We start from the raw sequence: 57,671 nt of genomic DNA, 5'->3' as shown, positions 1-57,671 counted from the left end.
GCAGTTGCACTACCCCGCCAATTTCAATCGCGGCGCAAAAGCGTATTCGGTGCCACGCCAAACGCCTTGCGAAACGCATGGCTGAAATGAGAAAAGTCAGAAAATCCGAAGTCCAGCGCCGCCTCAGACACCGAGCGCACCTGGCCCCGCTCGATCGCTTCTCGGCTGGCATTCAGGCGCTCTTTCCAGATCTCTGCAACGGGGGTTTTTTGGTAGCGGGCGAAGGCCCGCGTAACGGTGCGGGTGGACACGTTGTGGGCTTTGGCGATGGCTTCAATCGACAGGTCCGGCTCGGTCAGGTGGCGTTGGATGTACTGCATGATGCGGCCGTAGAGGTCCATTTCCTGATGGCTGGTTTTCAGGTCCTGCAATTCCAGGCTGATCACAAGCAGATCAAGCACAGCACTTGAGTAACGATTGGAGATGCGCTCATCCTGCAGCGACGCAGGCGTGCTCGCGGCCTGGTGCAGCATTTCGCGCAAGGGCACGACACCTGGGCGCCGGTCGTCGAGGACCATCGCGGTGTACTCGGCAATACGCGGCAGGCGCTCGGTGAGCAACGCTCTGGGAATACGGATCAAGTGGTTTTCGGTACCACCCAGGCTAAAGCGAAACGCCTGGGTTGCGTCATAAAGAAACAAATTGCCCGTGGCCAGGTTGGCTTTTCTTGAGCCTTGCTCGATTTGCCCATGGCCCTTTCGAGCGAAACCCAACCATAAATCTTCAGCCGGGCCGCTGCGCAGGTGCTGTTCGGAACGCTCCCAGTAATGCAGCGGCGAAGACAGCGTACAAATGTCCAGCGCGCCGACTGTATTAAGGGTGAGCGAGCCATCAAAGCGGCTCTGGGACAAGGGTTTGCTATCGGCTGCCAGGCAATGGCGACAGACCACTTCTTTCCAATAATCAAACCGACGTGTTGCAGGGACGGCAAGGGTCGAATACTGAGTGTTCGGGTTCATGACGCTGACCTCGACAACGATGCAATAGGCGCGCGAGAAGTTGTAACGAGCGGCCGATTGTCAGCCATTGAAGCAATTAACACGCCAAATGCAGTGGCAGGTCGGCTGTAGCAACGGTAACTACGATGCGAAGCGAGCCGCTCTTGATCTTGATCTGCTTTTGATCTCAAGCGCCCCGTTAAACCACGCTGGCCGTAATTCGACAGGGATTTGGGTGGTAAACCGGCAGGGATGCCGGTTTAGCCGCCCCGCGCCATGGATGGCGCGTGGCGGCGGCCCCCCAAATCACTGACGAATTACGGGCACACCGAGCCTAAGCGAGGTGCCGAGTGGTGGGGCAAGAGCGCTTTGCTTACTTTGCCGCTTTTGCAAAGTGAGCCGCCGTCAGGGCGGAACCCTAAGTAGCCGTTACCGCAGCAATGGATATGTACACAATCCAGCTGTGTTGGCTGCCAGGCCGCCTTCGCGAGCAAGCCCGCTCCCACAAGTTTGACCGCGGGGTGTCAGGTAGATAGATATCGACTGACAGGCCGCCATCGCAGGCAAGCCAGCTCCCACAGTTGGATCGCGGGGCGCCAGGTAGATAGCCATCGTCGCACCGCAGTTGCGGCCCGTTTAAGGGCACAGCACATCACATCATCAGCCCGCGCGCACCAACGCAGACCACAGGTAAACGTCCGTAGCCGGCCTGTCTTTGCCAACCAAGCGGTTGTCTCACCGAACAAAGCGCGCCCTCCTCTGCCGGCCTAATTTCCACCTCACAGCAGCTCATACCCCGCTGATGAGGTACGCCATGCATCGACATTCTTCACCACGATTGGCTGATTGTTCATGGCTTCTGCAACGGCGCGACCTCGCGCCTGAGGAGTCGGCTTATTGGTTGATTGAATGGGGAACCATACAGCTGCTGCACCGACGGCAGGTCGCCAAGCGCACCCTGCCGCCGACGCGCTGACGCCCACCCGTAGGCCTGAACCAAAATAACGAGGAGCTCAAGATGGAATCTGCAATCGACACACATCTCAAATGCCCACGCACCCTGTCCCGCCGCGTGCCCGAGGAGTATCAACCGCCGTTCCCGATGTGGGTGGCGCGCGCTGACGAGCAGCTGCAACAAGTGGTGATGGCTTATCTGGGCGTGCAGTATCAAGGCGATACCCAGCGCAAGGCTGCATTGCAGGCGATGCGTCACATCGTCGGCAGTTTCAGCCAGGTCGACGGCCCGCAGAACTACGATTTGACTCAGCACACTGACAGCAGCGGCTTTGATAATCTGATCGTGGTCGGGTACTGGAAAGACCCTGCCGCCCATTGCCGCTGGTTGCGTTCACCCCAGGTGAATGACTGGTGGAGTTCGCCGGATCGCCTGGGTGAAGGCCTGGGTTACTTCCGCGAAATCACCGCGCCGCGCGCCGAGCAGTTCGAGACGCTGTACGCCTTCCAGGAGAACCTGCCGGGTGTTGGCGCAGTCATGGATGCCACCAGTGGCGAGATCGAAGAACACGGCTACTGGGGCTCGATGCGCGACCGTTTCCCCATCTCCCAGACCGACTGGATGAAGCCCACGAGCGAGCTGCAAGTGGTCGCGGGCGACCCAGCCAACGGCGGACGCGTGGTGGTGCTGGGGCACGACAACCTCACACTGATTCGTTCCGGCCAGGACTGGGCGGATGCCGAGGCAGAGGAACGCTCGCTCTACCTCGACGAAATTTTACCGACGTTGCAGGACGGCATGGACTTCCTGCGTGACAACGGCCAGCCGTTGGGCTGCTACAGCAACAGGTTCGTGCGCAATATCGACCTGGACGGCAACGTTCTCGACCTGAGCTACAACATCGGTCACTGGCGCTCAGTGGAGAAACTCGAACGCTGGGCCGAATCCCACCCGACCCACCTGCGTATTTTCGTGACGTTCTTTCGCGTGGCCGCGGGCTTGAAGAAGTTGAGGCTGTACCACGAGGTGTCCGTATCCGACGCCAAAAGCCAGGTCTTCGAGTACATCAACTGTCACCCGCAAACTGGCATGTTGCGCGACGCCCTGCCGCCCACAGCCTGAGCGCCCTAGGCGTTTAACCCCCCCAGCTTCTGCCGCCTTGCCACCTTTCACGGGTGGCCCGGTCCCCTGTGCGAGGAATAAACGATGAATAAGATCCGCCTGCTGACCCTCTCCACCCTGTTGCCCGCCCTCCACGCGAACGCGGGTGAAGTCGCGCCTGGCGACTACGAGCAATATCCGATCGGCGCCACTATCGGGGCGATTTATTACCAGCACGCCACTACGGACTCGGCTTACGCCAACGGCCACAAGGCCAGCTCTGACTTCAGGGTGACCTCGGACGTGGGCATCCTGCGTCTGCTCCATGTGTATGCCCTCAGCGACACGGTCACCATCGACCCGCAATTCCTTTTGCCTTTCGGCCACGTCTCCGGCGCAGGTGACGCCTCAGCACTGGGCAGTACTCGCGGCGTGGGCGACTTGATCCTCACCGCGCCGGTGAAATGGCGGTTCAACGAAGCCCGCGACACCCTCAGTATCGCCCCCTATGTGTATGTGCCTTCGGGCACGTATGACAAGGACGATGCGCTCAATCTCGGGGAGAATCGCTGGAAATTCGAACTGCAGAGTGCCTACGTCAAGCACTTCACAGAGAAATGGGCGATGGACCTGGTCGGCGGCGCGACCTGGTATGGCGACAACACCGATTACGGTGCAAATGCCGACCGCCTGAAGCAGGACGTGTCCTACGCAGCGCAGATCATGGGCCGTTACATGCCGGACGCCACCACCACCTTTGCTATCGGCTTGGGGCGCACCTGGGGAGGCGAGACAAACATCGAGCATGTCAATCAAGACAACGAGTTGGGCACCACCAACGTGCGTCTCACCGCCACCAAATTCGTCACCCCCACCGACCAGGTGCAACTGCAATTGGGCAAAGACCTCTCGGTGGACAACGGCACCCGCGAAGACTTCCGCATGAACCTGCGTTACGCGCACATTTTTTAACGCCAGAAACTGCGACCGCGCGCCCCTGGCGCCAAGGTGTCCCGCTCAGCCAAGTCGATGTCTTTCTCAACCAAGCCACCGCCTGGATGCGCGGACTATCTTGAGCCCCAGGCCCGCTGATAGTGAGCATGCAGTGCTCTTCGGCCATTTACGATAAGGACAGCCAACCATGGCAATCGCTCGCCCCACCCTTGAACAGCTATTGGCTATTTCGAGCAGCCTGCACATGCAACTCAGTGCGCAGCAAGCCGATGAATACCTGGCACTTATGCAGGCAAGCTTCGACGCCTATGACCTGGTTGACGAGCTGCCGGACTTCATCCCGCCGGTGCGTTATGAACGCAGCTCAGGCTACCGTCCCTCGGCCGCACACAACCCGCTCAACGCCTGGTACTTCCGCACCGAAGTCAACGGTGCGCGCGAAGGCAAGCTCGCAGGTAAAACGGTCGCCCTCAAAGACAATATTTCACTGGCTGGCGTGCCCATGATGAATGGTGCCAAGCCGCTTGAAGGCTTCGTCCCCGCCTTCGATGCCACGGTTGTCACCCGCTTGCTGGATGCCGGCGCGACTATTCTCGGCAAGGCAACGTGCGAACACTACTGCCTGTCCGGCGGCAGCCACACTTCCGATCCTGCACCGGTGCACAACCCCTATCGCCAAGGGTTTGCCTCGGGTGGTTCGTCTTCCGGCAGCGCAGCGCTGGTTGCCGCCGGCGAGGTCGACCTGGCTGTCGGCGGTGACCAGGGCGGCTCAATCCGCATCCCTTCCGCCTTCTGCGGCACTTACGGCATGAAGCCGACCCACGGCCTGGTGCCCTACACCGGCATCATGGCCATCGAGGCGACTATCGATCACGCCGGCCCCATCACCGCAAACGTACGCGACAACGCATTGATGCTGGAGGTCATGGCCGGCGCCGATGGGCTTGATCCGCGACAAGCCGCGCCGCAGGTCGACGCTTACAGCGATTACCTGGAGCGCGGTGTCTGCGGGCTGAGGATCGGCATCCTGCGCGAAGGTTTTGAACTGGCCAACCAAGACCCGCGTGTGGACTCGTGCGTACGCCAAGCCATTGCAGCGTTTGCGCGGCTGGGCGCGCAGGTCGAGGAGGTGTCGGTGCCTGAGCACAGCATTGCCGGTTCGCTGTGGCACCCCATCGGCTGTGAAGGTTTGATGATGCAGATGATGCACGGCAATGGGGCCGGTTTTAACTGGCAAGGGCTGTATGACCTCGGTTTGCTGGACCAGCAAGCCGGGTGGCGCGATCAGGCCAATGAGCTGTCCGCCTCTCTCAAGCTGTGCATGTTCGTCGGGCAATACGGTCTGGAGCGCTACAACGGGCGGTTCTACGCCAAGGCACAAAACCTCAGGCGCGTGGCACGCGCCGGGTATGACGCCGCGTTGGCGCGCTATGACCTGCTGGTGATGCCCACCGTGCCGATCGTCGCCCAGCCCCACCCGCAGCCGGGTTGCTCGGTTACCGAGTACGTGGCCCGTGCGCTGGAAATGATCGGCAATGCCTGCGCCCAGGACATCACCGGCCATCCGGCCATGTCGATTCCCTGCGGCCTGGTAGACGGTCTACCTGTCGGGCTGATGCTGGTCGGCAAGCACTATGCCGAAGGCACGATTTACCAGGCTGCCGCAGCGTTCGAGGCGTCGGTTGACTGGAAAAACTGTTAGCCGGTAGTCCCGCGCAGCGCAAAAAGAATAAGCCGCCAGGCGCTGCCCAGAAGCTCAACGATGAGGAGTCAACTTATGAGCGCACACGAAGCAAGCACATCTACACCGGGCGAACGCGCGCAAGCGTTACTGCAAGTGCTCAAGCAGAAGGATCTGATCCCCGGCGGTTACATCGAACACATGACACAGCTGATGGCACACCAATGGAGCCCGGAGAACGGGGCTCGGGTGGTGGCCAAGGCCTGGGTAGACCCGCAGTTTCGCGAACTGCTGCTCAAAGACGGCACCGCGGCGTGCGCCCAATTTGGCTATACCGGCCCGCAGGGTGAATACATTGTTGCGCTGCCAGACACGCCCAGCGTGAAAAACGTGATTGTGTGCAGCCTGTGCTCCTGCACCAACTGGCCTGTCCTGGGCTTGCCGCCGGAGTGGTACAAGGGCTTCGAGTTCCGCGCCCGACTGGTGCGCGAAGGGCGCACCGTGCTGCGGGAACTGGGCACCGAGCTGCCGGCCGACGTCATCGTCAAGGTCTGGGACACCAGCGCCGAAACCCGCTATCTGGTGCTGCCTGTACGGCCCAAGGGCAGCGAATCGATGGATGAAGAGGCCCTGCGAAAACTGATCACCAAGGATGTCCTTATCGGCGTGGCGCTGCCTTACGTGGCGTAACCGGTGCCCTTTGTTTTTTGCACTTTTCAGAGGTATTCACAATGGATGGCTTTCACGATCTCGGTGGGTTTCAAGGCTTTGGCAAAGTCCCTCACACCATCAACAGCCTGAGCTACCAACCCGTGTTCAAGCAGGACTGGGAGCACCTGGCCTACAGCCTGATGTTTGTCGGCGCCGATCACTTGAAAAAGTTCAGCGTGGACGAAGTGCGCCACGCCGTCGAGCGCCTGGATGTGCGCCAACATGTCGGTACCCAATACTACGAACGCTATGTCATCGCCACCGCCACCCTGCTGGTCGAAACCGGTGTGATCACCCAGGCGGAACTCGACCAGGCCCTGGGTTCGCACTTCAAGCTGGCGAACCCCGCGCACGCCAGTGGGCGCCCAGCGATCACCGGCCGCGCGCCCTTTGAGGTGGGCGACCGGGTGGTGGTGCGAGACGAGTATGTGGCCGGGCATACCCGCATGCCGGCCTACGTACGCGGCAAAGAAGGCGTGGTGGTGCACCGCACCGCGCAAAAGTGGCCCTTCCCTGACGCGATCGGCCACGGTGATCTGAGCGCGGCGCATCAGCCGACCTATCACGTCGAGTTTCGCGTGAAAGATCTCTGGGGCGACGCAGCAGATGATGGCTTCGTGGTGGTCGACCTGTTCGAAAGCTACCTGGACCACGCCGATGGCACGGTGAACGCATGATGGACGGCGCCCTGACAGGCCGACTGCCGGTGACGGTGCTTTCCGGCTTCCTCGGCGCCGGCAAAACCACCCTGCTCAACCATATCCTGCGCAATCGCGACGGCCTGCGCGTGGCGGTCATCGTCAATGATATGAGCGAGATCAACATCGATGCCGAGCAGGTGCAGCGCGACGTGGCGCTGCACCGGGGCCGCGATGAGTTGATCGAGATGAGCAATGGCTGCATCTGCTGCACGCTGCGCGCCGACTTGCTCGAGCAGATCAGCGCCCTGGCACGCCAGCAACGTTTCGACTACTTGCTGATTGAGTCCACGGGGATCTCCGAGCCGATGCCGGTAGCCGAGACGTTCGCCTTCCTCGACGCGCAGGGCTTCAGCCTCAGCGAACTGGCGCGGCTTGACACCTTGGTGACGGTGGTCGATGGCAGTCGCTTTGAAGCATTGCTCGAATCGCCGGGCATCGTGGCCCGCGACGACGCACCCACGCGCCATCTGACCGACCTGCTGATCGAGCAAGTGGAATACGCCAACGTCATTCTCGTCAACAAACTGGACCTGATCGACGAGCCCGGCTACCAGGCCGTGCACGCGATCCTCGCCGGCCTTAACCCGAGCGCGCGGATCATGCCGATGGCTCAGGGTAACGTGAAGTTATCCGCAATACTCGGTACCCACTTGTTTGATTTACCTAGCCTCGCGGCCTCGCCCGGCTGGATGAAAAAAATGCAGGCCGACGACACGCCGGCCTCTGAGTCGGACACCTATGGCGTGACCTCCTGGGTGTACCGCGAGCGTGCCCCGTTTCACCCGCAGCGATTGCTCGATTTTCTCCAGCAGCCCTGGCACAACGGGCGCCTGTTGCGCAGCAAAGGTTACTTCTGGCTCGCCAGCAGGCACTTGGAAACCGGCCTGCTGGTGCAAAGCGGCAGTCAGTTCCAGTGGGACTACGTCGGGTACTGGTGGAACTTCATCGAGCAGTCGCAATGGCCGCAGGATGAATATCGGTTGCAGAGCATCATGGCCAAGTGGGACAGCATTGTCGGCGATTGCCGGCAGGAGCTGGTCTTTATCGGCCAGGGCCTGGACACCCAAGCGCTGCAGCGCGCACTCGACAACTGCCTGCTGAGTACTCAGGAAATCGCCGCCGGCCCCTCGGCCTGGCAAGCCCTGCCGGGGGCAGCAATCTTTGACTCCCAGGCCTTATCGGCGCCGACGCCGTCCTTGCAGGCTGACCCTATTTGACCGAGGTAGAGGTGCCCCATGCTCTTTTTCAACCGAACCACCCGCTGCGTATTGGCGCCGCTCGCCGACCGACTGGAGCAGCCTGACCAGCCAGGCACACCGCTGTCGTCAAGCCACCCGTTGTTACGCCGCATCCTGGCAAGCGTCGAACAACTGCTGCAAGAACGGCGAACCCTCAAAGAGCAGTCCCGCGCACTGACGTTGGAAATCCGCCAGTTGGAGGAGCGCCTGGCCCGCCGTGACCAGCTGGTGCGGCAGTGGGAGGCGCGCTGGACCCTGATCACACAGGGTGCAGGTGAACGGTTCTGGGAGCTGGAACTTGATGGCGCCGCCGCCCCCGCACCGGGTGCTGCGATGACGTGGACGGGGTCTGCGTCGAACCTGGCCCAGGCGATTGACCAGTTTGGCGGCTGGAGCGAACAACTGCATCCGGATGACCAGCCAGCGCATCGGAAGGCGCTCGCCCGGCACCTTGCCGATCGCAGCGGGCGTACGGCCTTTGCGCTCGACGTGCGGATGAGGTCGGCACTCGGCAATGACTATCGCTGGTGCCGGATCAGCGGAGCCGCCCGACGCGATGCGCAGGGCACAGCGCTTGCCATGGGGGGAACCGTGCGTGACATTCATGAACAGTACCTGCACCACGAGGCGCTCGAACTGGCGGCCACACGTTTCGATATTTCTCGAGAAATGCTGCACGACGGGCTCTGGGATATCGAGGTGGTGGCCGGTGACCCGGCGAACCCGAACAATACCATTTGGTGGTCTTCGCAGATGCGCCGGCTGCTGGGCTGCAACACGGTGGAAGAGTTCCCCAACACCCTGGAAAGCTGGACCTCGCGCTTGCATCCCGAGGATAGCGCACGAGCCATCGGCGCGTTCGTCGCCCATGTGGACGACCGCAGCGGCAAGACCCCATTCGATGTGGAGTATCGACTCAAACACACCAATGGCACTCACCGTTGGTTTCGCGGCCGGGGGCAAACCCGCCGCGCACCGGACGGCGCGCCGCAACGGGTGGTGGGTGCCATCACCGATATCCATGCCCACCATGAAGAAAGTGCGATGCGCGAGGCGCAGGCGCAACAACACCAAGTGATGCAGGAAACCCTCACCAAGCTGACGCAGATTGTCGCCACGATCCAGGGCATTGCCAGCCAGACCAACCTGTTGGCATTGAATGCCGCCATTGAAGCGGCGCGAGCTGGCGAAGCCGGTCGCGGGTTTGCGGTGGTCGCCGATGAAGTGCGTAAGCTGGCCACGCGGACCAGCCACGCGACCCAGCAAGCGGCCCAGATGATGGACCACTAGCGACATCCAGGCACCCGCGCAGCCTGCGTGGGCACAGCACAAATTCCAACAATAATAATCAGGTACGTTATGTGCGATTACGACTCAGCAGTCTCTTCCTTCGATTATCTACACCTGGCTGCCCAGGACTTGCACGGCGAACTCGGCGCCTTGAATGCCTGCATTGAATGCTGCGACCGGCACGCCGATGGCCATGCCGTGGCGTTGTATTGCGAAACGTACGATGGCCGCGCCACGCAGTACACCTTCAGCGAACTGCAGGCGCACGCGGCGCGTTTCGGCAACTTCCTGCGGGCCCATGGCGTGCAGCCGGGGGATCGGGTCGCCGGCCTGATGCCACGCACGGTTGAACTGGTGATCGCCATCCTGGGAACCTGGCGCATCGGGGCGGTCTACCAACCGCTCTTTACCGCATTCGGTCCCAAGGCCATTGAACAGCGACTGGACTGTTCCAACGCGCGCTGGATCGTGACCGACGCCCACAACCGTCCCAAGCTGGACGAGCTCCTCGACTGCCCCCACGTCATCGTGACCGACGCCACCTCACAGCGCCCCAGCGACTACGCGTTTTGGGATGTGCTGGAGCATCAACAACCCGACTGCACACCTGAGCTGCTGGACGCCCGTGCGCCGTTCCTGCTGATGTGCACCTCGGGCACCACAGGGCCGGCCAAGCCGCTGGAGGTGCCTGTGAGCGCCATCCTAGCCTTCAAAAGTTATATGCGCGATTCAATCGACCTGCGCGAAGACGACCGTTTCTGGAACCTCGCCGACCCCGGCTGGGCCTATGGCTTGTATTACGCCGTGACCGGGCCACTGGCATGCGGCCGGGCCACGCTGTTCCATGACGGCCCTTTCACCGTGCAAAGCACCAGCCGGATTATCGCCAAGTACGGGATCAGCAACCTGGCCGGCTCGCCTACGGCCTTTCGCCTGCTGATAGATGCCGGGGCCGAGTTCGCCGACGCGGTGCGTGGCCAACTGCGTATCGTCAGCAGCGCCGGCGAACCGCTCAACCCGCAAGTCATCCGTTGGTTCGCCGAACAGCTCGGCGTGGTCATTCACGACCATTACGGCCAAACCGAAATCGGCATGGTGTTATGCAATCACCATGGGTTACGCCATCAGGTACGTGAGGGTTCTGCCGGTTATGCGGTGCCGGGGTACCGGATTGTCGTGCTGGACGATGCGCAGCGGGAATTACCGACAGGCCAGCCGGGCGTACTGGCGGTGGATCGCGAGCGCTCGCCCCTGTGCTGGTTCAATGGCTACCTTCACATGCCCACCAAGGCGTTTGTGGGCCGTTACTACTTGAGCGGCGATATCGTGGAGCTCAATGAGGACGGCAGTATCAGCTTTGTCGGCCGTAACGACGATGTGATCACCACGTCCGGCTACCGCGTGGGGCCTTTCGATGTAGAGAGCGCGCTCATCGAACATCCGGCAGTGGTCGAAACCGCGGTGATCGGCAAACCCGACCCGCAACGTACCGAGCTGATCAAAGCGTTTGTCGTGCTCAACCGTGAGTACCTGCCCAGTGTCGAGTTGGCGGAAGTCTTGCGCCTGCATGTCCGACAGCGCCTGGCTGCGCATGCATACCCACGGGAAATCGAGTTCGTTGAGCAACTGCCCAAGACCCCCAGTGGCAAGTTGCAGCGGTTCATTCTGCGCAACCAGGAAATTGCCAAACAGCAGGCACTCGACACATGACTCACGGGCGTATGGCTCCCCCGCTCAGCCGCTCGGAGTTCCAGCGCAGAGCCCTGGAGCTGTTCAAGGAGCGTAGTTTCAGCCAGGTCAGCATGCGCGAATTGGCCGCGCATGTTGGCATCAGCCCGGGCGCGATTTATCACCATGTAGAGAGCAAGGAAGCCATGCTGTTTGAGTGGCTGACAGAGCTGTATCAGGCGCTGTTGTCGCACGTCGATCGGATCAACACCCGTAGATTGACGGCCGCGCAACGCCTGGCAAAGCTGATCGAAGGCCATCTTCAATTGCATGAACAGATGACCGGGCACTTCAAGTTGGCGGTCATGGATGCCAATTGCCTGGGCGCCCCGATGCAAGCGAGCGTTGAGCGATTGAGGCTAGCCTATGAGTCGGAACTCATGAAGGTGGTCGGCCAACTGGGCCATCAGCCCGGCGGGCCGTTGCGCGAGGGCGCGCTCACGGCGATTCTGCCCGTGCTGAACAGCCTGCCCACATGGCTGAGCCCAAAGATTGATCACCGTCAGCGTCGGCTTATTACAAAGACCATCGCCGATGCGGTCATAAAGGCCATTAATTCCCTACCTTGAGTGACTACACCCAACGGTAACCACGACGCGAAGCGAGCCGCTCTTGATCTGCTTTTGATCTTGATCTTAAGCGCCCCGTTAAACCACGCTGGCGGATCACGGGCACACCGAGCCCAAGCGAGGTGCCGAGTAGTGGGGCATGTACCTTTTGCTTACTTTTGGGCTCTTTTCAAAAGTGAGCCGCTGTCAGAGCGGAACCCTAAGTGGCCGTTACCGCAGGAATGGATATGTACTCAGTGTAACGGTGTCGACTGTGAGGCCGTCTTCGCAGGCAAGCCAGCTCCCACAGTTGGATCGTTAGGGTGTCAGGTAGGTGTCGGCTGTCAGGCCGTCGCGGGAGCAAGCTCCCTCGCCACAGGCTCGGCGTCATGCCGAAGTTGTGTAGATACCTATGCATATAGCGGTTTTTCGAATTTTGAACACCAGAGCCCCGCCAAAAATGTTTCTGACGACGCGAATAACCTCTAGCAGGCGTTGCTCCGACTGTTCAGCCTGACGCCTCTCGCCCCGCTCGTCCCTGAACTAGCCGAGCTACGTTCTCATCAATGCGGCCCTGAATCAGGCGCAAGGTGTCTCGCGTAATATCCTGAGGGTATAAGTTCTCAGCGATCGCCGAAAACCGGCGCGCCACCTCGCAAATGCCATCAATCATGCTGCCAGCCAAGTCCGGTGGCACCTCGGCCTCCTCGGCGAGTCGAAGCAGTTGTGTGCGGGAAATCGACAGGGCTTCTCCCATCACATCCATCTGGTGATAACCACCTGGCCCCTCGCAGAAGGTCACGTCGTAAGCCGGCGATAATCTCCACTGACCGCCTTGCGACATGATGTAGGCAAAGTTCTTGGGGTGATCGTCTCTGTTGTTGAACGCCACATTGAAGACGGCACGTTCGAAGGCCCGCGCCATCTCGCGCACGTCATTTGTACACATCTGCGTTGCCCGCAGGAAGTTGACGTAGTCCAGCACTCCCGGGGAGCGGTAATTGGCGCCCGTAAACGCCGCGAGGCTTTGCATCGGGACGCGCAGACCATCGCGTCGGTCAAATCGCTTACTGGCAAACGCTGCCAACCCATCAGGCAGACTGAAGTACTGCGTGTCGGGGGTGTCTATACCGCACAAGCGCAGGCATTCGGCGTAGACCATTTCGATGGCACATACCTCGGCATGCTCTTCTTTGGCAGGGAACTTGATCAACCACGCTTCAAAGCCTGGCGTGACGGCGGTGGTAAAACCACCGGTTACGGGGTCGCGATACACGAGGGCCTTGGGCCGTGCTCCTTGAGGCGAGCCACCCACCAGCAGCAACGTGTGCAGGAACTCGCCCCCGTCTCCGTGGAGTACTTGCTGCACCTGGGCGGCAAGCTGTTCCAGCGGGATGTGGGCTTCAGACGCCTGCCCTTCGGGCGCCACGGGCTCAAACGTCACGGCGCCCATCGCGTTGCTACCGATGTACGCCAGCCGCTCCAGTGGTCCGATGCGCGCCGTGGTGAGCCCGCGGCGCCTGAACATGCGGTCCATCAACAACATGCCCCAGCCATCCGGCAACGCATCGTAGATAGGCCCTGGCAAATGCAGTTGGTGGTCTGGAAAATCTCTACGCAACTGAGCCCCCTCCAACGGCAGCATGTATGAGCACAGTTCCAAACCCTTTTGTCTGGCTTCGTTACTGTACTCGAACACGATCAGCGGGCGAGCGGTCAAGGCGGTGGTGGAGACCAGCGAGCCCCATTGCCATCGCTCGCCCCAGCCTTCGTAGAAGACATTTACCTGCTCAAGCATTGCCGGGCTTCCTCTTTGTGCGCAGACGATTGGCGCTGTTTTCGTAGCGCCGAATATCCTCGATGCTGTCTAGCTTAGGCAGAAACAGGCCTTCGAGCTCCTTGGTTCGGCCAAGCGCTATGGCCACCCGAACGACGTTCTCGAACCCCACATTTCGCCCGGCTTCAAGGTTGGACACGGTGTTGGTGCCAATGCCAGCGCGCCCGGCCAGTTCGGCTTGTGTCATGTCCAGCGCCAAGCGCTCTGTGCGCAAGCGATCACAGAGGCGCTTGACGACTTCGCTCGGCTTGCTGAAGCTTAAATCCAACATAACCTGTACTTATCCCTTGTTGCGCCAGTTAGTGCCCAAAATTATAGAATTAGCAGCAACGGCTATCAAGCCGAATAACTCCCTTAATTAAGGTGTTAGCCACCAAAACGCACGATTTACCCACAACATAATGGATTTATCTGACATTAAGTCAAAAAAAAGCGGGCGAGGCTTACAACCGTACTTTGAGTGACGACTGTCTTGCGTCCGACCCGCTCCACGCTTGAACCCAGACCCGCGCAGGCCTACCCTGCACGCGTCGAACAATCACCCAACACGTCAAGGAAGACTTCAAATGTGGGATGGCAGCGTTACTTTTGGCGACTCATGGGCCGGTTACATTGGCCGTGCGGATCAAAACACTGCTCACTCCCATGTCGCCATCCAACTGTGCATCGGCATAGGCCAACCCGCCACCCTGGAACTGCCAGGAAAGGTGATCCGTGCGGCAGGCGTGATCATCGGTCCCAACGTCGAGCACCGTGCCGTAGCCGAGAGTCACCCGGTGGCATTTTTGTATGTCAGCCCGGACACGGTGTTGGGCCGTGCGCTCAATGCGTTGCTGCAAGACGATGGCATCGCCCTGGCCAGTGATGAATTGCTGGAGTGTTTTCGCCGTAACACGTCCCTGTCGCACTTTGTCGACGCCCTCTCGCGTTTACTGGCAATGACCCCGCCGATCGACCACAGGCTTCACAAAGCCTTGAATATTCTGCGTCTGGACCGCGACGGCCCAGGTTGTGTCAGTCGCGCTGCCCAGGCGGTGGGGTTGTCCAGCCCGCGCTTGCGCTGCGTCGCCACCCACCAGATGGGGGTTTCTCTCTCCCAGTGGATCATCTGGAACAAACTGGAACGCGCCTCCAAATCCCTGGCCGGGGGTTCGACGTTGTCGGACGCCGCTGCCGACGGCGGTTTCTCCGACCAGGCGCATTTGGCTCGCATGATGCGCCGCATGATTGGCATGACGCCGCGCACTGCCGCCGTGGTTTTGCGCAAGCCAAGCGTTTCGTTCAAGACGCACTGACAGCAAAACGCCAACATCCACCGCATCTGATTCGCAACAACGTCAACCCCCTCCAGCAGAACACTCAGCTCCACTGAAAGTGAATAAAAGAGTGTTCGCCCGGACGCGCGTGTCTGCGAATCGACTACTTGGTCGAAAGTGCCCAGCCCATGGTGGACCGCCCTGCGCGGGAGGTCCACAGCGTTTCTGAGCCTGCTTGACCCCAACGCGCATCGACAGGGAGTACCACATGACCAAAGGCAAGTTGATAAAACTGACGCTGTGCGGCGTCGTGGTCGGCGGGTTGCTGATGCTGGGCTGGCAGCGCTGGCAGTATTCCAGCACGTATGTGAGCACCGACAACGCCGAACTTGACGGGGTGATCATCCCGGTAAGGGCTAAGCTCTCGGGCGTGGTGATCAGTGTGCCGGTGGTGGACAACGTCAGGGTACAAAGCGGCGACCTGCTGTTTCAGATCCGCGACAATGAATACCGCTACCAGTTGCAGCAGCGCGAAGCACAGTGGCAAGCGCTGCTCGCCGCCGCCGGGCGCGCAGGCGTTCCGGGGGCGCTGGACAGCCAGGTGCTCGGCGCAGTGGCCATGCGCGAGGCCGCAAAAGCGGCCCTGGCTCAATCGAGTGCCAACCTTGAGCAGGCGCGCAACGACTACCAGCGTGCCCGTCGCCTCGGCGCCCAAGGCGTGCTGAGCACCCAGGACCTGGAGGTGGCCAAGGCGCGTTTCGACGCCCTAAGCCACGCCCAGGGAGTGGCGCGCAGCAACGCCCAGGCCGCCGCTCAAAGTACCTTGGCCAACAAAGCCGAACTCAAGGTGCAGGACTATCGGATCGCGGCCGCGCAAGCGGAGCTGGAACAATCCAGGATCCAGCTCAACGACACCCGCCAGACCGCGCCGATGCGCAGCATTGTTTCGAAGAAAGAAGTGGAGCCTGGCCAGTTTGTGGTCGCTGGCCAAAAGCTCATGAGCCTGATCGCCACCGACCCGCTGTGGATTACCGCCAACTTCAAGGAGACCCAGGTGGGCCGCGTGCGCGTGGGCCAGAATGCCCGCGTCACCGTGGACGCCTTCCCCGGGCACGCCTTCGACGGCGTCGTCGAAAGCCTGGCACCGGCCACCGGAGCCAAGTTCTCATTGCTGCCCCAGGAGAATGCCACGGGCAACTTCACCAAGGTGGTGCAGCGCGTGCAGGTGCGCATCGCGCTCAACGATGTGCCAGATGACTACAAGGCGCTATTGAGCCCGGGCATGAGCGCGTTTGTCGAAGTGGCCGCACCTGACGACGCCGGCCACACGCTATGAAGTCGCCTTACCTGATTGCGCTGACCGTCACGCTGGTGTCGATGATGGAGTTGCTCGATGTCACCATCGTCAACGTAGCGATTCCCAGCCTGATGGGCACCTACGGTGCGTCGGTGGATGAAATCTCCTGGGTCTCCACCGGTTATGTGGTGGCCAACGTGGTGATTCTTCCGGTCAGTGGCTGGCTGTCGGCGTGGTTCGGCCGGCGGACTTATTACTTGGTCTCTACCGCGCTGTTCGTGCTGGCATCATTGGGCTGCGCGATGTCTGCCGAACTTTGGCAACTGGTCGCGTTCCGGGTGCTGCAAGGCCTGGCGGGTGGCGGGTTGCTGGGGATTTCCCAGGCAATCATCTACGACGTGTTCCCCAAGGAAAAGGTCAGCAGCGGCATGGCGCTGTACGGCGTGGGCGTGATGATGGGGCCCACCTTGGGTCCGACCGTCGGCGGCTACCTGATCGACACGTTGTCGTGGCATTGGATCTTCTTGATCAACTTGCCGATCGGTGCCGTGGCCTTGTTGCTGTGCTGGCTGTGTATCAACGACTCGCCCAACGAACAAAAGCCTTCCAGTGTCGACTACAGCGGCTTCTGCTTGCTGGCCCTGGGCGTGGGCAGCCTGCAGATCCTGCTGGAGCGCGGCGAGCACTGGGACTGGATGGCGTCCAACTGGACCGTGGCCTGCCTGTTGCTCAGCAGCTTCAGCCTGGTGAGCTTCTTTTGGTGGGAGCGGCATGTGGCCAACCCGATCGTCAATGTCGCGCTGTTCCAGAACCGCGAGTTCCTGATGGGGTGCATCTGTGCGTTCTGCGTGGGCTTCGGGCTGTACAGCACGTTGTTCATGGTGCCGCTGTTCTTGCAGACCCTGCTGGCGCAGAGCGCTTACCAGAGCGGGTTGGTGATTTTCCCCGGGGCGGTGGCCAGCGCCATCAGCACCTTGGTGATCGGCAAGCTGTCCCAGGAAAACAAGATCGACGAGCGCGTGTTCGTCACCCTGGGCATTGTCATGTACTGCTATGCGATGTTCCTGCACACCCAGTTCACCCTCGACAGTAACCCCGACTCGCTGTATTGGCCCTTGGTGATCCGCGGCCTGGGCCTGGGCATGATCTTCGTGCCGCTGACCAACCTGGCGATGCGCCGCCTGCCGCTGACATTGATCTCCGGCGCCTCAGGCGTACTCAACCTGATGCGCCAGTTGGGGGGCAGCGTTGGCATCGCCATCGCAGCCACCTTGCTCACACGGTTCTCGTGGGAACGCTACCGCCTGCTCTCCGAGCATGTCACCGAATCGAGCCTGGTGGCCAGTGGCTGGGGAGGTGTGGAAACCGACCCGTTGTTTCTTTCCCTGGGCCTGGCAAGCCATCAACAAGCCCTGGCCCTGATGCCTTACCTGCAAGCGCGCGAACAAGGGCAAATGCTGGCGTTCAGCATGCTGTTCGGCACCTTGGGAGCGGTGATGGCCATCGGGATTCCCATGGTGCTGATGATGCGCAGAAGCCACCTCAGTCGATAAATCTTTCAGTGGAGCACACCCCTTGCGTATTCCAGGCCTGCATCTGAACACCCCCCCGCTGCTCATGCCGCTGTATTGGCTGGCACTCGCCTGCGCGCCCACTCAGGTATTGGCAGATGACTTGTACCACCTGTACCAGAAGGCGCTGACCCACGACATGCAGTTCGCCGCCGCACAGGCCCAGCAATTGGCCACGGCAGAAAAGGAACCGCAAAGCCGTGCCAACCTGCTGCCGGACCTGTCTGTCACCGGCGGCGCGGCCTGGGTCGATGCCGAGGATTCGTCCGACTATCATCGCAATCGCAATAACACCAACGCCTACGCCGTGGTCCTCACACAGCCGCTGCTGCGTTGGCAGAACGTGATCGCCCACGACCAAAGCAAACTGTTGATCAGCGCCAGTGAACTGCATACCGAACAGGCGCGCCAAGCGCTGATGCTGCGCGTCGCCCGCGCTTATTTCGATGTACTGCTCAATCAGGAACTGTTGAACACCCGCACGCAACAGCTACAAACCCTGCGCGAGAGCCAGACGCGCAGCCAGCGACTGCTGGCCGACGGCGCTACCACCGCTAATGCGCTCGCCCAAGTGCAGGCCAAGTACGACCAGGCATTCGCCGAACAGGTGGCCGCTCGTGGCGCACTGGACATAGCCAATGAAACACTCACCCAATTGACCGCCGCGCAGGCGGGCCCGTGGTCAGGCAAAGAGCCGCAGTTCAGTGCCCCGGTGCCCGCTGCCATCGATGATTGGGCCACGACCGCGCAACAAGGCAACCTTGCCGTACAGGCGGCGCAGATTGCCCAGCGCCTGGCCGAAATGGACATCGACAAGGAACGGGCCGGCCATTTGCCGACCCTGGATCTGATCGCCGCCCATGGCCGCTTCGCCTCTGTCGGCGGCGATGTCTACGATGTGACGTTGCCGGAAAACCGCTATAACCAGACCGTGGTCGGGGTCAAACTGAGCGTTCCCCTCTACAGCGGTGGCCGCACCAGCAGTCGCGTGCGCGAAGCCCATGCACTGCAAAGCAAGGCGGCGGACGAAGTCGAAGATGCACGTCGCAACGCCGGCATGAAGGCACGTCAGGCCTACCTGCAAGTCACCAATGGCATGAGCCAGTACCACGCACTCAAGCAGGCCTTGAACTCCAGCCAGATCAACCTCGCCGCCGTGACCCACGGTTTCGAAGCCGGCTCGCGTATCAACACCGATGTACTGGATGCCCAACAGAAAGTCACCGATACCCAGCAACGCCTGGCCCAACAACGCTATGCGATCCTGATGGCCCAGTTGCACCTGCTGGCCTCCACCGGCAACCTGAGCGACGCACGCCTGCGTGATATCAGCCATACGCTGAACTGACGCGCTGACCAGTAGTGCGCTGACATCCGCTCAACGTGAGGGCTGATTTGGATTAAGCTTGGGCATCTCAAAAATGGAACACTGCCCATGTTCGACCTCAACGAACTCTTCCTCTACGCCAAGGTGGTCGAGCACGGCGGCTTTGCGGCGGCGGGCCGTGCGCTGAACCTGCCCAAATCGACCTTGAGCCGCAGAGTCAGCCAGCTTGAAGCCAGGCTGGGGGCACGACTGATACAGCGCTCGACGCGCCAGTTCCAAGTCACCGATATCGGCCAGGCCTACTACCGCCACTGCGTGGCGATGATTGCCGAGGCCGAGTCGGCCGAAGATGTGATTGCTTTCAACAAATCAGAGCCGCGCGGCGTGATCCGCTTGAGCTGCACCACTGCGCTGCTCAACTATTGGGTGGCGCCGATGCTGGCCCAATTCATGGCGCAATGCGCCAGCGTCGAACTGAACGTGAAGAGTTTCAACCGCAAGGTCGACATCATCAGCGAAGGCTATGACATGGCCTTGAACCTGTGTTTCCCGCCGCTGGAAAGCAGTGAGCTGGTCATGAAGGTATTGGCTAAAAGTCCTCAGGTGCTGGTGGCGAGCGCGACTTTTTTGCAGGGTGCTCCCCTGCCCTCGCTACCAGCTGACCTTGCCGGGCTGGCGACTATCCATTGGGGCAACCCGTTGCTTCAGTACCTGTGGGACCTGATCGGGCCGGACGGCGCCACGGCGCAGGTAGTACACACGCCACGCCTGGTCAGTGATGACATGTCCACCCTGAAAAACGCAGCACTGGCGGGCGTGGGCATCGCCAACCTACCGCAGGTAGTCGTGAAAGACGAACTGGCCGATGGCCGCCTGATTGCCGTATTGCCTGAATGGCAACCCGCTGAAGGCGTGATCACCGCCGTGTTCCCTTCCAGGCGTGGGCTGATGCCGTCGGTGCGGTCCTTGATCGACTTTCTGGGCGAGGCGTTTGAGGCGCCGTGATGCGCCCTCGCGTTGCTGGGAAAGTTCCTTGCACCCTGAGCAACAGTCTTTTGTCATCAACCACATTGATAGCTCCCTAACAAAACCCCCATGCTAGAGGGCTGACTCCGCGCTTATATCATTCCGAATGATAGTTACCTTTGCTTCATTCGATTCGTGACCTAGCACCTCCCCGCGCATGATCCGCCCATCTCAAATACATTGGCGGATGCACCTCATGGAACAGTCACTTAAACATTTGCGCTTCCCCTTGGCGATCTTGGCCGTGGTGGTGATGAGCGCGTGCGGCAAGTCCCCGGAACAAGCGGCCGCCATGCCTCCTGCCAAGGTCAGCGTGGCCAAGGTGTTAGAACAACCGGTCAACGAATGGGACGAGTTCACCGGGCGCCTTGAAGCGCCGGAAACCGTGCAGATTCGTCCGCGAGTGTCCGGCCAGATTGACCAGGTGGCGTTCACCGAAGGCGCGCTGGTGAAGAAAGGCGACCTGCTGTTCCAGATCGACCCTCGCCCGTTCCAGGCCGAAGTGCGCCGCCTCGAAGCCCAGCTAGCGCAGACCAAAGCCGCCGCCACTCGCAGTGAAAACGAAGCGCAACGTGGCGAGCGCCTGCGCCAGAGCAATGCGATCTCCGCCGAACTGGCTGACTCGCGCACCACCGCCGCCCAGGAAGCCCGCGCGGCCATGGCCGGGATCCAGGCGCAGTTGGACCTGGCCAAGCTGAACCTGAGCTTCACCCGCGTGACCTCGCCCATCAGTGGCCGCGTCAGCCGTGCCGAAATCACCGCCGGCAACCTGGTGACCGCCGATACCACTGCACTCACCAGCGTGGTCTCCACCGATAAGGTCTACGCCTACTTCGACGCCGATGAGCGCGTGTTCCTCAAGTACACCGAACTGGCCCGCGAAGGCCGGCGTGGCGCAACCACCCCTGTGTACCTGGGCCTGTCCAACGAAACCGGCAACCCGCACCTGGGCCAGATGAACTTCGTCGACAACCAGGTCAACCCGGCCACTGGCACCATCCGTGGCCGTGCAGTGTTCGACAACAGCAAGGGCGAATACACCCCTGGCCTGTATGCGCGCTTGAAGCTGGTCGGCAGCGGCACCTATTCGGCCGTATTGATCAATGACGAAGCGGTCGGCACCGACCTGGGCAAGAAATTCGTACTGGTGATGGACGGCGACAAGCCGGCTTATCGCGCGGTGGAACTGGGGCCGAAAATCGAAGGTTTACGCATCGTGCGCAGTGGCCTGACCAAGGACGACACCGTGATCGTCAAGGGCCTGCAACGTGTGCGCCCAGGCTCGCCGGTCGCGCCGGAAACCATCCCGATGGCCAGCAAGGAAACCCTCGCCGCCTTGGCCCAACAACGACAAGCGCTTGAAGCCAGCAACCTGGAGCAAGTGGCGCCGGAAAAACCCGCGCCCAAGCTCGCAAGCGTCGCGACTCCACGCGGTTAAGGGATACTCAAGATGAATTTTTCCAAGTTCTTCATATCAAGGCCGATCTTCGCAGCGGTGCTGTCGCTGTTGATCCTGATCGCCGGTGCGATCTCGCTGTTCCAGTTGCCGATCAGCGAATACCCGGAAGTGGTGCCGCCGACCGTGGTGGTGCGCGCCAACTTCCCGGGGGCCAACCCCAAAGTCATCGGTGAAACCGTGGCCGCGCCGTTGGAGCAAGCCATCACTGGCGTCGAGAACATGCTGTACATGTCCTCGCAGTCCACTGCCGACGGCAAGCTGACCCTGACCATCACCTTCGCTCTGGGCACCGACCTGGACAACGCGCAGGTGCAGGTGCAAAACCGTGTGACGCGCACCCAGCCCAAGCTGCCAGAGGAAGTGACGCGCATCGGTATTACCGTGGACAAGGCCTCCCCCGACCTGACCATGGTGGTGCACTTGACCTCCCCGGATCAGCGTTACGACATGTTGTACCTGTCCAACTACGCGATCCTCAATATCAAGGATGAACTGGCCCGCCTGGGCGGCGTCGGTGACGTGCAGTTGTTCGGCATGGGCGACTACTCTCTGCGCGTCTGGCTCGACCCGAACAAAACCGCTTCGCGCAACCTGACGGCGACCGACGTGGTCACAGCGATCCGCGAGCAGAACCGCCAGGTGGCTGCCGGTGCCCTGGGCGCCCAGCCCGCGCCGAGCGACACCAGCTTCCAGTTGTCGGTCAATACCCAGGGCCGCCTGGTCACTGAAGAAGAGTTCGAGAACATCGTGATTCGCGCGGGTGCCAACGGTGAAATCACGCGCCTCAAGGACATCGCCAGGGTCGAGCTGGGCTCCAGCCAATACGCGCTGCGCTCGCTGATCGATAACCAGCCGGCCGTTGCGATTCCGATTTTCCAGCGTCCCGGCTCCAATGCCATCGACATCTCCAACGATGTGCGCAGCAAGATGGCCGAGCTGAAAAAGAGCTTTCCGGCGGGGATGGATTACCGCATCGCCTATGACCCGACCATCTTTGTACGCGGTTCCATCGAAGCGGTGGTGCATACCCTGTTTGAAGCACTGATCCTCGTGGTGCTGGTGGTGATCCTGTTCCTGCAGACGTGGCGCGCCTCGATCATCCCCTTGGTGGCGGTGCCGGTATCGTTGATCGGTACGTTTGCGGTGATGCACCTGTTCGGGTTCTCACTCAACGCCCTGTCACTGTTTGGCCTGGTACTGGCCATCGGTATCGTGGTGGACGACGCCATCGTGGTGGTGGAGAACGTCGAGCGTAATATCGAGCTGGGCCTGGAGCCCTTCCCGGCGACCGAAAAAGCCATGAGTGAAGTGACCGGCCCCATCATCGCCACGGCGCTGGTGCTGTGTGCGGTGTTCATTCCGGCCGCCTTTATCAGTGGCTTGACCGGGCAGTTCTACAAGCAGTTCGCCTTGACCATCGCGATCTCAACCGTGATCTCGGCGTTCAACTCCCTGACCCTGTCTCCTGCACTGGCCGCTGTGTTGCTGCGCGGTCACGACGCGCCGAAGGATCGGTTCTCGAAGTTCCTCGACAAGGTCTTCGGCGGCTGGCTGTTCCGTCCCTTCAACCGCTTTTTCGAAAAGGCCAGCCATGGCTACGTAGGCACCGTGCGCCGAGTGATTCGCGGCAGCGGTATTGCGTTGTTCGTCTACGCAGGTTTGATGGTGCTGACGTTCTTCGGGTTTGCCCACACGCCGACCGGTTTCGTCCCGGCCCAGGACAAGCAATACCTGGTGGCCTTCGCCCAATTGCCCGACGCCGCAAGCCTGGACCGCACCGAAAACGTGATGAAGCGCATGTCGGAGATCGCCCTGAAACAGCCCGGCGTGGAAGCTGCGATCGCCTTCCCGGGCCTGTCAATCAACGGGTTCACCAATAGCCCGAACAGCGGCATCGTGTTCGTGACCTTGAAGCCCTTCGATGAGCGTAAAGACCCAAGCATGTCTGCCGGTGCGATTGCCGGTGCACTGAACGGCCAATACGCCAATATCGAAGAAGCCTACATGGCGATCTTCCCGCCGCCGCCGGTACAAGGCCTGGGCACCATCGGGGGCTTCCGTCTGCAGATCGAAGACCGTGGCAACCTCGGCTATGACGAGCTGTATAAAGAAGTGCAGAACGTGATTGCCAAGAGCCACAGCGTGCCTGAACTGTTCGGCCTGTTCACCAGCTACACGGTCAACGTGCCGCAAGTGGACGCGGCTATCGACCGCGAAAAGGCCAAGACCCACGGCGTGGCGATCAGTGACATCTTCGACACCCTGCAGGTCTACCTGGGCTCGTTGTATGCCAACGACTTCAACCGCTTCGGGCGTACCTATCAGGTCAACGTGCAGGCCGAGCAGCAGTTCCGACAAGACTCCGACCAGATCGGCCAACTGAAAGTGCGCAATAACAGAGGCGAGATGATCCCGCTGGCGACCTTTATCAAGGTCAGCGACACCTCGGGCCCGGACCGCGTGATGCACTACAACGGCTTCATCACCGCAGAAATCAACGGCAACGCCGCGCCGGGCTACAGCTCTGGCCAGGCCCAGGCCGCGATTGAAAAACTGCTCAAAGATGAACTGCCCAACGGCATGACCTACGAGTGGACCGACCTGACCTATCAGCAAATCCTCTCAGGCAATACCGCGCTGTTCGTGTTCCCGCTCTGCGTACTGCTGGCGTTCCTGGTGCTCGCGGCCCAATACGAAAGCTGGAGCCTGCCACTGGCGGTGATCCTGATCGTACCGATGACGCTGCTGTCGGCCATTACCGGGGTGATCATCTCGGGCGGCGACAACAATATCTTCACCCAGATCGGCCTGATCGTACTGGTGGGCCTGGCGTGCAAGAACGCGATCCTGATCGTCGAGTTCGCCAAGGATAAACAGCAGGAAGGCCTCGACCCGCTCGCTGCGGTACTGGAAGCCTGCCGCCTGCGTCTGCGGCCGATCCTGATGACCTCATTCGCGTTCATCATGGGTGTGGTGCCGTTGGTGCTCTCCAGCGGTGCCGGTGCCGAGATGCGCCATGCCATGGGCGTGGCGGTGTTCTCCGGGATGATCGGTGTGACCTTCTTCGGTCTGTTGCTGACGCCAGTGTTCTACGTACTGATCCGTCGCTATGTCGAGCGCAGTGAAGCGCGCAAAGCGGCCAAGGCCTTGAAGCTGGAGACACAGCAATGAGTGTGAAAATATTCCTGCCGAGCCTGCTGGTACTGGCGCTCGCCGCCTGTGCCGTAGGCCCGGACTACAAGACCCAGCAACTGGAGGCGGCCAACATCACGGCCGCCGCCGACACCAAAAGCTACGACCACGCCAAATACGAAGGCATCTGGTGGCAGCAGTTTGACGACCCGACCCTCAACCAGTTGGTGACCCAGTCCCTGAGCGGCAACCGTGATTTGCGCGTGGCCTTCGCCCGTCTGCGGGCGGCACGGGCCATCCGTGATGATGCGGCCAACGATATCATGCCGGTGGTCACCTCCCGGGCCAGCAGCGATGTGGGCAAGGGCCAGATTCCAGGGCAGACCACCAAGCGTGTCAACAGCGAGCGCTACGACCTGGGCCTGGACATGGCCTGGGAAGTGGATTTGTTCGGGCGTATCCGTCGCAACCTGGAAGCCAGCGACGCCGACCAACAGGTGGCCGAAGCCGACCTGTACCAACTGCAAGTCACCATGATTGCCGAACTGGTGGATGCTTACGGTCAACTGCGTGGAGCGCAACTGCGTGAACGCATCGCCCTGGACAACCTGAAGAACCAGCAGGAATCGCGCACCATCACCGTCAGTCTGCGCGACGCCGGCGTGGGTGATCAGCTCGACGTCGAACGCGCCGACGCCCGCCTGGCAGCGGTTGAAGCCAGCGTGCCGCAACTGCAGGCCGAACAAGTGCGCGAGCGCAACCGCATCGCCACCCTCCTCGGCCAGCGCCCCGACAAGCTGAGCGTGGACCTGAGCCCGAAAGACCTGCCAGCGATTGCCAAGGCGTTGCCAATTGGCGACCCGGGGCAACTGCTGCAACGGCGCCCGGACATCCTCAGCGCCGAACGCAAACTGGCCGCCGCCACCGCACGTATCGGCGTGGCCAAGGCCGACCTGTTCCCACGGGTGAGCCTCAGCGGCTTCCTCGGCTTCACTGCCGGGCGCGGTTCGCAGATCGGCTCGGCCGCGGCGAATGCCTGGTCCCTGGGCCCGAGCATCACCTGGGCCGCGTTTGACCTGGGCAGCGTGCGTGCGCGTTTGCGCGGTGCGAATGCCGAAGCCGATGGCGCCTTGGCAACCTATGAACAGCAAGTGCTGCTGGCGCTGGAAGAGTCCGAGAACGCCTTCAGCGATTACGGCAAGCGCCAGCAACGCCTGGTCTCGCTGATCCGCCAAAGCGAATCCAGCCGCGCCGCCGCCGACCTCGCCGCGATCCGCTACCGCGAAGGTACCGTGGACTTCTTGGTACTGCTCGACGCCCAGCGCGAACGCCTGGCCGCCGAAGACTCCCAGGCCCAGGCCGAAGTGGACCTGTATCGCGGCATTGTGGCGATCTACAAGGCGTTGGGTGGTGGCTGGCAGCCGGATACGGTGGTTGCCAGCAGCAAGTGAGGTAAAGAGCTCCTTTGGTTGGTCGCATCCAGCCAATTTTTAGCCCTGCGGTCCATTCGGTCGTGGGGCTTTTTTTTGCCACCGATCGTCCCACGCAGAGCGTGGGAACGATCAAGTGAGAAACATCCTAATCCCGCAGGGTGGAAGTTAGAGGCGACTCGTCTCGCTCAAAATCAAACTCCGATAATGCCCCGGATTCGATCCCACCCACTTACGAAACGCCTTATAAAACGAACTCGCATCGGCAAACCCCAACCGCGTGGCGATCTCGGCAAAGCTGATCTGCGGTTCAGCCAGCCATACAATCGCCAACTCCTTGCGCACGCTGTCCTTGAGCCCCTGGTAGGTCTGCCCCTCTTCCGCCAGGCGGCGGCGTAGGGTGGACGCAGAAATACACAACCTGGCGGCAAGAGCCTCGGTTTCCGGCCAGGTGTCGGGGGGCATCTGCCGAAGGTCGTGCTTGATGCGCGTGGCGAGGCTTTCGGGGTCGCGATATTTGACCAGAATGTTAGCCGGTGCATGGGCCAGGAAGCGTTGGAGCTCCTGCGGGCTGCGCTTGATCGGCAGGTCCAGGCAATCGGCGGAAAAGATCATGCGGGTGCGTGGTCGATCAAAGCGCAGGTTGTCAGAGAACATCACCTGATAATCGTCACAGAAGTCCGGCTGCGCGCAACGCAGCTCAATGGCGAGAATCGGAATGCGCCGCCCCGCCAGCCAGCAGGCGACGCCGTGGACGATCATCCAGTAGGTAAAGTAGGTAAACGCACGCTTGGGCTCATCAGGCTCGAGCAGGACAATTTCCGCCAGGCTCTGTTGGCGCACCAGCTGGGCTGGCAGGTGCTCCAGCATCAGTGAGAGAAACCCCAAGCCGGTTTCCAGGCCCGCCGCCAGGCTGGGTTGTGCCATGGCGGCGCGACACAGGAACGCCAGGCTGCCGGACTTGAGCTTGCGCGGGTCCATGCCAAAGAACTCATCGTCCCTGCGCCGCGCCAGCAAACGCCACAGGCGTGCATAGGCGGTGGCCGCCACGCGAGCGCCGGGCTGCTCAAGCAACGCCGGGGCAATCCCGACTTTGCTCAATGCCTCAACGGTGGCGGCTCCCGGCGCGCAACTGTGCAACAACGCTTCGCGCACTAGGTGGATGGAGATGGTGTCTTTTTCCGACATGGGGCGTTGAGCTGTCCGGCTGCGGTGTGGTTGGCCTGCATCATAAGGGCGGTTGCGCTTCGCCACCACTGTTCAGCCCACGTTCAGCAAAGGTCAATATTTCTTGTTTAGCAATGAGTATCATTATGTTACAAATTAGCTCCCTAACTAGTTGCGCCTGGGTGCCCGATGCTCGTTCCTTTTTTAATCATGCTGCGCGAAGGCATTGAAGCCGCCTTGATCGTTGGCATCATCGCCAGTTACCTGCAACAGACCGGGCGTGGCCAGTGGATGCCTGCGGTTTGGATCGGCGTATTCCTTGCGGCAGCGCTGGCGCTGCTGGTGGGCGGCGGCCTGGAATTGGTCAGTGCGGAATTCCCGCAAAAGCAGCAGGAATTGTTTGAAGGTGTCGTCGGGTTGGTGGCCGTGGGCATCCTCAGTTCCATGGTGTTCTGGATGCGCAAAGTGGCGCGCTCGATTAAACACTCGCTGCATGAATCCCTCGACCATGCGCTGGCCGGCTCCAGGCATCAGGTGTTCGCCCTGATTGCCATGGTGTTTTTCGCCGTGGCCCGCGAAGGGCTGGAGACGGTGTTCTTCTTGCTGGCCGTGTTCCAGCAGAGCGAGGGTCCAGGCGCTCCGATTGGCGCCCTGCTCGGCCTGGTCCTGGCCATTGTCGTGGGTTTGCTGATCTATTCCGGCAGCATGCGCCTGAACCTCGGCGCGTTTTTCCGCTGGACTGGCCTGTTCATCCTGATGGTGGCGGCCGGCATTCTCGCCAACTCGGTGCAGGCCCTGCATGAGGCCGGCGTTTGGAATCACTGGCAGACCGTGCTGTTTGATTTCAGTGCCGCATTGCCCATGGACAGCCCGCTCGGTTCGGTACTGGCCGGCATGTTCGGTTACCAGGAGGCGCCGACTGTCAGCACCCTGGGCGCCTATGTGATTTATCTGGTGGTGGCCCTGGTGATGTTCTTCCTGCCCTCGGCCCCTAGCCAGCCCGCTGCCAACACCTCTTCCGTTTCCAGCCAGTAAGGACCGTCTCTTGTCCAACCCAACCCCTCAATCGGCCCCGCCGTCCCGCGCCTTGCGCTGGGGCGTGGCTGGCTCGGTGGTGGTGATGATCGCCGCCGGTGGCCTGTTCTACTACGCCTCGCAATTGGCCGCGACCAAGCGCCAGACCAACCACAATGAAATCGCGGTCACGATTCACAGTCACGCCTGCGAGCCCAACGCCCTCACCGTGCCGGCCGGGCGCGCAAGCTTTCGTATCATCAACCGCTCCGACCGTGCGGTGGAGTGGGAAATCCTCGACGGCGTGCTGGTGGTCGAGGAACGGGAAAATATTGCCCCAGGCCTGAGCCAGGTGATCAACGCCAACCTGTTGCCCGGCGACTACGCCATTACCTGTGGCCTGTTGAGCAACCCGCGTGGCACCTTGCATGTCACGCCCACGGCAGAGTCCGACGCCCAGGCTAAGGCCAAGCCGTCGATGGTGGCCTTTATCGGCCCGTTGTCTGAGTTTCGCGTATACCTGAGCGGCCAAGGCAGTGCCCTGGTCAAGGCCGTAACGGCGCTGCAACAGGCCATCGCCGCCGGTGATCTGGCCCAGGCGCAGGCCATGTATGTGCCGGCCCGTGAGGCGTATCAGCGCCTGGCGCCTGCCTCTCAACGCCTGGCCGAATTGGATAACGCGATCAACGCCCGCGCCGACTACTTTGAAAAGCGCGAGCAGGACCCCGCCTTCAGCGGCTTCCACCGCCTCGAATACAGCCTGTTCCAGCAGCACAGCCTCGATGGCCTGGCGCCGGTCGCCCAGCGCCTGGTTACCGACGTCACCACGCTCAAGCAACAGTTACTGGCCCAGTCCCTGCCACCGGAGCAACTGGTGAGCATTGTGGTGCGCAACCTCAATAGCCTGGCGGACGTGCGTGCGGCGAGCGGTGAAGAAGAACGCTACAGCCACATCGACTTGAACGGCTTTGCCGCCAATCTGCAGGTCGCGCACAAAGTGGTCGACCTGATGCGCCCGTTGCTGGGCAAGTCCGCCGCCGACCTGTTGCCCACTATCGACAGCGCGCTCAACGCCTTCGACACCGAACTCGAGGGGCTCAAGGTGAATGACCGCTACCCAACCTACGACAAGGTTACAGCCGATCAGCGCAAGCAGATCGCCGATAAGGCCAAGGCACTGGCCGTTGCACTCGATGGAATCGACCCCGCCCTTGGCCTTTCCGGCCTGCAGTGAAGACGACCGCATACATGAGTGATACAGAACAGTTTGACCTCCAACGTCGCCGCGTCCTGTTGGGCATGGCGGCCACCGGCGCGGCGATTGCCGGCAGCAGCCTGTCCTGCCCGGCGATGGCAGCAGTGGCCGAGCAAGTCACCACGGCCCCGCGCAGCGACAAGACCCAGGACCACCAGGCGTTTTTCGGCAAGCACCAAAGCGGCATCGTCACCCCGCGCCCGGCCTGCGGCATGGTCGTGGCGTTCGATGTACTGGCCAGCGACCGCGAAGACCTGGAACGCCTGTTTCGCACCCTGAATGAGCGCATCGCGTTCCTGATGACGGGCGGCACCGTGCCCCAGGTCGACCCGAAATTGCCGCCCACCGATTCCGGTATCCTCGGCCCGGTGGTCACGCCGGATAACCTGACCATCACCGTGTCCGTCGGCGAATCGTTGTTCGATGAGCGCTTTGGCCTAGCGGCGGCCAAGCCCAAGCGCCTGAGTCGCATGGTCGGCTTTCCCAACGATGCGCTGGAACCGGCGCAGTGCCATGGTGACCTGAGCCTGCAGTTCAGCTCCAACACGCCGGACACCAATATCCACGCCCTGCGTGACATCGTCAAAAACCTGCCCGACCTGCTGCTGGTGCGCTGGAAGCAAGAAGGCAGCGTGCCGCCCCAGGCACCGTCCAAGCCCGGCGAACCGGCGCAGAGTGCGCGCAACTTCCTGGGCTTTCGCGATGGCTCGGCCAACCCCAATTCCAACGATGACAAGGCCATGGACCAAATCGTCTGGGTACAGCCCACCAGCGACGAACCGGCCTGGGCCGCCCATGGCAGTTACCAGGCCGTGCGCATCATCCGTAACTTTGTCGAGCGCTGGGATCGCACCCCGCTGCAAGAACAGGAAAGCATCATCGGCCGTATCAAACCCACGGGCGCGCCCATGGACGGCCAGCATGAAACCCAGGTCCCGGACTACAGCAAGGACCCGGAAGGCAAGTTGACCAATCTCGATGCCCACATCCGCCTGGCCAACCCGCGCACCCCGCAGACCCAGGCCAACCTGATCCTGCGGCGGCCGTTCAACTACTCCAACGGCGTCAACAAAAACGGTCAACTGGACATGGGCTTGTTGTTCATCTGCTACCAGGCTGACCTGGAGAAAGGCTTTATCAGCGTGCAAACCCGACTCAACGGCGAGCCGCTGGAGGAGTACCTCAAGCCCGTGGGTGGCGGGTATTTCTTCACGTTGCCCGGGGTCACCGGCCCTAAGGATTTCATCGGGCGCACGCTGCTCGCGGCAACGCACTCTCAAAATCCTGCCAAGACCTAAAACACACCAGAGCGGAATGTCTCCCATGAAGAAGTCGTCTATCGCGTTGTTGTTACTCAGCCTTTCGCCACTGGCAAGCTTCGCCGCTACTGCGCCGTTGGACCTGGTGGGCCCGGTGTCGGATTACAAGATCTACGTCACCGAAGAAATCGGCGAACTGGTCACCCAGACCCAGGCGTTCACCGACGCCATCAATAAAGGCGACCTGGCCACCGCCAAGAAGCTCTATGCGCCGACCCGCGTGCACTATGAGTCCATCGAACCGATCGCCGAGTTGTTCAGCGACCTCGACGCGTCCATCGATTCGCGTGTGGACGATCATGAAAAAGGCGTGACGGCCGAAGACTTCACCGGCTTTCACCGCATTGAATACGCGCTGTTCTCGCAGAACTCGACCCAGGGCCTGCAAGCGCTGACCGCCAAGCTCAACGCCGATGTGAATGACCTCAAGACCCGCGTCGATGGCCTGACTTTCCCGCCGGAGAAAGTCGTCGGTGGTGCTGCTGCGTTGCTCGAAGAAGTCGCGGCCACCAAGATCTCCGGTGAAGAAGACCGCTACAGCCACACCGACCTGTACGACTTCCAGGGCAACATCGACGGCGCGAAAAAAATCGTCGACCTGTTCCGTGGCCAGATCGGGCAGCAAGACCAGGCCTTCCTGGCCAAGGTCGACAAGAACTTTGCCAGCGTCGACAAGATCCTGGCCAAGTATAAAACCAAGGATGGCGGCTTCCAGACCTATGACAAGGTCAAGGACAACGACCGCAAGGCCCTGGTCGGCCCGGTCAATACCCTGGCCGAAGACCTCTCGACCCTGCGCGGCAAGCTGGGTTTGAACTAACGGCCGCGCACAAAAAAACACCCAGTCCCTGTCCAAGGGCCCGGGTGTTTTTTTGCCGATAAGTTGCTCGGCTAGAGAATGCGGTACAGCAAGCGCTCGATCCGCACCCGGCTGACACGCCGCAGGAATTTGCCGACAGCGGGCGGGTAATCCACCAGTGTCTGCAATTGCTGGTAACCCTGGATACGCGTGGTGTGCTGGAAAATATTCGCAAGCTCGGCGCTTCGCGGACCCAGCCATTGGCCTTGAGGGTCGTCGATCAGCAAGCCGTTTTCCAGGTCGAGGCGAAACGCCCGAGGGTTGAGGTTGTTGCCGGTGAGCAAGGTGTAGCGCTCATCCACCCACATGCCCTTGAGGTGATAAGTATTATCGCCGTCGCGCCATAAGTGCAGGTTCAACTGGCCGCTGTTGATCATCGGCTGATGCCGCTTGGCAAAGCGCCGCAGGCTGATCTCGTACAAGTACGGCAACGCCGCAATCACCTTGAAAGGCTCGGTGGGCGGAATGTAGAAGTCGTTGGCAGTCTTGTCGCCCACCACGATGTCGATCTTCACGCCGCGTGCCAGGGCGCGGTTGATCTCACGGGTCACCGGCAATGGCAGGTTGAAATACGGCGTGCAGATGGTCAGTTGCTGCTGGGCGCTGGCGATCAGTTCGAGGATCACCCGGCTCAACGGGTTGTTCTTGCCGACGCCCAGCAAGGGGCTGACCGACAGATGGCCATTGGGCAACTGCCCGGCTGTGGTGTCGTAGGTCGCATGCTTGAGACGGCTGCGCAGGTCGCCGATATCGTTGCGCAGGCTGCGGGTGGTGGGCGGGTTTGGCAGGTCCAGGCGATGCACTGCCTTGGATGCCACCAGGCCGTGTTCCACCAGGTGCTGCATCGAATCGGCCAAGGGTTGGCTATGGATCAGGTGGTAGCGGTCGAAGCGGTATTTGTCGAACTTGTGCAGGTACACATTGTTCAGGCTGGCGCCGCTGTACAGCACGCTGTCATCAATCACGAAACCCTTGAGGTGCAACACGCCAAACAGCTCACGGGTTTGCACCGGCACGCCGTACACCGGCACTTCGGTAGCGTGGCGCTGGGTCATCGCCTGGTACCAGGCGCTGTTGCCCGGTTGCTTGCCCGCGCCGATCAACCCGCGCTGGGCGCGCAGCCAATCCACCATCACCACGATCTCCAGTTCAGGCCGTGCGGCCTTGGCGGCGTGTAGGGCGTCGTAGATCTCCTGCCCCGCCTCGTCCTGCTGCAAGTACAAGGCAACGATGTAGATACGCCGCGTGGCCTGGGCGATTTTCTCCAGCAGGCAGCGACGATAGGCGTCGGCGCTGGGCAGCACCTCAATGGCCTCGTTGGACAACGGAAAACCGCGCAGCTTGGGCAACAGGGAGCGTTTGAAGAACGACGGCATAGGGCTCGCAATGGGTCGAATCCGAAGAGGCCCAAAGCTTACACCATGAGGCTGCTCAGGTCTCGCGGTGGGTAATTTAAAAAACGCTGTTGACCATGAAGAACGATCGTTCTACTGTACTCGACATGAACGATATAACCCAGAATGAAACCCGCGACATTATCCTCGACGTCACCGAGAAGTTGATCTATCGCCACGGCATCGCTGCCACCGGCATGGACTTACTGGTGAAAACCGCCGGTGTGTCGAGAAAAAGTATCTACCGCTACTTCGCCAACAAGGATGAGTTGGTGGTGGCCGCCCTGCAACGCCGCGACGAACGCTGGATGCAGTGGCTGCGCAGCGAAGTGGAACGCCGCGACGACAGCGGCGAGCGCTTGCTGGGGCTTTTCAGCGCGCTCAAAGGCTGGTTCGGCTCGGCAGACTTTCGCGGCTGCGCCTTTATCAACACCAGCGGTGAAACCGGTGACGCCCAAGACCCCGTGCGCCTGTTGGCCAAGGCCCATAAACGCAAACTGTTCGAGTACGCACTTGAACTGTGCCAAGCACATGGCACCCCCGACCCGGAGCAGCAGGCCGCGCAACTGCTGATCCTGATCGATGGCGCCATTACCGTTGCCCTGGTCATGGGTGATTCAACAGCTGCCGATAATGCGCAATGCATGGCGCGAACCTTACTGCAACTGTGAACCCACAGCCCAGGCAACTTTCGACCCAACCTTTATTGCTTTGAGGAGACGCCCATGTCAGCCCAAGAAGAAGTCCGCCCGCCCCTGCCGCCGTTTACCCGCACGTCTGCCATCGAAAAAGTCCGTCTGGCCGAAGACGGCTGGAACTCCCGCGACCCGCAGCGCGTGTCCCTGGCCTATACCCTGGATACGAACTGGCGTAACCGCGCCGAATTTGCCCATAACCGCGAAGAAGCCAAGCAGTTCCTGACCCGCAAATGGGCCAAGGAGCTGGATTATCGACTGATCAAGGAACTGTGGGCCTTCACCGATAACCGCATCGCCGTGCGCTACGCCTATGAATGGCACGATGATTCGGGTAACTGGTTCCGCTCGTACGGCAATGAGAACTGGGAATTCGATGAGAACGGCTTGATGGCCAACCGCTTTGCCTGCATCAACGATATGCCGATCAAGGAAAGCGAGCGCAAATTCCATTGGCCGCTGGGGCGGCGCCCGGATGATCACCCCGGCCTGTCAGAACTGGGGCTATAACCCCGATTCTGCAGACAGCGTGAGATCCAATGTGGGAGCTGGCTTGCCTGCGAAGACGGACTAACAGTCAACACAGCTGGACCGGGTACATATCCGTTATTTAGGTAACGGCCACTTAGGGTTCCGCCTGACGGCGGGTCACTTTGGAAAAGAGCCCCAAAGTAACCAAAGGGCTCTTGCCCCACCACTCGGCACCTCGCCTAGGCTCGGTGTGCCCGAACGCAGGCTTGAATCCGTGGGCCGCCGCCACGCGCCATCCATGGCGCGGGGCGGCTAACCCGGCGTCCTGCCGGGTTACCCACGAATTCAAGCCTGCGTTCGGCCAGCGTGGTTTAACGGGGCGCTTGAGATCAAGATCAAGAGCAGAGCAAGAGCGACTCGCTTCGCATCGTGGTTACCGTATGCTGTTACAACCCACAAAGTTGTGTAGATACCTATGCCTTCGCAAGCCAGCTCACACATTTGGATCGCGGGGCATCAATTGGATCAACCTCTGCTAACAGCGCCCTCCCACACGTTTAGTCCTGATTCAGCCCCACCCGATACAACACACCGTCATCCTCATCCGTCAGCACATACAGAAAGCCATCCGGCCCCTGCCGCACATCACGGATCCGCGCTTTCAATTCGCCCAACAAGCGTTCCTCGTGAACCACCTTGTCACCCTCGAACTGCAAGCGAATCAGCTCCTGGCTGACCAGCGCACCGATAAACAGGTTGTGCTGCCAGGCCTTGAACCGGTCGCCGTCATAGAACGCCATGCCACTGATGCCCGGCGACTTCTCCCACACATGATGGGGTGCCACTGTGCCCTCGGCCGTTTTGCCCTTGGCTTCGGGAATCGGCAACAGGGAATAGTTGATGCCATGGGTCGCCAACGGCCAGCCGTAGTTCTTGCCGCGTTCGATGATATTGACTTCATCACCGCCACGGGGCCCATGTTCATTTTCCCAGATCGTGCCGCTCCAGGGGTTCAAGGCCAGCCCTTGCGGGTTGCGCTGCCCATAGGACCAGATCTCCGGACGCACGCCGGGCTGACCGACAAAGGGGTTGTCATCCGGCACGCGCCCATCCGGGTAGATGCGCACCACTTTACCTTGCAGCTTGTCCAAGTCCTGGGCCGTGGGGCGGTCGTTGTTCTCACCCAGGGTCACGAACAGGTAGCCGTCACGGTCAAAGGCCAGGCGCGAACCGAAGTGATTGCCCGTAGATAGCTTGGGCTCCTGGCGCAGAATCACCTTGAAGTCCTCCAAGCCGCTCAAGTCAGCCGCCAGGCGCCCACGCCCTACGGCAGTGCCGGCCTTGCCGCCCTCACCACCGCCTTCGGCGTACGACAGGTACACCAGGCGGTCCTGCTTGAAGTCTGGCGACAGCACCACATCCAGCAACCCGCCCTGCCCTTTGGCCCACACCTGCGGCACGCCCTTCAAGGGCGCAGAGAGCTTGCCGTCCGGGCTGACAAACCGCAGGTTTCCAGGCCGTTCGGTCACCAGAAAACCTTGCTGGTCGGGCAAAAACGCCAGCGCCCACGGATGGTCCAGACCCTTGGCGATCGGTGTTGCGGTGATGCTGCCTTGCTCGCTGGGGAACTGTTGGCTATCGGCGGCATACACCGCGCTCAACGGCAGTAACGCGGTGGCGCACAGGGCGGCCATCAGGGTTTTACGTACAAACATAAGGCGAAATCCTCAGCGGCGATTGCCGTTGGCATCATAGGTGGGCGCTTTGGGTGCGGTGGCCGGGAGGCTGGGGGCCGCCTCCTGCTTGGGGTAGCGGTTGCCGATGCCGCCGTTTTCCAGGGTCGGCCGCGGGTTGGCCGGGACAGGCTGAATGCTGGGAACCGCAGGTGCATTGGGCTGGGTGCCCTGCATGCTGTTGGGGTTGGCCCGGTGAATCGGGCCGTGGTCGCTGCTGCGGCCCGGCAGGTTTTGCGCCTGAGCCCATGGCCCAACGGCCAGGCCCAGCGCCAATGCTGCAAGATGACGTACACAAGGGTTCATGGCCAAACCTCTCTATGCCAGGTACTACGTGCTTTCGATAACACGCTACGCCGTGGGTTCGGGTGGTGACACTAAATAGTTTCTCATCAGGTGTAACACGATCTGTCCGAGCATCTATCCGCCGAAACTTTTGCCCTGCGCTGCGAGTCACCAGCACACAGGCTCTTCGTTGAGGAATCACACCTATGCCACGGGCAATCTGGAAAGGCGCCATCAGTTTTGGCTTGGTTCACATCCCGGTATCGCTGGTCTCGGCGACCTCTTCACAAGGCGTCGACTTTGACTGGCTGGACAAGCGCAGCATGGACCCGGTGGGCTACAAGCGCATCAACAAAACCACCGGCAAGGAAGTCACCAAGGAAAATATCGTCAAGGGCGTGGCCTTTGAAAAAGGGCGCTATGTGGTGCTCAGCGAAGACGAGATTCGCTCGGCCCACCCCAAGTCCACCCAGACCATCGAAATCATCGCCTTCGTCGCCAGCGACCAGATCCCCCTGCAAAACATCGACACGCCCTACTTCCTCGCCCCGGATAAACGCGGCGGCAAGGTCTATGCACTGCTGCGCGAAGCGCTGAAAAAAACCGGCAAGGTCGCGCTGGCCAACGTGGTGCTGCACACCAAGCAACACCTGGCTGCGTTGATGCCACTGGAGTCGGCCCTGGTGCTGGTCATGCTGCGCTGGCCCGCCGAAGTGCGCAGCCTGGACGAATTGGAACTGGGCAGCGATGTGACAAAACCGACCCTGGCCAAAGGTGAATTGGACATGGCCAAGCGCCTGGTGGAAGACATGAGCGCCGACTGGCAGCCCGATGAATACCGTGACAGCTTCCAGGACAAGATCCGGGCGCTGGTAGCGAAAAAGGCCAAGGCCGGCAAGATCGAAGACGTGGAAACCGCCGAAGGCATCGAAGAGCGCAAATCTGCGGATGTCATCGACCTGACCGAACTGCTCAAACGCAGCCTGGCGGGTAAACCTGCGGCGAAAAAGAGCACCGCGAAAAAGTCCAATAACAAGGCCTCTTGAGCCTGCCATTGACGGGAGAACAACATGGCAAAGCCCCTGAGCGAGTACAACCGCAAGCGTGATTTCAAGATCACCGCCGAACCCGCCGGCAGCTCATCCAGCAAACGTAAAGCCTCGGCCTTAAGCTTTGTGATCCAAAAGCATGATGCGCGCAACCTGCATTACGACTTTCGCCTGGAACTTGATGGCGTGCTGTTGAGCTGGGCGGTGCCCAAGGGCCCGAGCCTGGACCCGAGCCAGAAGCGCTTGGCCGTGCATGTTGAAGACCACCCGCTGAGCTATGGCAGTTTCGAGGGCAGCATTCCCGCCGGCCAATACGGTGCGGGGGATGTGATCGTGTGGGATCGAGGCATCTGGCAACCCCACGATGACCCGCGCAAGGCCTACGCGGCGGGCAAACTCAAATTCACCTTGGTCGGTGAAAAACTCTCCGGTGACTGGGCGCTGGTACGCACCCGGCTCAAGGGCAGTGGCGACAAGGAGCAATGGCTGTTGATCAAGGAAAACGATCAGCAAGCGCGCCCGGCCTCTGAATTCGATATTGTCCAGGCCAAGCCCGCCAGCGTGCTCAGCGATGCGGTGGTGGGTAAGCCAAAAGCCACGGCCAAGGCCAAGGCCAAATCCAAGGCAGCGCCAAAAGCCAAAGCGCCCAAGCGTACCGCTGCCCTGCCGGATGAGTTCGCCCCTCAATTGGCAACCCTGGTGGACCGGGCGCCCGAAGGTGACTGGCGCTACGAGATCAAGTTCGACGGCTACCGCATCATGGCGCGCATTCGCGACGGCGAAGTGCGCCTGTTCACCCGCAACGGCCACGACTGGACCGAGCGCCTGCCGCGTCAGTGCAAAGCCTTGCAAGCCCTCAAGCTCAAGGACAGTTGGCTAGATGGCGAAGTGGTCAGCCTCAATGGCGACGGGCTGCCGGATTTCCAGGCGCTGCAAAACGCATTCGATATCGGCCGCAGCCTGGACATCGTCTATTACCTGTTCGATGCCCCGTTTTTGAACGGTCGCGACCAACGCGAAGACCCGGTCGAAGAGCGTCGTGCTGCGCTTAAATCCGCGCTGTCCGGCAGCCGAAGCAAACTGCTGCGCTTCTCCGAAGCCTTTGCCGCCAGCCAGCGCGATATTTTCGAAAGCGCCTGTGACCTGGCCCTGGAAGGGGTGATCGGCAAGCGTGCCGGCAGCCCCTACGTGTCGCGGCGCAGTGACAACTGGATCAAGCTCAAATGCCGCCTGCGCCAGGAATTCGTGATTGTGGGCTATACCCGCCCCCAAGGTTCGCGCAGCGGCTTTGGGGCGCTGCTGCTGGCGGTCAACGATGAGGCAGGCCTGGTGTATGCCGGGCGCGTAGGCACAGGATTTGATCAGGCGGCGCTGAAAAGTATCTATGCCAAGCTCACCGCGCTTGAGCGCAAGGACTCGCCACTGCAAAAGCCGTTGACCAGTGCCCAGGCCCGAGGCGTGCACTGGGTTGAGCCGAGCCTGGTAGGCGAAGTGCAATTTGCCGAGTGGACCCGTGAAGGCGTGGTGCGCCAGGCCGCGTTTGTGGGCCTGCGCACCGACAAGCCAGCCTCGCAGATCATTCATGAACAGCCGCGCGCGGCCAAGTCCGTCAAGGCACCCGAGGCATCGAAAGCCGGTAAAGCCCAGGCAACGGTGAAGAACGTGAAAATCACCCACCCCGAGCGCATTATCGACAAGCACAGCGGCACGCAAAAACAGCAACTGGCGCAGTTCTACACCGATATCAGCGAATGGATCCTGCCCTTTCTGCGCGGGCGCGCCGTGTCATTGCTGCGGGCGCCAGAAGGCATTGAAGGTGAGCAGTTCTTCCAGAAGCACTCTGAGCGCATGACCATCCCCCACATCAAGCAATTGGACCCGGCGCTGGACCCAGGCCATGCGCGCCTGATGGAGGTAGATAGCGTGGACGCCCTGGTGGGTGCCGTGCAAATGGGTACGGTCGAATTTCACACGTGGGGCGCCACCACGGACAAGATTGAGACGCCTGACCTGTTCGTCCTCGATCTCGACCCGGACCCGGCCCTGCCCTGGAAAGCCATGCTGGAAGCGGCCCAACTGACCCTGTCAGTGCTGGATGAGCTGGGCTTGCAGGCTTTCGTCAAGACCAGCGGCGGCAAAGGCTTGCACCTGATCGTGCCGTTGGCGCGGCGCGATGGCTGGGACACCGTCAAGGCATTTGCCAAAGCCATTGCCCAATTCATGACCCGGCAACTGCCCGAACGCTTTACCGCCACCAGCGGCCCCAAGAACCGCGTGGGCAAGATCTTTATCGACTACCTGCGCAACGCCCGTGGCGCCAGTACCGTGGCGGCGTACTCAGTGCGGGCACGCCCGGGCCTACCCGTGTCGGTGCCGGTGAGTCGAGACGAGTTGAAAGGGCTGCGCGGCGCCCAGCAGTGGACGGTGGCGAACCTGCACCAGCGGTTGCAGGCCTTGAAGGACGACCCGTGGGCGGGGTATGCCAATCGGCAGAAGATCAGCAAAAAGATGTGGGACAAGTTGGGCGCGCAACCCCCTGGGTGATCCGCGCCCTGAGCCAGGTCAGATAAGAATGAAGATCAGCGCCAGACCGGCAAAGATCGCCCACTTTTCCAGGTAGTAGCGCGTGCGGTTGCGCTTCTTGAGCTCCTTGCCACGCAGGCGAATCTTGTACAGCCGGGTGAAGGCACGGTTGAGGCCGCCGGTCTTGTCACCCTCATCGTTGGGCGAACCCGCGGCCGCCATCACATTGCGGCTGAACCAGCGGTTGAACGCAGCCGCCCAGCGGTACTTCATCGGCCGTTCGATATCACAGAACAGAATGATGCGGTTCTGTTGGGTGGTGTTTTCCGCGTAGTGAATGTAGGTCTCGTCGAACATCACCGGCTCGCCGTCGCGCCAGTAATAGCTTTCGCCGTCCACATTGATGTAACAGCCTGGATCGTTAGGCGTATCCAGCCCCAGGTGATAGCGGTACGAGCCAGCATACGGGTCGCGGTGACGCACCAGCTTGGAGCCCGGTGGCAGTTCGGCGAACATCGCGGCCTTGATCGAGCCGATGCTTTGCACCAACTCGGTGGTGCGTGGGCACAGCTTCATCGCCGAGGGGTGACTGTCGCCGTACCACTTGAGGTAGAAACGCTTCCAGCCGGTCTTGAAAAACGAGTTGAACCCTACGTCGTTGTATTGCTCCGAGCGTTTGATCTCACCCGCCCGCATCAGATTCTGGCCTTCTTCGCGGATCTCTTCCCAGTGCTCCTGCAATGGGCTCAGGTCTGGAAAGTCGCTGGGCGAGAGGTAGGGACGGCTGGGCTGCTTGGAGAACAGGTACAGGAAACAGTTGATCGGCGCCAGGAACGTCGAGTGATCACTAAGCTGGCGACCCAGCTTGTGTCGCACCCGACCACGCAGGTGTACATACGCAATGGAAGCAACGTAGAGAGCAACAATGATGAGTTTCAAGGGATTCGTCACACGTCAGGGAGAGAACAGGCTGCTCCTGCGGGCCCACAACGGCCGAGGATGGATAAGCAGCACCTGAAATCACAATTCACATACAGGCGACACGCCCGGCGGATAACCGCCTGCGTGCGTCCATTTGCAGTTATTTAGCCACACTTTGTAACCAAAGGTTAACTAAGAATTGTGAAAAGCTGTCTACTGAGTGTGCTGGGGGTAGGCGCAGGCAGGCCCGTGAGCCTGCCTGTTTGAAGGGTTACAGCGGTGTGTCTTTATCCTCGCGGCGATCGCCTAATGCCGTATAAGGGACGGCCTGAGTGCGGCTGCGAACGAAGTAGCGGATCAGCGCAATCATCAGGCCCAGCAACAGCCCGCCGACCAGGCTCAGCGCGATGACCAGCGGTTTTTTCGGCTTGATCGGCGACAGAGGCTCCTGGGCTCGACGGTCAATCGTCACCAGCTTGAGGTTGCTCATGTCGATGTTCAAACCACGCAACCTGGCGACTTCAGCGCGAAGCGGCTCGACGTCCTGCAAGAAGATGTCTTCATTGCCACGCTTGCGCAGCACCTCAACCTCGCGGTTGCTTTCCAGCAGTTGCAGCTCTTTGCCGATCTCGGCAATGCGCGGGTTGGTAAAGTCATCACTGGTACGCTGCTGCAATGCAGCGCGCTCGGCTTCCAACGCCTCGGTCCCCATGAAATACAGCGGGATCTTCTGGTTGTTCACCTCGGTACGCATGACCTGGCTCGAACCCGTGCGGGTGGAGTCGGCCATAGAGGACGGCGTTGTCGGCGTACGAATGCCCATGGACTTGGCAATGCTGATCGCTTCGGCCAATTCGGCCAGGCGGTTGGTGCGCTCCATCTTCATCTGCAAGCGCAAAGCGCTGAGCTCGTCCTGCAGTTGGGCACGCTTGAGCCGGTCGGCTTCCAGCAGCTTGGCGATTTTCGATTCTTTATCGGTATCGTAGTTGGCGCGGGCGGCGTCGATCTTGCCCTTGAGCTCGCTCAAGCGGTTATTGACGATCACCTTCAGGTCAGCACCCACCTGCTGACGCTCGGCGGCAATGGCGTAGTCCACAAAACCGTTGAGAATCGCAACACCGTCGACGTCGGTCGGGTATTGCAGCTCCAGACGAATATAGCTGCTCAACGAATCGGATTTCTTCGGATCGGGCAAAATCAGATTGACCGAATTGCGGTTGAACGCCTCAAAGCTCTGCTCAAGGGTTTGCCCCGGTTTCTTGAACGCCTTGAATAACTCCTCATGGTCCTTGAAGAACCCCAGGCGCGCATCATAAGAGTCCAGCTGTGCACCTACTTTGAGCAACGCATCGGCAGGCGGCAACTTATACACTTCCGAACGGTTCAAGGCGTCTAGCTCGTTGATTGCAGCAGGCCGCAACACACTGCTGACTTCATAGGTCTTGGGTGCCAGAAAGGCATAACCTGCGCCTAATACCCCGGCCAGAAGCGTACACCCGACCACCAGCTTTTTTTGTCGCCAGATGGCGTGAAACAATTCAAATAAATCAATTTCATCAGACGCTGCGGAAGGTGGAAGCGGGGAAGTACGATTCAAAATAAGAACACCTTAAAATAATACTAAAAGGCCATCATTCTCAGAAGTCTAAAAGACTTCAAAAATCAGGGACAACGCCCTGGATACGGCAGACCAATGGCGATGTGACCACTCAGTCCCCTGAAATATCCCACAAACTTAGGGATTATTTCGGTTTCATTTCGGTGAGTAAGCCAAATGACACAGCCATGTCAGACTGATCTGGTTGCAAGCGTAGTCAATACAACATGAAAAAGCTGTCAAATACCTGTCTTATAAAGAAAAAAATTTCGCCTACAGGTGGAACAGTGTCAGCCTCACTACAATTGAACATTTTTTTGAACAGCAATAAGGAGTTTGCATGTCACCGCTTTCAGCCTCGGACTTTCACGCACTGCAAGGCACTTGGGAACAAACAGCCCTTGAAGACAGTGGCGTGCTCAACCCCGTGGATGCCCACAGCGCGCCGGGAGCGATAACGGCAATTGCAGGGGATCGCTTCGAAGTGACCACGGTCGGTGGCGAAGTATTATTGGCAGGACGCTTCGTACTGGACGCCAGTACCACGCCCAAAAGCATTACCTGGACGGACGACATAGGTGATGACGCAGGCAAGCAGCTCCCCGCCAGTTACCGGCTCGACGGCGATGATTTCGTATTTATCGCAGCGGATGAAGGCATGCCCAGGCCCACTGTGTTCAGCACCGGCCCTGGGCAAACCATGCGCACCTTCGTACGGCGCTCTTGAATGCCCCTCAGTAGGAGCGAGCTTGCTCGCGAAAAACCCCCAGACGCCGCGTCTGATTCAGGCAACACGCGTAATCGTTAGCGTTCTTCGCGAGCAAGCTCGCTCCTACACCAAACGGCATTGGTCATCCGATTTGATCACGGCGTTTTCACAAGGCCTTCACTTTTCGACCTATAGGGTGAAGCCTACCTACTCCAGTGAATCCCTTGGCCCGCCCTCTCCTCGCGGGCCTTTTTTTGCCTGCGCAAACCTTGATCAGCCATCACGCTTGATCGCTGTCAGGGTAAAGCACAGGGGCATTTGCGCGACCTGATGCTCATACTGTTCGTAAAGTTCTTCCCGGTTGCAATGCGGGTACTCCTGCAAATGAGCGATCCGCAACTGCGCTGCGATAGCCCCGCTGACCACGCTGCCCAGGGTATGTACGTACCAATAGGAGGTCGGCCCGGGCCGCTCATCCTTCCCTTCATAGACAATTGCCTCCTGCAGCACAACGGGTTCACGCTGAAAGTAAGAACTGGCAGGCAGCATCGGGTTGGCCCCACAGGGGTCAAACACCTCGAGAAAGGGATGGGTTTCGTACATGACCAGCGTGCCGCCGGGCTTCAGCACACTGGCAACCTGGCGCATGAACAGCGCCACATCCGGCATCCAACCCAGCACTCCTATGGTCACCAGGGCAATATCGAAGCGTGCCTGCAAACGCTCGGGCAAATGGTGGATATCGGTCTCAATGAACTCAGGGCTATGCGGCGAGACCTCGGCCAATTCCCGTGCCTGTTCAAGAAACGCCCGGGATTGATCAACCCCCACCACCGAACGGGCGCCCAAGCCATACAGCGATAGGCTTTCGCGTCCGTTGTTGCAACACAATTGCACCACATCCTTGCCCATTACACCCACCTCTTGCAGCAAGGTGGTGATGGTCGGGTCAAGGCAGGAAAAATCAGGCTCGGCGACCGAGGCCAGCAGTGCCGTCCAGGTCGGAGTATCTTTGTGCAACCCGGCAGATTCATCCCAGGCATTTTTGTTGCTGGCGATCGCCTCTTGCGCTGAGGGCATGTCCATTGCTTCTCCAGAAACTCATTACAGTGGGCTTTGGAAAGTAAGTTAAATGCACGCAGGAGAAAAGCCTCCCCGACCGCGAAACTTATCACTCAGCCCACAGGTCACTAACCCAACGCGCGTTCAGCCCCTGAACGCCGCTCTTGAAGGTCGCATCGTGGCCCGTCATTCAGACCTGCGCATCGCTTTATCCCTGGACAGCCTGAACTTCTTTCTCGCCGATGTGCGCGACGGTCTCGGACCGTACCTGGCGATCTACCTGCTGGCCGTGCATCAATGGGAGCCGGCCAGCATTGGCGTGGTCATGACCCTGGCCGGCATCGCTGCCTTGTTGACCCAAGGCCCCGCAGGTGCGCTGATCGACCGCACTCGCAGCAAACGTGCGGTGGTAGCCCTTGCCGCGCTGTTGGTGACGGGCAGTTGCCTGATGCTGCCCTTTGTCAGTTCATTTGGTTGGGTGGCGTTGACCCAGGCCGCCAGTGCTGTAGCCGCCTCGGTATTTGCCCCGGCAATTTCCGCCATTTCGCTGGGGATCACTGGGCCGCGCGCCTTTACCCGGCGTACCGGGCGCAACGAGACCTTCAACCACGCCGGCAATGCCGTGGCCGCGTTGCTGGCCGGCGGGCTGGCCTACCTGTTCGGGCCGGTGGTGGTGTTCTACCTGATGGCGTTCATGGCCGTCGCCAGTGTCATTGCGGTCAGTTGCGTGCCGGCCAAGGCGATTGACCATGAGGTCGCCCGTGGTTTCGATCCGGCCCATCACACCGACCACGAACAACCCTCGGGCCTGAAAGCGTTGCTGACCAACCAACCGCTGCTCCTGTTCGCCATCTGCTGCGCACTGTTTCACTTGGCCAACGCCGCAATGCTGCCGCTGGTCAGCCAGAAACTGGCGCAGATCAATTTGCAGATGGCCACCCCGCTGACTTCAGCCTGCATCGTCGCCGCCCAATTGGTGATGGTGCCGATGGCCTGGCTGGTCGGGCTCAAGGCCGATGTCTGGGGACGCAAGCCGCTGTTGCTTGTAGGTTTCCTGATACTGCCGTTGCGTGGCGTGCTCTATACCTTATCCAGCGACCCCTACTGGCTGGTGGCGGTGCAGATGCTCGACGGTATCGGTGCCGGCATTTTCGGCGCCCTGTTCCCGGTGATCGTCAAAGACCTGACCCAAGGCACCGGGCGCTTCAACGTCAGCCTGGGCGCCCTCTCCACCGTATTCGGCCTCGGCGCGGCGCTCAGTAGCAGCCTGGCCGGTTTCGTGGTGCAGCAGGCTGGCTACAACGCGGCGTTCCTGACGTTGGCGGCAGTTGCAGCCGCTGCCTTGATGCTGTTGTGGCTGGCGATGCCGGAGACCTTGGCAAAACCATCCTTCGCTCGCCATACAACTGTCGCCTGACATATGCGACAATGCGCGCCAAATTCCAACACACATCCCAAATTTTGTGTTCAGCGACCGGGTTTCGCGCCTTGATGTCGCTGTTGACGCATGCCTGAAGGCACCTGCCGTCACGCTCGCAACCCATTGATAGGTAAAGTAATTGATCTCCACAGCTAACATCACCATGCAGTTCGGCGCCAAGCCGCTCTTCGAGAACGTCTCGGTCAAGTTCGGCGCCGGCAACCGCTATGGTTTGATCGGTGCCAACGGTTGCGGCAAGTCGACCTTCATGAAAATCCTCGGTGGCGACCTCGACCCGTCCGGCGGGCAGGTCATGCTCGAGCCGAATGTGCGCCTGGGTAAACTGCGCCAGGACCAGTTCGCCTACGAAGAATTCACCGTGCTTGACACCGTGATCATGGGCCACGAGGAGCTGTGGAAGGTCAAGGCCGAGCGCGACCGCATCTACTCGCTGCCGGAAATGAGCGAAGAAGATGGCATGGCCGTGGCCGAGCTGGAAACCGAGTTCGCCGAGATGGACGGCTACACCGCCGAATCCCGCGCCGGTGAGCTGCTGCTGGGCCTGGGTATTCCCCTGGAACAGCATTTCGGCCCGATGAGCGAAGTGTCCCCAGGCTGGAAGCTGCGCGTATTGCTGGCCCAGGCGCTGTTCTCCGACCCGGAAGTGCTGTTGCTCGACGAACCGACCAACCACTTGGACATCAACACCATCCGCTGGCTGGAAAACATCCTGACCCAGCGCTCCAGCCTGATGATCATCATCTCTCACGACCGTCACTTCCTGAACAGCGTGTGCACCCACATGGCTGACCTGGATTACGGCGAGCTGCGCCTGTTCCCGGGCAACTACGACGAGTACATGACCGTGGCGACCCAGTCCCGCGAGCAACTGCTGTCGGACAACGCCAAGAAGAAAGCGCAGATCTCCGAACTGCAATCCTTCGTCAGCCGCTTCTCGGCCAACGCCTCCAAAGCCAAACAGGCCACCTCCCGTGCCAAGGCGATCGACAAGATCCAGCTGGCCGAGGTCAAGCCATCGAGCCGTGTGAGCCCGTTCATCCGTTTCGAGCAGAACAAAAAGCTGCACCGCCAGGCGGTCATGGTCGAAAAGATGGCCAAAGGTTTTGACGGCAAGCCGCTGTTCAAGGACTTCAGCTTCCAGGTTGAAGCGGGCGAGCGCGTGGCGATCATCGGCCCGAACGGTATCGGCAAAACCACCCTGCTGCGCACCCTGGTCAACGAACTGACCCCGGACGCCGGCAGCATCAAGTGGACCGACGCCGCCGAGCTGGGCTACTACGCCCAGGACCACGCCCACGACTTCGAAGACGACGTGAGCCTGTTCGACTGGATGGGCCAATGGACCCAAGGCGAGCAAATGATTCGTGGCACCCTGGGCCGTATGTTGTTCTCCAACGACGAGATCCAGAAGTCGGTCAAAGTAATCTCCGGTGGTGAACAAGGGCGCATGCTGTTCGGCAAGCTGATCCTGCAAAAGCCCAACGTGCTGATCATGGACGAGCCGACCAACCACTTGGACATGGAATCCATCGAAGCATTGAACCTGGCGCTGGAGAACTACCCGGGCACGCTGATCTTCGTCAGCCACGACCGTGAGTTCGTATCGTCCCTGGCCACCCGCATTATCGAGTTGAGCCCTAGCGGCGTGATCGACTTCAGCGGCACCTATGACGACTACCTGCGCAGCCAGGGTGTGGTGTTCTAAGAGCAGCACTTAGCTGCAAGCAAAAGCCCTGCCCCTGTGACGGGGCTTTTTTGCATCAGCACTGTGCCGGGCGCTGATTTTGTGGGCCATGCATAACCAATGTGGGAGCTGGCTTGCCTGCGAAAGCAGTGGTTCAGCTATAGATTCACTGACTGACACACCGCCTTCGCGGGCAAGCCCGCTCCCACAGGGATCGACGGTAGGCGTCCCTCGCTCCTACAGGGAGGCGGGATATGCCATGATGCTTTACCGCCCGCCAGCGATTGAGTATTCATGCCTGCCGCCCCCTCCTCCCTGTCGATCACCCTGCAGATCGTTTCCATCGTCTTCTATACCTTCATTGCCTTCATCTGCATCGGCCTGCCGATTGCGGTGATTCCAGGCTATGTGCATGAGCAAATGGGCTTCAGCGCCGTGGTGGCCGGGGTGACAATCGGCTCGCAGTACCTGGCCACGCTGCTCAGCCGCCCGATGGCTGGGCGGATGTCGGATAACGTCGGTACCAAACGTGCGATCGTGCTGGGCCTGGCCGGCATTCTGATCAGCGGTGTACTGACCTTTATCGCCACCCTGCTGGACAGCCTGCCGAGCTTGAGCCTGGGTATTCTGATCGCCGGTCGCCTGTTACTGGGCGTGGCCCAGGGCCTGATTGGCGTGGGGACCATCAGTTGGTGCATGGGCGCAGTGGGCGCCGAGCACACCGCACGCTCGATTTCCTGGAATGGCATCGCCTCCTATGGCGCCATTGCCATTGGTGCGCCGTTAGGCGTGGTGATGGTGGCTGACTACGGCTACACCAGCCTGGGTGTTGCCCTGGCGGTGTTGGCGGCGTTGGGCCTGGTGCTGATCCGCAATAAACCGTCGGTGCCAGTGGTACGTGGCGAGCGGCTGCCATTCTGGGCGGTGTTCGGGCGTATCGCGCCGTTTGGCACCAGCCTGTGCCTGGCCTCGATTGGCTACGGCACGTTGACGACCTTCATCACCCTGTATTACCTCAATCGTGGCTGGACCGGTGCGGCATATTGCCTGACGGTATTTGGCGTGTGTTTTATCCTGTCGCGCCTGGTGTTTATTTCGGCCATCAGCCGGTTTGGTGGATTCACCGCCGCCATCGCCTGCATGCTCATCGAAACCCTGGGCCTGACGCTGTTGTGGCTGGCGCCGTCTACCGGCGTGGCCTTGATCGGCGCAGGGTTGACCGGCTTTGGCTTGTCACTGGTTTACCCGGCGCTCGGCGTGGAAGCCATCAAGCAAGTGCCAGACAGCAGCCGCGGCGCGGGGCTGAGTGCCTATGCGGTGTTTTTCGATCTGGCACTGGCGATTGCCGGGCCGTTGATGGGCGCCGTGGCGCTGAACCTCGGCTATGGCTGGATCTTCTTCTGCGCGGCGTTGCTGTCGGTCAGCGCGCTCGGCCTGACCGTATTGCTCCGGCGTCGCGCCTACTGATCAGCGGTCTGCAAGCCGGCGCGGGTGGCCTCGCCCAGGGTATGGCTGAAAAAACGCCCGGCCTCGGAGACCAGATCGCGGTGGATGCCTTCTCGATCAACCCCATCGGCATCCGTGCAAATGGCGGGCATGCTCGCCAGTTGATCGCTGTCACACGGGGCCATGAACACGAAGTGCCCGGCCCCGGCCAACAGTTTGAAATCCGGGGGCTGCGGCAACTTGCGCGCCAGGGCGGCGGCGTTCTTGTCCACGGCCACCAACTGGTCGCCATCGCCACTGTAGAGCAGCACCGGCACATGCACGTCCGCCAGGGTGTGGCGGCCAAACATCAAGCTCAGCGGCGCCATCAGCATCAAGGCATGGATGCGCGGATCGGCCTGGGGTTGCAAATCGTCGCGATCGACCACCAACTCGCCCTTGGTGGTGCACGCGTCACGGTCTTCGGGGCGTTCCTGGCAGTAGCGGCGCAAACGTTCGAAATCCGGCTTGGCGCCCGCCAGAATCAATGCCGTCTCGCCACCAGCGGAATAACCGATGACGCCGATCTGATCAATATCCACAAAGGGCGACAGCATCGGCTCGGCCAAGGCGGCGGTGATCGCCTGGGAAATCTGGATCGGCCGACCGTACAAATTGCTCACGGTGCCCAGGCGGCTGTGGTCCTTGTAGTTGTCACCGGGATGCAGCACCGCCACCACCACAAACCCCTTGCGCGCCAAGGCGGTGGCCAGGTCATGCAGGGCCAGCGGCGTGCCGGTATTGCCGTGGGACAACATCAGCATCGGGAAACGCCCGATCGCCACCTTGGCATCTTCGCTGGCCGCGACATGGTAGGCGCCCAGCGCGGTGCTGCGCTCGGCATCGGTGGAGGGGTAGAACGCGATGGCTTTCATCGGCTGCGCATCCAGCGGGTCGAGAAAACTCATGCGATGAAACCCCACGCTCCAATGGGGGTGCGGTGCCGGCGCGGCGTGCACTGAAACCAGGCCGCCAATCAGGGAAAGAACCAAAACAGCACAAAGACGCATCATAGGGATGTCCACCTTTGCTGCACAAAAACCGGCCTGTCGATAAAAAGTCCAGGGTATCGAATGGATGTCTGCATAACCTGGGCCACAACGAAAAAACTCCGTACTCCGCTCGCGCTCGGGCGATCAGAATACAGAGTTTAGGCGCTAGGTTTCAGAATGAAACCGAGGACAGGGCAAATTTACATAAGCCTTACGCAGCGGCGAACAGTTGCTCGTTGATGCGCACGTTGGCGTCGCTCATGGCTTTGCTGCGCACTTCATCACCGTAGGCCAGGCCTTCGGCGCGGACGATCTCGATGTCGGTGATGCCGAGGAAACCGAACAGCAGCTTCAAGTAGCCTTCGTGGGCAGCGCCCGAGGCCTGGTCGGCATGCAGGCCACCGGCGGTGGAGACAATAATGACTTTCTTGTTGCCGCACAGGCCTTCAGGGCCGGCTTCGGAATAACGGAAGGTCTGGCCGGCGACTGCGATGCGGTCGATCCAGGCTTTCAACTGGGTGGGGATGGTGAAGTTGTACATCGGCGCACCCACCACCACGGCATCGGCGGCGAGGAATTCAGCCAGCGACGATGCACTCAGTTCAGCCTCGTGCTTTTGCGCCGCATCGCGCAGTTCGGCAGCAGTGCCCAACGCGCCCAGGGTAGCGCCGGAGAAATGGTTGATGCCTTCGCTGGCAAGGTCACGGTAAGTCACTTCCACACCCGGCTGGGCGGCCTGCCACGCCTTGACTACACCGGCGCTGAGCTGACGGGAGGCCGAGTTGTCGCCGAGGATGCTGGAATCGATGTGCAAGAGTTTCATGATGGATCTCCGAGGTGGGATCGACAGTGGCGATCAGATGGTGGTGATGCTACGCATGAAACCAATGGTCGATAAGCCATCTGAAATGCGATAGTTTGTCCCACTGACAGGACAATAGGCCCACCATGCAAGACCTCAACGACCTCTACTATTTCGCTAAAGTCGTCGAAGCCGGCGGTTTTGCTGCGGCTGGCCGGCTGCTCGGGATTCCAAAATCCAGGTTGTCACGGCGCATTGCCGAGCTGGAAGACCGCCTGGGCGCACGCCTGCTGCAACGCACCACCCGGCAACTGACCCTCACCGCCGTGGGTGAGCGCTACCTGCGCCACTGCCAGGCCATGCTGCTGGAAGCGGAAATGGCTGACGAGGCCGTGGCCAGTATGTCCAGCGAGCCGCGTGGGCGGCTGCGGGTCAGTTGCCCGGTGGGCCTGGCCCAACACATCCTGCCGGAGTTGGTGGCAGGTTTTCTCGCCGCTCACCCGCTGGTGCAGTTGGACATGACCCTGGTGAACCGCCGCGTCGACCTGGTGGCCGAAGGCATTGATGTGGCACTGCGCGTTCGCGAACAAGGCGATGAAGACCCGTTGCTGGTCACCAAGCGCCTGCGCCAGGCGCACACCGTGCTGGTGGCCAGCCCCGCGTTCATGCGTGATCGGCAGGTCGGAACCCTGGAAGACCTCAAACAGTTGCCCATACTCGGCGCACTTGAGGCCGACCGAATGGTGCATCAACGCATCATCGATCCCCAGGGCAATACCCATGAACTGGTGATGGAAGCGCGCCTGGGCATCGAGGACTTTATCGTGCGCAAGGCCAGCGCCATCATGGGCGTGGGCTTTACGATACTGCCGATGATGTACTGCGAAGAAGAACTGGCCAGCGGCCGGCTGGTGCAACTGCTGCCGCAATGGTCATTGCCGGGCGGCTGGCTGCAGGCGGTGTACCCGCACCGGCGCGGCGTGCTGCCGGCCATCCGGGCCTGGATCGACTATCTGGAAGAAGGCTTCAAAGGCTGTGGAGATCGGCTGTTATGAGCATGACAGAAGAACAAGTCGCAGGTTTCTGCCTGAGCCTGCCAGGCGCACGGGAAGACTATAAATGGGGCGGCGTGCGGGTGTTCTCGATTGCTGGCAACAAGATGTTCGCCTTGCAGAACCTGCGCGGTGAGTCGCTGGCCTTCAAGGTCGACAAGGAGCTGTTCCTGGGCCACGTCGACCGGCCGGGCATTCACCCGGCGCCTTACCTGGCGAGGGCACAGTGGGTCATCATGAACACGCCCTACCCTTTGGGCGCTGAGGAACTGCGCGGCTTGTTGCAGCGCTCCCACCAGTTGGTGGTCAGCAAGCTGCCCAAGCGCACGCAGATTGGCTTGCGGCTAGAGGATTGACAGCAAGGTGCCGCCCAAGAACAACTGGTCCAGCCAGAACACCTGGTGCAACAGCACAATCACCCAGAACAGCACCTGGTAAGACACCTTGCGCGTCTTGTGCCGGAACACCTGCTGGGCGATCAACGCCCCCGGCCAACCGCCCGCCAGCTCCACCGCGTGCAGGATGTTTTCCGGGGTGCGCCAGCCTTCGGTCTGGGCCTTGCGCTTATCGCTCCAGTACAGGAAGAACGCCACCACGCTGACCACACCGTAGGCCATCAACGGGATGACCGTTTCGCCGCGATACCACAGCAAGGCCGAGCCCAGCAGCGGCGCGGCACACAGCAGCACAAAGAGCAGCGCCTTCAGGCGTGGATGCTGGATGCTCATGGCTTGACCGCAGTCCAGTCGATCCAGCCGAACTGCCAGGTCGCCAGGATCACCAGGCCGAAGGCAATCCGATACCAGGCAAACGCCGCGTAGCTGTGGCTGGCGATGAACTTGAGCAGGGCCTTGACCGCAATCATCGCGAAGATGAACGAGGTGACAAAGCCAATGGCGAACACCGGCAAGTCCGCGGGCTGGAACAGGTCCCGGTACTTATAGCCCGAGTACACCGCCGCACCGACCATGGTGGGCATCGCCAGGAAGAACGAGAACTCGGTGGCCGTCTTGCGTGACAGGCCGAACAACAGGCCGCCGATGATCGTCGCACCGGAACGCGAGGTGCCGGGGATCATGGCCAGGCACTGGGCCAGGCCGACTTTCAGGGCGTCTTTCCAGGTGATGTCATCGACGCTCTCAGCCCGCACCGCATGCTGGCGGCGTTCAGCCCACAACATGATCACGCCGCCCACCACCAGCGCTGTGGCCACGGTGATAGGGTTGAACAGGTAGTGCTTGATCAGATCGGCGAAGATCACCCCGAGTACCACCGCGGGCAATACGGCGATGATCAGGTTGACGGTAAAGCGCCGGGCTTTGGGCTGGGTCGGCAGGCCGATAACCACGTCAAAGATCTTGCGTCGAAACTCCCAGACCACCGCCAGGATCGCGCCCAGCTGGATAATGATGTTGAAGGCTTCGAAACGCTCGCCACCAAAATTGATCAGGTCGGCGACGATGATCTGGTGGCCGGTGCTGGAGATCGGCAAGAACTCCGTAAGCCCCTCTACGATGCCGAGAATCAATGCCTGTATGGCGGTCCAAAAATCCATGCTGTCTCCAAAGGTCATGCGCGGGGCATGCCTCTTAGTCTTTTTTAAGTTCACTGACGACGAGCGCACACAAGCGCCCGCGGTTGATTCTCAACGCCGGTCTGCAAAAATTCCGTGAAAAATCAGGCAGTACTCAGGTTTTTCGATTCCGGGCCGAAAGCCTATCAGACACGCCGGAAATCTCGAAGCAGCACCACAATTATAAAGAGCAGGGAGTGACAGGACGATGAACAGTTTGCGCAGCATGTCGATCAGCCGCCGCCTTTGGCTGATCCTGATAGTTGCCGTGTTGATGCTGCTGGCCTTGGGGCTGTTGATGCTCAACCAGATCCACGGCGACCTCTACCAGGCCAAGCGCCAGCAGACCCAGCACGTGGTGCAGACCGCCAGTGGCGTACTCAGCTATTACCAGAACCTGGAAAAAACCGGCGTACTGACCCGCGACGCCGCGCAACAACAGGCCTTGAGCGCGGTGCGCGGCCTGCGTTATGACCACGATGATTACTTTTGGATCAACGACCTCACCCCCGTGATGATCATGCACGCGGCCAACCCCAAGCTCGACGGCCAGAACCTCTCGGCGATTCGCGACCCGGACGGTTTCGCCGTGTTCAACGAATTCGTGAGCCTGGCCAAGGCCAAGGGTGCCGGCATCGTCAACTACCGCTGGCCGAAGCCTGGCGCCGAAGCGCCGGTAGAGAAAACCTCGTACATCCAACTGTTCGAACCCTGGGGCTGGATCATCGGCTCCGGCGTCTACGTGGACGATGTGCAGGCCGAATTCAGGGGCCAGGTGTGGAAAGCCTCGGCCATTGGCCTGGGTATTGCGCTGATGATGGCCGTGCTGGTGGTGCTGATTGCCCGCAGCATCGTGCAGCCGTTGCAGGCGGCGGTGAATGCCATGGGCAATATCGCCAGCGGCGAAAGCGACCTGACCCACAGCCTCGACACCCACGGCCGTGACGAATTGACGCAACTGGCCCAGCACTTCAATAGCTTCACCGCTAAACTGCGCCAGGTGGTTGGCCAGTTGCAGGTGTGCGCGAACGCCCTGGGCCAGTCGTCCACCGAACTGGGCCACAACGCCAGCCAGGCCCATGACCGCAGCCAGCAGCAATCGCAACAGATGGAACTGGTGGCCACCGCCATCAACGAAGTCACCTACGGTGTGCAGGACGTGGCAAAAAATGCCGAGCACGCTGCCAGCGAAATGCGCGATGCCCAGGCCCAGGCCCAACAGGGACAGGTCAATATCGACGGCAGCTTGCAGCAGATCGACCAGCTCTCCACCACTATTAGTCAGGCTGTTGAGGTGATCCGCACGCTCTCCAGCGAAAGCACGCAGATCGGCGGGGTACTGGAGGTGATCCGCTCCATCGCCGACCAGACCAACCTGCTCGCCCTCAACGCCGCCATCGAAGCCGCACGTGCCGGGGAGCAAGGCCGTGGGTTCGCGGTGGTCGCCGATGAGGTGCGCCTGCTGGCCCAGCGCACGCAGAAATCCACCGCCGAGATCCAGGTGATGATCGAGCGCCTGCAAGGCCACTCGGAAGCGGCGGTCAAGGTGATCAGCGACAGCCACAGCGCCTCGCAACTAACCATCGAACAAGCCGGCCAGGCGGGCGCGAGCCTCACCGCCATCGGCCAGGCGCTGCACAACCTCAACGGCCTGAACGCCTCGATTGCCAGCGCCACCCTGCAACAGGCCCACGTGGTGGAAGACATCAACCAGAACGTCACCCAAGCGGCCGGGCTGTCCCACAGCACCGCGCTGGCGGCGGAGCAATCCAGCGTGGCGAGTGCACAGTTGCGTGGCTTGAGCGAGCAGCTTGATGGGCTTTTGCGTCAGTTCAAGGTCTAAAGCCCCTCAGCGGTGGGAGGGCTGCCCTCTCCCACCGCCTAGCGGCCTCACATCCCCAGCCACTGCGGCAGCGCGAGGGAAATGAACGGCAGGTAGGTGACCATGATCAGGAACACCAACAGGATCATCAGCCACGGCATCGCCGCGCGGATGGTCTGCCCCAGGGTCAGCCCCGTCACCGCCGAGGTCACGAACAGATTCAGCCCCACCGGCGGATGCACCAGGCCGATTTCCATGTTCACCACCATCACGATGCCCAGGTGAATCGGATCAATGCCCAGCTTCATCGCAATCGGGAAAAAGATCGGCGCCAGGATCAGCACAATGGCCGAAGGCTCCATAAAGCTGCCGGCAATCAGCAACACCACGTTGACCATGATCAAAAAGCCAATCGGCGTCAGCCCTTCGGAGATCACCCAAGCGGTGATTTCCTGCGGGATCTGCTCGGTGGTCAGCACGTGGGCAAACAACATGGCGTTGGCGATGATGAACATCAGCATGATCGACAACCGCCCAGACTCCAGCAGCACTTTGGGGCAGTCACGCAGCTTCATGTCCTTGTAGACGAACAGCGCGACAAACGCCGAATACACCGCCGCCACCGCCGCCGCCTCGGTCGGGGTGAACATGCCGCTGTAAATGCCCCCAAGGATGATCACCAGCAGCAACAGGCCCCAGAACGCCCGGCGTGCGCAGCTCAGCCACTCACGGAATGTCGCCCGGGGTTGCGCTGGCAGCTTCTTGATGCGGGCGACGATGTAGATCGCGACCATCAACATCAGGCCCAGCAGCAAACCCGGAATCACCCCGGCCATGAACAATTTGCCTACTGAGGTTTCGGTCGCCGCCGAATACACCACCATCACGATCGACGGCGGAATCAGAATGCCCAAGGTCCCGGCATTGCAGATGATGCCTGCCCCAAACTCCTTCGGGTAACCGGAACGCACCATGCCCGCCACGGCAATCGAGCCCACCGCCGCCACCGTGGCCGGTGATGAGCCGGACAGCGCCGCAAACAGCATGCACGCCAGCACCGCCGCAATCGCCAGGCCACCGCGGATATGCCCGACACAGGCGTTGGCAAAGTCGATCAGCCGCTGGGCCACGCCGCCGGTGGTCATGAAGGCGCCGGATAACAGGAAAAAGGGAATCGCCAGGAAGGTGTAGGCGTCGCTGGTTTCAAACAACTTGATCGCCAGGGAGCTCACCGAGTCCTGGCTGAACATCAGGATCGACACCGCACCGGACAGCCCCAGGGCAATCGCAATCGGCACGCCCAGGAACATGAACACGAATAACAGTAGAAACAGACAGAGCACGGCCATCAGTGACGCTCCTCATGGCTGCCGGCCAACTTGCTGGCCTCACCGGCCTCGTCGGCCAACCCCAACCCCACCTGGCGGTGGGTAAAGATGCGGTAGAAAATTTCCAGGTAGCGGATCAAGACCAAGGCAAAGCCAATGGGCACGATCACCACGATGTCGCCGACATCGATGCCGAACTGGTCGAGGTCTTCGGCGCCGATATGCGCGGTCATTACCGCACTCACCCACTTGTAGCTGGCCACCATGAACAGCCCGGCATAGGCCAGGCAGCACAGGCAGGCGAGCATGCCGAGCAGGCGTTGCACCGGGCGCCGGGTCAGCCGCACCAGCGCATCCACGCCCAGGTGGCCAGCGGTGCGCACGCCGTAAGAAATGCCGAAGAAAATCAACCAGCCGAACATGGCCTTGGTCAGCGCCACGCTCCAGGTCATCTCTTGGGCCAAGGTCATGGTGCCGTCGCCCAGGGCATTGAAGAAGGGGCCGCTCCAGGCCCATTTGTCGGCCAGGGCAAAGAACAGGGTGTAGACGTTGTTGAGCATGACGTAGACGAATGTCACCAGGGTCATGGCGGCCAGCAGGAAAGCAATGAAGCCTTCCTCCAGGTGCTCCCAGACGCGCCTTAGCGTTTGCATGGCAAAACCTCGCGAGGCAGAGATAGGTAAAAGCCAGGTCAACCTGCTAGATCGTTCCCACGCTCCGCGTGGTAATGCCGCCCCGGACGTTCCACGTCCTGTATCACGCCGTGCGTAAGGCGACGCGGAGCGTCACGGGATGCATTACCACGCGGAGCGTGGGAACGATCAGTCGCGGGCAAGCCCGCTCCCACAGGGGATTACTGGTTGGACTGGTCCGCTGCCTTGATCAGGTCAGCCCCAATCTCGCCCTCGAACTTCTGCCACACCGGGCGCATGGCTTCGCGCCACAGCGCACGTTGCGCGGGGGTCAGCTCGATGATTTCGCTGGTCTTGGCGTCGATGATCTTCTGCTTGGCCGACTGGTTCAGTGCTTCAGCCTGCTTGTTCACCTCCACGGTGACCTCGGCCATGATCTGCTCCAGGGTGCTGCGCACATCCGGCGCCAGGCCGTTCCAGAATTTCGCATTGGTGATCACCATGTAGTCGATCAGACCATGGTTGGACTCGGTGAAGTACTTCTGCACTTCGTTGACCTTCTGGCTTTCATAGTTGGACCAGGTGTTCTCGGTGCCATTCACGGTGCCGGTCTGCAGGCCCTGGTAG

At 60.8% G+C, this 57,671-nt stretch carries 49 protein-coding genes and 1 pseudogene (2 of these 50 only partly in view); 33 read left to right on the top strand and 17 right to left on the bottom strand.

Annotated elements, in window-relative coordinates; translation table 11 throughout:
* A pseudogene (locus TX24_RS32440) lies at positions 1-16 on the top strand (type II toxin-antitoxin system RelE/ParE family toxin) (its annotated part extends 154 nt beyond the left edge of the window); the annotation flags it as partial.
* Between the two features lie 7 nt (positions 17-23).
* Here TX24_RS32440 and TX24_RS06805 read toward each other — a convergent pair.
* On the bottom strand, positions 24-959 hold the full coding sequence (locus TX24_RS06805) for an AraC-like ligand-binding domain-containing protein (RefSeq protein WP_003191111.1): 936 nt from the start codon (positions 957-959) through the stop codon (positions 24-26).
* 997 nt (positions 960-1,956) lie between these two features.
* On the opposite strand from TX24_RS06805, the gene oxdA reads away from it, so the two are divergent.
* The 9 genes from oxdA to TX24_RS06760 all read left to right on the top strand — a co-directional run bounded on the left by oxdA (position 1,957) and on the right by TX24_RS06760 (position 11,866).
* On the top strand, positions 1,957-3,015 hold the full coding sequence (gene oxdA / locus TX24_RS06800; RefSeq protein WP_057709961.1) for an aliphatic aldoxime dehydratase: 1,059 nt from the start codon (positions 1,957-1,959) through the stop codon (positions 3,013-3,015).
* 84 nt (positions 3,016-3,099) lie between these two features.
* Complete coding sequence (locus TX24_RS06795) at positions 3,100-3,966, top strand: transporter (RefSeq protein ID WP_003191106.1); 867 nt, start codon at positions 3,100-3,102, stop codon at positions 3,964-3,966.
* Positions 3,967-4,135: 169 nt separating this feature from the next.
* Entirely contained in the window at positions 4,136-5,650 is a 1,515-nt protein-coding gene (locus TX24_RS06790) for an amidase (protein WP_057709960.1), read from the top strand.
* Positions 5,651-5,725: 75 nt separating this feature from the next.
* The gene (gene nthA, locus TX24_RS06785) at positions 5,726-6,319 is read left to right on the top strand and encodes a nitrile hydratase subunit alpha (protein ID WP_057709959.1); all 594 of its coding nucleotides are present in this window, start codon (positions 5,726-5,728) and stop codon (positions 6,317-6,319) included.
* Between the two features lie 41 nt (positions 6,320-6,360).
* Positions 6,361-7,017: a nitrile hydratase subunit beta gene (nthB, locus tag TX24_RS06780; RefSeq protein ID WP_057709958.1), complete on the top strand. Its 657-nt coding sequence runs from the start codon at positions 6,361-6,363 to the stop codon at positions 7,015-7,017.
* Positions 7,014-8,258, top strand: a complete 1,245-nt coding sequence (locus TX24_RS06775; protein WP_057709957.1) for a GTP-binding protein — start codon at positions 7,014-7,016, stop codon at positions 8,256-8,258. Before nthB ends, TX24_RS06775 begins: the two co-directional genes overlap by 4 nt.
* An 18-nt stretch (positions 8,259-8,276) precedes the next feature.
* Positions 8,277-9,569 (top strand): methyl-accepting chemotaxis protein, encoded by a 1,293-nt coding sequence (locus TX24_RS32730; RefSeq protein WP_057709956.1) that lies wholly within the window; start codon positions 8,277-8,279, stop codon positions 9,567-9,569.
* A gap of 69 nt (positions 9,570-9,638) precedes the next feature.
* Positions 9,639-11,279: an AMP-binding protein gene (locus tag TX24_RS06765; protein WP_057709955.1), complete on the top strand. Its 1,641-nt coding sequence runs from the start codon at positions 9,639-9,641 to the stop codon at positions 11,277-11,279.
* 11 nt (positions 11,280-11,290) lie between these two features.
* Complete coding sequence (locus TX24_RS06760; protein WP_003191099.1) at positions 11,291-11,866, top strand: TetR/AcrR family transcriptional regulator; 576 nt, start codon at positions 11,291-11,293, stop codon at positions 11,864-11,866.
* Positions 11,867-12,353: 487 nt separating this feature from the next.
* On the opposite strand, the gene TX24_RS06755 is transcribed toward TX24_RS06760, so the two are convergent.
* A complete protein-coding gene (locus tag TX24_RS06755; RefSeq protein ID WP_057709954.1) occupies positions 12,354-13,643 on the bottom strand; it encodes a type II toxin-antitoxin system HipA family toxin in 1,290 nt (429 codons plus the stop codon).
* Positions 13,636-13,953, bottom strand: coding sequence for a helix-turn-helix domain-containing protein (locus TX24_RS06750; RefSeq protein WP_003191097.1), 318 nt, complete (start codon positions 13,951-13,953; stop codon positions 13,636-13,638). Before TX24_RS06750 ends, TX24_RS06755 begins: the two co-directional genes overlap by 8 nt.
* A gap of 295 nt (positions 13,954-14,248) precedes the next feature.
* Between TX24_RS06750 and TX24_RS06745 the strand changes: the two genes are divergently transcribed.
* From TX24_RS06745 to TX24_RS06710, 8 genes are all read left to right on the top strand, one after another.
* The gene (locus TX24_RS06745; protein ID WP_057709953.1) at positions 14,249-14,977 is read left to right on the top strand and encodes an AraC family transcriptional regulator; all 729 of its coding nucleotides are present in this window, start codon (positions 14,249-14,251) and stop codon (positions 14,975-14,977) included.
* A gap of 229 nt (positions 14,978-15,206) precedes the next feature.
* Positions 15,207-16,274, top strand: coding sequence for an HlyD family secretion protein (locus TX24_RS06740; RefSeq protein WP_057709952.1), 1,068 nt, complete (start codon positions 15,207-15,209; stop codon positions 16,272-16,274).
* Positions 16,271-17,788, top strand: a complete 1,518-nt coding sequence (locus TX24_RS06735) for a DHA2 family efflux MFS transporter permease subunit (protein WP_057709951.1) — start codon at positions 16,271-16,273, stop codon at positions 17,786-17,788. The genes TX24_RS06740 and TX24_RS06735 overlap by 4 nt, the downstream gene beginning before the upstream one ends.
* A 22-nt stretch (positions 17,789-17,810) precedes the next feature.
* Entirely contained in the window at positions 17,811-19,154 is a 1,344-nt protein-coding gene (locus tag TX24_RS06730; protein WP_057709950.1) for a TolC family outer membrane protein, read from the top strand.
* 87 nt (positions 19,155-19,241) lie between these two features.
* A complete protein-coding gene (locus tag TX24_RS06725; protein ID WP_057709949.1) occupies positions 19,242-20,138 on the top strand; it encodes a LysR substrate-binding domain-containing protein in 897 nt (298 codons plus the stop codon).
* A 217-nt stretch (positions 20,139-20,355) separates the two neighbouring features.
* Positions 20,356-21,597, top strand: a complete 1,242-nt coding sequence (mexE, locus tag TX24_RS06720; protein WP_034135660.1) for a multidrug efflux RND transporter periplasmic adaptor subunit MexE — start codon at positions 20,356-20,358, stop codon at positions 21,595-21,597.
* Between the two features lie 12 nt (positions 21,598-21,609).
* On the top strand, positions 21,610-24,789 hold the full coding sequence (locus tag TX24_RS06715) for an efflux RND transporter permease subunit (RefSeq protein ID WP_003191086.1): 3,180 nt from the start codon (positions 21,610-21,612) through the stop codon (positions 24,787-24,789).
* The gene (locus TX24_RS06710) at positions 24,786-26,201 is read left to right on the top strand and encodes an efflux transporter outer membrane subunit (RefSeq protein WP_032891990.1); all 1,416 of its coding nucleotides are present in this window, start codon (positions 24,786-24,788) and stop codon (positions 26,199-26,201) included. The genes TX24_RS06715 and TX24_RS06710 overlap by 4 nt, the downstream gene beginning before the upstream one ends.
* 147 nt (positions 26,202-26,348) lie before the next feature.
* Here the strand turns inward: TX24_RS06710 and TX24_RS06705 are convergent, their stop codons facing one another.
* Positions 26,349-27,368, bottom strand: coding sequence for an AraC family transcriptional regulator (locus TX24_RS06705; RefSeq protein ID WP_057709948.1), 1,020 nt, complete (start codon positions 27,366-27,368; stop codon positions 26,349-26,351).
* Positions 27,369-27,536: 168 nt separating this feature from the next.
* Here TX24_RS06705 and efeU point away from each other — a divergent pair, with 168 nt between their 5' ends.
* The 4 genes from efeU to efeO (TX24_RS06685) are packed head-to-tail and all read left to right on the top strand — an operon-like array spanning position 27,537 to position 31,755.
* On the top strand, positions 27,537-28,382 hold the full coding sequence (gene efeU / locus TX24_RS06700) for an iron uptake transporter permease EfeU (RefSeq protein WP_057709947.1): 846 nt from the start codon (positions 27,537-27,539) through the stop codon (positions 28,380-28,382).
* A gap of 10 nt (positions 28,383-28,392) precedes the next feature.
* Entirely contained in the window at positions 28,393-29,595 is a 1,203-nt protein-coding gene (gene efeO / locus TX24_RS06695) for an iron uptake system protein EfeO (RefSeq protein WP_003191079.1), read from the top strand.
* A gap of 14 nt (positions 29,596-29,609) precedes the next feature.
* Entirely contained in the window at positions 29,610-30,914 is a 1,305-nt protein-coding gene (gene efeB / locus TX24_RS06690; protein WP_057710009.1) for an iron uptake transporter deferrochelatase/peroxidase subunit, read from the top strand.
* Positions 30,915-30,939: 25 nt separating this feature from the next.
* Complete coding sequence (gene efeO / locus TX24_RS06685; RefSeq protein ID WP_034135556.1) at positions 30,940-31,755, top strand: iron uptake system protein EfeO; 816 nt, start codon at positions 30,940-30,942, stop codon at positions 31,753-31,755.
* Positions 31,756-31,826: 71 nt separating this feature from the next.
* On the opposite strand, the gene pssA is transcribed toward efeO (TX24_RS06685), so the two are convergent.
* On the bottom strand, positions 31,827-33,170 hold the full coding sequence (gene pssA, locus TX24_RS06680) for a CDP-diacylglycerol--serine O-phosphatidyltransferase (RefSeq protein ID WP_034135555.1): 1,344 nt from the start codon (positions 33,168-33,170) through the stop codon (positions 31,827-31,829).
* A 125-nt stretch (positions 33,171-33,295) separates the two neighbouring features.
* Here pssA and TX24_RS06675 point away from each other — a divergent pair, with 125 nt between their 5' ends.
* The gene (locus TX24_RS06675; RefSeq protein WP_003191075.1) at positions 33,296-33,859 is read left to right on the top strand and encodes a TetR/AcrR family transcriptional regulator; all 564 of its coding nucleotides are present in this window, start codon (positions 33,296-33,298) and stop codon (positions 33,857-33,859) included.
* A gap of 54 nt (positions 33,860-33,913) precedes the next feature.
* Positions 33,914-34,393, top strand: coding sequence for a nuclear transport factor 2 family protein (locus TX24_RS06670; protein ID WP_003191073.1), 480 nt, complete (start codon positions 33,914-33,916; stop codon positions 34,391-34,393).
* 518 nt (positions 34,394-34,911) lie between these two features.
* Here TX24_RS06670 and TX24_RS06665 read toward each other — a convergent pair.
* Both TX24_RS06665 and TX24_RS06660 read right to left on the bottom strand, forming a co-directional pair.
* Positions 34,912-36,069, bottom strand: coding sequence for a PQQ-dependent sugar dehydrogenase (locus tag TX24_RS06665; RefSeq protein WP_034135553.1), 1,158 nt, complete (start codon positions 36,067-36,069; stop codon positions 34,912-34,914).
* A gap of 12 nt (positions 36,070-36,081) precedes the next feature.
* Entirely contained in the window at positions 36,082-36,393 is a 312-nt protein-coding gene (locus tag TX24_RS06660; protein ID WP_057709946.1) for a hypothetical protein, read from the bottom strand.
* A gap of 185 nt (positions 36,394-36,578) precedes the next feature.
* Here TX24_RS06660 and ku point away from each other — a divergent pair, with 185 nt between their 5' ends.
* Both ku and ligD read left to right on the top strand, forming a co-directional pair.
* Positions 36,579-37,418, top strand: coding sequence for a non-homologous end joining protein Ku (gene ku / locus TX24_RS06655; protein ID WP_057709945.1), 840 nt, complete (start codon positions 36,579-36,581; stop codon positions 37,416-37,418).
* A gap of 24 nt (positions 37,419-37,442) precedes the next feature.
* Positions 37,443-39,965 carry a DNA ligase D gene (ligD, locus tag TX24_RS06650; protein ID WP_057709944.1) on the top strand — a complete coding sequence of 841 codons (2,523 nt, stop codon included), beginning with the start codon at positions 37,443-37,445 and terminating at the stop codon, positions 39,963-39,965.
* Positions 39,966-39,983: 18 nt separating this feature from the next.
* Here the strand turns inward: ligD and lpxO are convergent, their stop codons facing one another.
* Both lpxO and TX24_RS06640 read right to left on the bottom strand, forming a co-directional pair.
* A complete protein-coding gene (gene lpxO / locus TX24_RS06645) occupies positions 39,984-40,883 on the bottom strand; it encodes a lipid A hydroxylase LpxO (RefSeq protein WP_014718362.1) in 900 nt (299 codons plus the stop codon).
* A gap of 253 nt (positions 40,884-41,136) precedes the next feature.
* Complete coding sequence (locus TX24_RS06640; protein ID WP_003191065.1) at positions 41,137-42,462, bottom strand: Wzz/FepE/Etk N-terminal domain-containing protein; 1,326 nt, start codon at positions 42,460-42,462, stop codon at positions 41,137-41,139.
* A gap of 340 nt (positions 42,463-42,802) precedes the next feature.
* Between TX24_RS06640 and TX24_RS06635 the strand changes: the two genes are divergently transcribed.
* Positions 42,803-43,189 (top strand): TIGR03067 domain-containing protein, encoded by a 387-nt coding sequence (locus tag TX24_RS06635; protein WP_057709943.1) that lies wholly within the window; start codon positions 42,803-42,805, stop codon positions 43,187-43,189.
* 255 nt (positions 43,190-43,444) lie between these two features.
* On the opposite strand, the gene TX24_RS06630 is transcribed toward TX24_RS06635, so the two are convergent.
* Complete coding sequence (locus TX24_RS06630) at positions 43,445-44,257, bottom strand: class I SAM-dependent methyltransferase (protein WP_003191062.1); 813 nt, start codon at positions 44,255-44,257, stop codon at positions 43,445-43,447.
* A gap of 154 nt (positions 44,258-44,411) precedes the next feature.
* Here TX24_RS06630 and TX24_RS06625 point away from each other — a divergent pair, with 154 nt between their 5' ends.
* The 3 genes from TX24_RS06625 (at position 44,412) to TX24_RS06615 (ending at position 48,825) form a co-directional block, all read left to right on the top strand.
* The gene (locus TX24_RS06625; protein ID WP_057709942.1) at positions 44,412-45,650 is read left to right on the top strand and encodes an MFS transporter; all 1,239 of its coding nucleotides are present in this window, start codon (positions 44,412-44,414) and stop codon (positions 45,648-45,650) included.
* Between the two features lie 142 nt (positions 45,651-45,792).
* Positions 45,793-47,379, top strand: coding sequence for an ABC-F family ATPase (locus tag TX24_RS06620; RefSeq protein WP_003191057.1), 1,587 nt, complete (start codon positions 45,793-45,795; stop codon positions 47,377-47,379).
* A gap of 273 nt (positions 47,380-47,652) precedes the next feature.
* Positions 47,653-48,825 carry an MFS transporter gene (locus tag TX24_RS06615; protein WP_057709941.1) on the top strand — a complete coding sequence of 391 codons (1,173 nt, stop codon included), beginning with the start codon at positions 47,653-47,655 and terminating at the stop codon, positions 48,823-48,825.
* On the opposite strand, the gene TX24_RS06610 is transcribed toward TX24_RS06615, so the two are convergent.
* Both TX24_RS06610 and TX24_RS06605 read right to left on the bottom strand, forming a co-directional pair.
* Complete coding sequence (locus TX24_RS06610; RefSeq protein ID WP_044273645.1) at positions 48,819-49,856, bottom strand: alpha/beta hydrolase family protein; 1,038 nt, start codon at positions 49,854-49,856, stop codon at positions 48,819-48,821. The two genes, TX24_RS06615 and TX24_RS06610, sit on opposite strands and share 7 nt — an antisense overlap.
* Positions 49,857-50,046: 190 nt before the next feature.
* Positions 50,047-50,658, bottom strand: a complete 612-nt coding sequence (locus TX24_RS06605; protein WP_034127345.1) for an FMN-dependent NADH-azoreductase — start codon at positions 50,656-50,658, stop codon at positions 50,047-50,049.
* A gap of 125 nt (positions 50,659-50,783) precedes the next feature.
* Here TX24_RS06605 and TX24_RS06600 point away from each other — a divergent pair, with 125 nt between their 5' ends.
* Both TX24_RS06600 and TX24_RS06595 read left to right on the top strand, forming a co-directional pair.
* A complete protein-coding gene (locus TX24_RS06600; protein ID WP_057709940.1) occupies positions 50,784-51,692 on the top strand; it encodes a LysR substrate-binding domain-containing protein in 909 nt (302 codons plus the stop codon).
* Positions 51,689-52,045, top strand: coding sequence for an MmcQ/YjbR family DNA-binding protein (locus TX24_RS06595; protein ID WP_003191047.1), 357 nt, complete (start codon positions 51,689-51,691; stop codon positions 52,043-52,045). The genes TX24_RS06600 and TX24_RS06595 overlap by 4 nt, the downstream gene beginning before the upstream one ends.
* On the opposite strand, the gene TX24_RS06590 is transcribed toward TX24_RS06595, so the two are convergent.
* Together TX24_RS06590 and TX24_RS06585 are read right to left on the bottom strand one after the other, a co-directional pair.
* Positions 52,034-52,417 carry a DUF1294 domain-containing protein gene (locus TX24_RS06590; RefSeq protein WP_003191046.1) on the bottom strand — a complete coding sequence of 128 codons (384 nt, stop codon included), beginning with the start codon at positions 52,415-52,417 and terminating at the stop codon, positions 52,034-52,036. The genes TX24_RS06595 and TX24_RS06590 overlap by 12 nt on opposite strands.
* Positions 52,414-53,244 carry an undecaprenyl-diphosphate phosphatase gene (locus TX24_RS06585; RefSeq protein WP_003191045.1) on the bottom strand — a complete coding sequence of 277 codons (831 nt, stop codon included), beginning with the start codon at positions 53,242-53,244 and terminating at the stop codon, positions 52,414-52,416. The genes TX24_RS06590 and TX24_RS06585 overlap by 4 nt, the downstream gene beginning before the upstream one ends.
* Positions 53,245-53,470: 226 nt before the next feature.
* On the opposite strand from TX24_RS06585, the gene TX24_RS06580 reads away from it, so the two are divergent.
* Complete coding sequence (locus TX24_RS06580; RefSeq protein WP_003191044.1) at positions 53,471-55,105, top strand: methyl-accepting chemotaxis protein; 1,635 nt, start codon at positions 53,471-53,473, stop codon at positions 55,103-55,105.
* 47 nt (positions 55,106-55,152) lie between these two features.
* On the opposite strand, the gene dctM is transcribed toward TX24_RS06580, so the two are convergent.
* From dctM to TX24_RS06565, 3 genes are all read right to left on the bottom strand, one after another.
* The gene (dctM, locus tag TX24_RS06575) at positions 55,153-56,433 is read right to left on the bottom strand and encodes a C4-dicarboxylate TRAP transporter large permease protein DctM (RefSeq protein WP_003191042.1); all 1,281 of its coding nucleotides are present in this window, start codon (positions 56,431-56,433) and stop codon (positions 55,153-55,155) included.
* Complete coding sequence (locus tag TX24_RS06570; protein ID WP_003191040.1) at positions 56,433-57,065, bottom strand: TRAP transporter small permease; 633 nt, start codon at positions 57,063-57,065, stop codon at positions 56,433-56,435. The genes dctM and TX24_RS06570 overlap by 1 nt, the downstream gene beginning before the upstream one ends.
* A gap of 200 nt (positions 57,066-57,265) precedes the next feature.
* A protein-coding gene (locus TX24_RS06565; RefSeq protein WP_034135545.1) for a TRAP transporter substrate-binding protein crosses the window boundary here: on the bottom strand, positions 57,266-57,671 show its final stretch. 578 nt of this gene lie beyond the right edge of the window; 406 of the gene's 984 nt are visible here — the last part of the coding sequence; the start codon falls outside the window, past its right edge; its stop codon occupies positions 57,266-57,268.

It is taken from the genome of Pseudomonas lactis (assembly GCF_001439845.1).
In the GTDB taxonomy this organism is placed as follows: domain Bacteria; phylum Pseudomonadota; class Gammaproteobacteria; order Pseudomonadales; family Pseudomonadaceae; genus Aquipseudomonas; species Aquipseudomonas lactis.
This window is presented reverse-complemented; position numbering and strand designations above follow the sequence as displayed.

Excerpts from the sequence above, each read along its gene's own strand:
- TX24_RS06805 (WP_003191111.1), bottom strand. The coding sequence starts at position 959 with ATGAACCCGAACACTCAGTATTCGACCCTTGCCGTCCCTGCAACACGT.
- oxdA (WP_057709961.1), top strand. The coding sequence starts at position 1,957 with ATGGAATCTGCAATCGACACACATCTCAAATGCCCACGCACCCTGTCC.
- TX24_RS06795 (WP_003191106.1), top strand. The coding sequence starts at position 3,100 with ATGAATAAGATCCGCCTGCTGACCCTCTCCACCCTGTTGCCCGCCCTC.
- TX24_RS06790 (WP_057709960.1), top strand. The coding sequence starts at position 4,136 with ATGGCAATCGCTCGCCCCACCCTTGAACAGCTATTGGCTATTTCGAGC.
- nthA (WP_057709959.1), top strand. The coding sequence starts at position 5,726 with ATGAGCGCACACGAAGCAAGCACATCTACACCGGGCGAACGCGCGCAA.
- nthB (WP_057709958.1), top strand. The coding sequence starts at position 6,361 with ATGGATGGCTTTCACGATCTCGGTGGGTTTCAAGGCTTTGGCAAAGTC.
- TX24_RS06775 (WP_057709957.1), top strand. The coding sequence starts at position 7,014 with ATGATGGACGGCGCCCTGACAGGCCGACTGCCGGTGACGGTGCTTTCC.
- TX24_RS32730 (WP_057709956.1), top strand. The coding sequence starts at position 8,277 with ATGCTCTTTTTCAACCGAACCACCCGCTGCGTATTGGCGCCGCTCGCC.
- TX24_RS06765 (WP_057709955.1), top strand. The coding sequence starts at position 9,639 with ATGTGCGATTACGACTCAGCAGTCTCTTCCTTCGATTATCTACACCTG.
- TX24_RS06760 (WP_003191099.1), top strand. The coding sequence starts at position 11,291 with ATGGCTCCCCCGCTCAGCCGCTCGGAGTTCCAGCGCAGAGCCCTGGAG.
- TX24_RS06755 (WP_057709954.1), bottom strand. The coding sequence starts at position 13,643 with ATGCTTGAGCAGGTAAATGTCTTCTACGAAGGCTGGGGCGAGCGATGG.
- TX24_RS06750 (WP_003191097.1), bottom strand. The coding sequence starts at position 13,953 with ATGTTGGATTTAAGCTTCAGCAAGCCGAGCGAAGTCGTCAAGCGCCTC.
- TX24_RS06745 (WP_057709953.1), top strand. The coding sequence starts at position 14,249 with ATGTGGGATGGCAGCGTTACTTTTGGCGACTCATGGGCCGGTTACATT.
- TX24_RS06740 (WP_057709952.1), top strand. The coding sequence starts at position 15,207 with ATGACCAAAGGCAAGTTGATAAAACTGACGCTGTGCGGCGTCGTGGTC.
- TX24_RS06735 (WP_057709951.1), top strand. The coding sequence starts at position 16,271 with ATGAAGTCGCCTTACCTGATTGCGCTGACCGTCACGCTGGTGTCGATG.
- TX24_RS06725 (WP_057709949.1), top strand. The coding sequence starts at position 19,242 with ATGTTCGACCTCAACGAACTCTTCCTCTACGCCAAGGTGGTCGAGCAC.
- mexE (WP_034135660.1), top strand. The coding sequence starts at position 20,356 with ATGGAACAGTCACTTAAACATTTGCGCTTCCCCTTGGCGATCTTGGCC.
- TX24_RS06715 (WP_003191086.1), top strand. The coding sequence starts at position 21,610 with ATGAATTTTTCCAAGTTCTTCATATCAAGGCCGATCTTCGCAGCGGTG.
- TX24_RS06710 (WP_032891990.1), top strand. The coding sequence starts at position 24,786 with ATGAGTGTGAAAATATTCCTGCCGAGCCTGCTGGTACTGGCGCTCGCC.
- TX24_RS06705 (WP_057709948.1), bottom strand. The coding sequence starts at position 27,368 with ATGTCGGAAAAAGACACCATCTCCATCCACCTAGTGCGCGAAGCGTTG.
- efeU (WP_057709947.1), top strand. The coding sequence starts at position 27,537 with ATGCTCGTTCCTTTTTTAATCATGCTGCGCGAAGGCATTGAAGCCGCC.
- efeB (WP_057710009.1), top strand. The coding sequence starts at position 29,610 with ATGAGTGATACAGAACAGTTTGACCTCCAACGTCGCCGCGTCCTGTTG.
- efeO (WP_034135556.1), top strand. The coding sequence starts at position 30,940 with ATGAAGAAGTCGTCTATCGCGTTGTTGTTACTCAGCCTTTCGCCACTG.
- pssA (WP_034135555.1), bottom strand. The coding sequence starts at position 33,170 with ATGCCGTCGTTCTTCAAACGCTCCCTGTTGCCCAAGCTGCGCGGTTTT.
- TX24_RS06675 (WP_003191075.1), top strand. The coding sequence starts at position 33,296 with ATGAACGATATAACCCAGAATGAAACCCGCGACATTATCCTCGACGTC.
- TX24_RS06670 (WP_003191073.1), top strand. The coding sequence starts at position 33,914 with ATGTCAGCCCAAGAAGAAGTCCGCCCGCCCCTGCCGCCGTTTACCCGC.
- TX24_RS06665 (WP_034135553.1), bottom strand. The coding sequence starts at position 36,069 with ATGTTTGTACGTAAAACCCTGATGGCCGCCCTGTGCGCCACCGCGTTA.
- TX24_RS06660 (WP_057709946.1), bottom strand. The coding sequence starts at position 36,393 with ATGAACCCTTGTGTACGTCATCTTGCAGCATTGGCGCTGGGCCTGGCC.
- ku (WP_057709945.1), top strand. The coding sequence starts at position 36,579 with ATGCCACGGGCAATCTGGAAAGGCGCCATCAGTTTTGGCTTGGTTCAC.
- ligD (WP_057709944.1), top strand. The coding sequence starts at position 37,443 with ATGGCAAAGCCCCTGAGCGAGTACAACCGCAAGCGTGATTTCAAGATC.
- TX24_RS06635 (WP_057709943.1), top strand. The coding sequence starts at position 42,803 with ATGTCACCGCTTTCAGCCTCGGACTTTCACGCACTGCAAGGCACTTGG.
- TX24_RS06630 (WP_003191062.1), bottom strand. The coding sequence starts at position 44,257 with ATGGACATGCCCTCAGCGCAAGAGGCGATCGCCAGCAACAAAAATGCC.
- TX24_RS06615 (WP_057709941.1), top strand. The coding sequence starts at position 47,653 with ATGCCTGCCGCCCCCTCCTCCCTGTCGATCACCCTGCAGATCGTTTCC.
- TX24_RS06610 (WP_044273645.1), bottom strand. The coding sequence starts at position 49,856 with ATGATGCGTCTTTGTGCTGTTTTGGTTCTTTCCCTGATTGGCGGCCTG.
- TX24_RS06605 (WP_034127345.1), bottom strand. The coding sequence starts at position 50,658 with ATGAAACTCTTGCACATCGATTCCAGCATCCTCGGCGACAACTCGGCC.
- TX24_RS06600 (WP_057709940.1), top strand. The coding sequence starts at position 50,784 with ATGCAAGACCTCAACGACCTCTACTATTTCGCTAAAGTCGTCGAAGCC.
- TX24_RS06595 (WP_003191047.1), top strand. The coding sequence starts at position 51,689 with ATGAGCATGACAGAAGAACAAGTCGCAGGTTTCTGCCTGAGCCTGCCA.
- TX24_RS06590 (WP_003191046.1), bottom strand. The coding sequence starts at position 52,417 with ATGAGCATCCAGCATCCACGCCTGAAGGCGCTGCTCTTTGTGCTGCTG.
- TX24_RS06585 (WP_003191045.1), bottom strand. The coding sequence starts at position 53,244 with ATGGATTTTTGGACCGCCATACAGGCATTGATTCTCGGCATCGTAGAG.
- TX24_RS06580 (WP_003191044.1), top strand. The coding sequence starts at position 53,471 with ATGAACAGTTTGCGCAGCATGTCGATCAGCCGCCGCCTTTGGCTGATC.
- dctM (WP_003191042.1), bottom strand. The coding sequence starts at position 56,433 with ATGGCCGTGCTCTGTCTGTTTCTACTGTTATTCGTGTTCATGTTCCTG.
- TX24_RS06570 (WP_003191040.1), bottom strand. The coding sequence starts at position 57,065 with ATGCAAACGCTAAGGCGCGTCTGGGAGCACCTGGAGGAAGGCTTCATT.